The organism is Streptomyces huiliensis, from assembly GCF_020037025.1.
Classification (GTDB): domain Bacteria; phylum Actinomycetota; class Actinomycetes; order Streptomycetales; family Streptomycetaceae; genus Streptomyces; species Streptomyces huiliensis.
The window spans coordinates 1-57671 of record NZ_JAIQLH010000023.1; the positions used below are offsets into that span (position 1 = coordinate 1).

General features: G+C 71.7%; 46 protein-coding genes, 1 tRNA gene and 1 CRISPR repeat array (1 of these 48 running past the window's edge). Of the genes, 21 read left to right on the forward strand and 26 right to left on the reverse strand.

Going from position 1 to position 57671, the window contains the following annotated elements:
• From JNW98_RS05485 to JNW98_RS05515, 7 genes are all read left to right on the forward strand, one after another.
• On the forward strand, positions 1 to 1129 hold a 1129-nt coding region (locus JNW98_RS05485; RefSeq protein WP_308015491.1), incomplete at its 5' end, for a molybdopterin dinucleotide binding domain-containing protein.
• Between the two features lie 112 nt (positions 1130 to 1241).
• The gene (locus tag JNW98_RS05490; protein WP_223766926.1) at positions 1242 to 1709 is read left to right on the forward strand and encodes a PaaI family thioesterase; all 468 of its coding nucleotides are present in this window, start codon (positions 1242 to 1244) and stop codon (positions 1707 to 1709) included.
• Positions 1710 to 2005: 296 nt separating this feature from the next.
• The gene (locus JNW98_RS05495; protein ID WP_223766991.1) at positions 2006 to 3229 is read left to right on the forward strand and encodes a branched-chain amino acid ABC transporter substrate-binding protein; all 1224 of its coding nucleotides are present in this window, start codon (positions 2006 to 2008) and stop codon (positions 3227 to 3229) included.
• Between the two features lie 136 nt (positions 3230 to 3365).
• A complete protein-coding gene (locus JNW98_RS05500) occupies positions 3366 to 4322 on the forward strand; it encodes a branched-chain amino acid ABC transporter permease (protein WP_223766927.1) in 957 nt (318 codons plus the stop codon).
• Positions 4322 to 6514 (forward strand): branched-chain amino acid ABC transporter permease, encoded by a 2193-nt coding sequence (locus JNW98_RS05505; protein WP_223766928.1) that lies wholly within the window; start codon positions 4322 to 4324, stop codon positions 6512 to 6514. Before JNW98_RS05500 ends, JNW98_RS05505 begins: the two co-directional genes overlap by 1 nt.
• A gap of 5 nt (positions 6515 to 6519) precedes the next feature.
• Positions 6520 to 7506 carry an ABC transporter ATP-binding protein gene (locus JNW98_RS05510; RefSeq protein WP_223766992.1) on the forward strand — a complete coding sequence of 329 codons (987 nt, stop codon included), beginning with the start codon at positions 6520 to 6522 and terminating at the stop codon, positions 7504 to 7506.
• A complete protein-coding gene (locus JNW98_RS05515; RefSeq protein WP_223766929.1) occupies positions 7503 to 8219 on the forward strand; it encodes an ABC transporter ATP-binding protein in 717 nt (238 codons plus the stop codon). The genes JNW98_RS05510 and JNW98_RS05515 overlap by 4 nt, the downstream gene beginning before the upstream one ends.
• A 91-nt stretch (positions 8220 to 8310) precedes the next feature.
• On the opposite strand, the gene JNW98_RS05520 is transcribed toward JNW98_RS05515, so the two are convergent.
• Positions 8311 to 8964, reverse strand: coding sequence for an ANTAR domain-containing response regulator (locus JNW98_RS05520; protein ID WP_223766930.1), 654 nt, complete (start codon positions 8962 to 8964; stop codon positions 8311 to 8313).
• Between the two features lie 96 nt (positions 8965 to 9060).
• Between JNW98_RS05520 and JNW98_RS05525 the strand changes: the two genes are divergently transcribed.
• Both JNW98_RS05525 and JNW98_RS05530 read left to right on the forward strand, forming a co-directional pair.
• A tRNA-Leu gene (locus tag JNW98_RS05525) sits at positions 9061 to 9135 on the forward strand.
• A gap of 118 nt (positions 9136 to 9253) precedes the next feature.
• On the forward strand, positions 9254 to 10027 hold the full coding sequence (locus JNW98_RS05530) for a helix-turn-helix domain-containing protein (RefSeq protein WP_223766931.1): 774 nt from the start codon (positions 9254 to 9256) through the stop codon (positions 10025 to 10027).
• Positions 10028 to 10043: 16 nt separating this feature from the next.
• On the opposite strand, the gene pyk is transcribed toward JNW98_RS05530, so the two are convergent.
• Positions 10044 to 11480 (reverse strand): pyruvate kinase, encoded by a 1437-nt coding sequence (pyk, locus tag JNW98_RS05535; RefSeq protein WP_223766932.1) that lies wholly within the window; start codon positions 11478 to 11480, stop codon positions 10044 to 10046.
• A gap of 155 nt (positions 11481 to 11635) precedes the next feature.
• Positions 11636 to 12328, reverse strand: a complete 693-nt coding sequence (locus JNW98_RS05540; RefSeq protein ID WP_223766933.1) for an SIMPL domain-containing protein — start codon at positions 12326 to 12328, stop codon at positions 11636 to 11638.
• A gap of 217 nt (positions 12329 to 12545) precedes the next feature.
• Here JNW98_RS05540 and JNW98_RS05545 point away from each other — a divergent pair, with 217 nt between their 5' ends.
• Positions 12546 to 14372 (forward strand): bifunctional metallophosphatase/5'-nucleotidase, encoded by a 1827-nt coding sequence (locus JNW98_RS05545; protein WP_223766993.1) that lies wholly within the window; start codon positions 12546 to 12548, stop codon positions 14370 to 14372.
• Here the strand turns inward: JNW98_RS05545 and JNW98_RS05550 are convergent.
• A complete protein-coding gene (locus JNW98_RS05550) occupies positions 14328 to 15758 on the reverse strand; it encodes a lysine N(6)-hydroxylase/L-ornithine N(5)-oxygenase family protein (protein WP_223766934.1) in 1431 nt (476 codons plus the stop codon). The two genes, JNW98_RS05545 and JNW98_RS05550, sit on opposite strands and share 45 nt — an antisense overlap.
• A gap of 251 nt (positions 15759 to 16009) precedes the next feature.
• On the opposite strand from JNW98_RS05550, the gene JNW98_RS05555 reads away from it, so the two are divergent.
• Positions 16010 to 16564: a F0F1 ATP synthase subunit B gene (locus JNW98_RS05555; protein WP_223766935.1), complete on the forward strand. Its 555-nt coding sequence runs from the start codon at positions 16010 to 16012 to the stop codon at positions 16562 to 16564.
• Positions 16565 to 16692: 128 nt separating this feature from the next.
• Here JNW98_RS05555 and pepN read toward each other — a convergent pair whose 3' ends face one another.
• From pepN to JNW98_RS05570, 3 genes are all read right to left on the reverse strand, one after another.
• The gene (pepN, locus tag JNW98_RS05560) at positions 16693 to 19218 is read right to left on the reverse strand and encodes an aminopeptidase N (RefSeq protein WP_223766936.1); all 2526 of its coding nucleotides are present in this window, start codon (positions 19216 to 19218) and stop codon (positions 16693 to 16695) included.
• A gap of 317 nt (positions 19219 to 19535) precedes the next feature.
• Positions 19536 to 20465, reverse strand: coding sequence for a fused MFS transporter/spermidine synthase family protein (locus tag JNW98_RS05565; RefSeq protein ID WP_223766937.1), 930 nt, complete (start codon positions 20463 to 20465; stop codon positions 19536 to 19538).
• Positions 20466 to 20548: 83 nt separating this feature from the next.
• Positions 20549 to 20947 carry a chorismate mutase gene (locus JNW98_RS05570; RefSeq protein WP_223766938.1) on the reverse strand — a complete coding sequence of 133 codons (399 nt, stop codon included), beginning with the start codon at positions 20945 to 20947 and terminating at the stop codon, positions 20549 to 20551.
• Between the two features lie 305 nt (positions 20948 to 21252).
• Between JNW98_RS05570 and JNW98_RS05575 the strand changes: the two genes are divergently transcribed.
• Both JNW98_RS05575 and JNW98_RS05580 read left to right on the forward strand, forming a co-directional pair.
• A complete protein-coding gene (locus JNW98_RS05575) occupies positions 21253 to 23007 on the forward strand; it encodes a glycoside hydrolase family 35 protein (protein WP_223766939.1) in 1755 nt (584 codons plus the stop codon).
• Between the two features lie 315 nt (positions 23008 to 23322).
• Positions 23323 to 23697, forward strand: coding sequence for a VOC family protein (locus JNW98_RS05580; protein WP_223766940.1), 375 nt, complete (start codon positions 23323 to 23325; stop codon positions 23695 to 23697).
• Between the two features lie 45 nt (positions 23698 to 23742).
• Here the strand turns inward: JNW98_RS05580 and JNW98_RS05585 are convergent, their stop codons facing one another.
• On the reverse strand, positions 23743 to 24777 hold the full coding sequence (locus JNW98_RS05585) for a LysR family transcriptional regulator (protein WP_223766941.1): 1035 nt from the start codon (positions 24775 to 24777) through the stop codon (positions 23743 to 23745).
• A 90-nt stretch (positions 24778 to 24867) separates the two neighbouring features.
• Between JNW98_RS05585 and JNW98_RS05590 the strand changes: the two genes are divergently transcribed.
• Entirely contained in the window at positions 24868 to 25524 is a 657-nt protein-coding gene (locus tag JNW98_RS05590) for an ATP-dependent Clp protease proteolytic subunit (RefSeq protein WP_308015492.1), read from the forward strand.
• Between the two features lie 126 nt (positions 25525 to 25650).
• Here JNW98_RS05590 and JNW98_RS05595 read toward each other — a convergent pair whose 3' ends face one another.
• From JNW98_RS05595 to JNW98_RS05610, 4 genes are all read right to left on the reverse strand, one after another.
• A complete protein-coding gene (locus JNW98_RS05595) occupies positions 25651 to 26805 on the reverse strand; it encodes a sensor histidine kinase (protein ID WP_223766942.1) in 1155 nt (384 codons plus the stop codon).
• Positions 26802 to 27488 (reverse strand): response regulator, encoded by a 687-nt coding sequence (locus tag JNW98_RS05600; protein ID WP_223766995.1) that lies wholly within the window; start codon positions 27486 to 27488, stop codon positions 26802 to 26804. Before JNW98_RS05600 ends, JNW98_RS05595 begins: the two co-directional genes overlap by 4 nt.
• Before the next feature lie 121 nt (positions 27489 to 27609).
• Positions 27610 to 28269, reverse strand: coding sequence for a hypothetical protein (locus JNW98_RS05605; RefSeq protein ID WP_223766943.1), 660 nt, complete (start codon positions 28267 to 28269; stop codon positions 27610 to 27612).
• Positions 28270 to 28582: 313 nt separating this feature from the next.
• Entirely contained in the window at positions 28583 to 29350 is a 768-nt protein-coding gene (locus JNW98_RS05610) for a S1 family peptidase (RefSeq protein WP_223766996.1), read from the reverse strand.
• Positions 29351 to 29641: 291 nt separating this feature from the next.
• Between JNW98_RS05610 and JNW98_RS05615 the strand changes: the two genes are divergently transcribed.
• Complete coding sequence (locus JNW98_RS05615) at positions 29642 to 30529, forward strand: hypothetical protein (protein WP_223766944.1); 888 nt, start codon at positions 29642 to 29644, stop codon at positions 30527 to 30529.
• An 18-nt stretch (positions 30530 to 30547) separates the two neighbouring features.
• Here JNW98_RS05615 and JNW98_RS05620 read toward each other — a convergent pair whose 3' ends face one another.
• Positions 30548 to 31639: a glycoside hydrolase family 113 gene (locus JNW98_RS05620; RefSeq protein WP_223766945.1), complete on the reverse strand. Its 1092-nt coding sequence runs from the start codon at positions 31637 to 31639 to the stop codon at positions 30548 to 30550.
• Positions 31636 to 33498: a DUF2334 domain-containing protein gene (locus tag JNW98_RS05625; protein WP_223766946.1), complete on the reverse strand. Its 1863-nt coding sequence runs from the start codon at positions 33496 to 33498 to the stop codon at positions 31636 to 31638. The genes JNW98_RS05620 and JNW98_RS05625 overlap by 4 nt, the downstream gene beginning before the upstream one ends.
• A 641-nt stretch (positions 33499 to 34139) precedes the next feature.
• On the opposite strand from JNW98_RS05625, the gene JNW98_RS05630 reads away from it, so the two are divergent.
• The 4 genes from JNW98_RS05630 (at position 34140) to JNW98_RS05645 (ending at position 38382) form a co-directional block, all read left to right on the forward strand.
• The gene (locus tag JNW98_RS05630; protein WP_223766947.1) at positions 34140 to 35432 is read left to right on the forward strand and encodes a glycosyltransferase; all 1293 of its coding nucleotides are present in this window, start codon (positions 34140 to 34142) and stop codon (positions 35430 to 35432) included.
• Between the two features lie 139 nt (positions 35433 to 35571).
• Complete coding sequence (gene wecB, locus JNW98_RS05635) at positions 35572 to 36786, forward strand: non-hydrolyzing UDP-N-acetylglucosamine 2-epimerase (RefSeq protein ID WP_223766948.1); 1215 nt, start codon at positions 35572 to 35574, stop codon at positions 36784 to 36786.
• On the forward strand, positions 36783 to 37451 hold the full coding sequence (locus tag JNW98_RS05640) for a calcium-binding protein (protein ID WP_223766949.1): 669 nt from the start codon (positions 36783 to 36785) through the stop codon (positions 37449 to 37451). Before wecB ends, JNW98_RS05640 begins: the two co-directional genes overlap by 4 nt.
• A 274-nt stretch (positions 37452 to 37725) precedes the next feature.
• Positions 37726 to 38382, forward strand: coding sequence for a DUF7691 family protein (locus tag JNW98_RS05645; protein ID WP_223766950.1), 657 nt, complete (start codon positions 37726 to 37728; stop codon positions 38380 to 38382).
• An 83-nt stretch (positions 38383 to 38465) separates the two neighbouring features.
• On the opposite strand, the gene JNW98_RS05650 is transcribed toward JNW98_RS05645, so the two are convergent.
• Both JNW98_RS05650 and lgoX read right to left on the reverse strand, forming a co-directional pair.
• Positions 38466 to 39341 carry a hypothetical protein gene (locus JNW98_RS05650; protein WP_223766951.1) on the reverse strand — a complete coding sequence of 292 codons (876 nt, stop codon included), beginning with the start codon at positions 39339 to 39341 and terminating at the stop codon, positions 38466 to 38468.
• Between the two features lie 61 nt (positions 39342 to 39402).
• Positions 39403 to 41394, reverse strand: a complete 1992-nt coding sequence (lgoX, locus tag JNW98_RS05655; RefSeq protein ID WP_223766952.1) for an L-glutamate oxidase LgoX — start codon at positions 41392 to 41394, stop codon at positions 39403 to 39405.
• 207 nt (positions 41395 to 41601) lie between these two features.
• On the opposite strand from lgoX, the gene JNW98_RS05660 reads away from it, so the two are divergent.
• Both JNW98_RS05660 and JNW98_RS05665 read left to right on the forward strand, forming a co-directional pair.
• The gene (locus JNW98_RS05660) at positions 41602 to 42843 is read left to right on the forward strand and encodes a helix-turn-helix domain-containing protein (protein ID WP_223766953.1); all 1242 of its coding nucleotides are present in this window, start codon (positions 41602 to 41604) and stop codon (positions 42841 to 42843) included.
• A 125-nt stretch (positions 42844 to 42968) separates the two neighbouring features.
• Positions 42969 to 43346 (forward strand): hypothetical protein, encoded by a 378-nt coding sequence (locus JNW98_RS05665; protein ID WP_223766954.1) that lies wholly within the window; start codon positions 42969 to 42971, stop codon positions 43344 to 43346.
• Positions 43347 to 43685: 339 nt separating this feature from the next.
• Positions 43686 to 44202: a CRISPR direct-repeat array (repeat unit 29 nt; unit sequence GGGACCACCCCCGCACGCGCGGGGATCAC).
• A gap of 100 nt (positions 44203 to 44302) precedes the next feature.
• On the opposite strand, the gene JNW98_RS05670 is transcribed toward JNW98_RS05665, so the two are convergent.
• From JNW98_RS05670 to trpC, 10 genes are all read right to left on the reverse strand, one after another.
• Complete coding sequence (locus JNW98_RS05670; RefSeq protein WP_223766955.1) at positions 44303 to 44875, reverse strand: AMIN-like domain-containing (lipo)protein; 573 nt, start codon at positions 44873 to 44875, stop codon at positions 44303 to 44305.
• Positions 44876 to 45131: 256 nt separating this feature from the next.
• On the reverse strand, positions 45132 to 46592 hold the full coding sequence (locus JNW98_RS05675) for a glutamate synthase subunit beta (RefSeq protein ID WP_223766956.1): 1461 nt from the start codon (positions 46590 to 46592) through the stop codon (positions 45132 to 45134).
• Positions 46585 to 51168, reverse strand: a complete 4584-nt coding sequence (gene gltB, locus JNW98_RS05680) for a glutamate synthase large subunit (RefSeq protein WP_223766957.1) — start codon at positions 51166 to 51168, stop codon at positions 46585 to 46587. The genes JNW98_RS05675 and gltB overlap by 8 nt, the downstream gene beginning before the upstream one ends.
• A 304-nt stretch (positions 51169 to 51472) precedes the next feature.
• Positions 51473 to 52204 carry a VIT1/CCC1 transporter family protein gene (locus JNW98_RS05685; RefSeq protein WP_223766958.1) on the reverse strand — a complete coding sequence of 244 codons (732 nt, stop codon included), beginning with the start codon at positions 52202 to 52204 and terminating at the stop codon, positions 51473 to 51475.
• Between the two features lie 373 nt (positions 52205 to 52577).
• On the reverse strand, positions 52578 to 53528 hold the full coding sequence (gene lgt, locus JNW98_RS05690) for a prolipoprotein diacylglyceryl transferase (RefSeq protein WP_223766959.1): 951 nt from the start codon (positions 53526 to 53528) through the stop codon (positions 52578 to 52580).
• A 135-nt stretch (positions 53529 to 53663) separates the two neighbouring features.
• A complete protein-coding gene (locus tag JNW98_RS05695; RefSeq protein WP_223766960.1) occupies positions 53664 to 54464 on the reverse strand; it encodes a DsbA family protein in 801 nt (266 codons plus the stop codon).
• A 100-nt stretch (positions 54465 to 54564) separates the two neighbouring features.
• Positions 54565 to 55383 (reverse strand): tryptophan synthase subunit alpha, encoded by an 819-nt coding sequence (gene trpA / locus JNW98_RS05700; RefSeq protein WP_223766961.1) that lies wholly within the window; start codon positions 55381 to 55383, stop codon positions 54565 to 54567.
• Positions 55380 to 56663 (reverse strand): tryptophan synthase subunit beta, encoded by a 1284-nt coding sequence (gene trpB, locus JNW98_RS05705; protein WP_223766962.1) that lies wholly within the window; start codon positions 56661 to 56663, stop codon positions 55380 to 55382. The genes trpA and trpB overlap by 4 nt, the downstream gene beginning before the upstream one ends.
• 81 nt (positions 56664 to 56744) lie before the next feature.
• Positions 56745 to 56897, reverse strand: a complete 153-nt coding sequence (gene trpM / locus JNW98_RS36510) for a tryptophan biosynthesis modulator TrpM (protein WP_372459168.1) — start codon at positions 56895 to 56897, stop codon at positions 56745 to 56747.
• Positions 56898 to 56904: 7 nt separating this feature from the next.
• Positions 56905 to 57671, reverse strand: the 3' portion of a protein-coding gene (trpC, locus tag JNW98_RS05710) for an indole-3-glycerol phosphate synthase TrpC (protein WP_223766963.1). 43 nt of this gene lie beyond the right edge of the window; only the last 767 of its 810 coding nucleotides appear in the window; the start codon falls outside the window, past its right edge; the stop codon is at positions 56905 to 56907.

Below are 57671 nucleotides of genomic sequence, written 5' to 3' on the forward strand. Positions count from 1 at the left end.
GCTGCGCGGCGCGATCGGCCGCCCCGGCGCCGGCGTGTGCCCCGTCCGCGGCCACAGCAACGTCCAGGGCGACCGCACCATGGGCATCTTCGAACGCCCCGCCCCCGCCTTCCTGGACGCCCTGGAGAAGGAGTTCGGCTTCGCCCCGCCGCGCGAGCACGGCCTCGACGTGGTCCGCGCGATCCGGGCGCTCCGCGACGGCCAGGCCAAGGTCTTCCTCGCCATGGGCGGCAACTTCGTCTCCGCCACCCCCGACACCGACGTCACGGAAGCGGCCGTCCGCCGCGCCCGCCTCACGGTCCACGTCTCCACCAAGCTCAACCGCTCGCACGTGATCACCGGGGCGCGGGCCCTGATCCTGCCCACCCTCGGCCGCACCGAACGCGACCGGCAGCGCGGCGGCGACCAGTTCGTCACCGTCGAGGACTCCATGGGCATGGTCCACGCCTCCCGCGGCCGCCTCGACCCCGCGAGCCCGCACCTGCTCTCCGAGCCCGCCATCGTCTGCCGCCTGGCCCGCGCCGTCCTCGGCACCGCCTCCGCCACCCCCTGGGAGCGCTTCGAGGAGGACTACGGCGCCATCCGCGACCGCATCGCCCGCGTGATCCCCGGGTTCGAGGACTTCAACGCCCGCGTCGCCCGCCCCGGCGGCTTCACCCTGCCCCACGCGCCCCGCGACTCCCGCACCTTCCCCACCACCACGGGGAAGGCCAACTTCACCGCGGCGCCCGTCGAGTTCCCGCAGGTCCCGGAAGGCCGGCTGCTCCTCCAGACCATCCGCTCCCACGACCAGTACAACACCACCATCTACGGCCTCGACGACCGCTACCGCGGCATCAAGAACGGCCGCCGCGTCGTCCTCCTCCACCCCGACGACGCCCGCGAGCACGGGCTCGCCGACGGCGCGTACACCGACCTCGTCGGCGAGTGGACGGACGGCACCGAACGGCGCGCCCCCGGCTTCCGCGTCGTCCACTACCCGACGGCACGCGGCTGCGCCGCCGCGTACTACCCCGAGACCAACGTCCTGGTCCCGCTCGACCACACGGCGGACCAGAGCAACACCCCCGCCAGCAAGTCCGTCGTCATCCGGCTCGAACCCACCGAGCGCCCCGTGAGCACCACCTGATAACAAACGTCTACACGTCTACTACACGTCTACGCGTCACTTCAGGCACCACGCGCACCTGAAGTCGACGCGCACCTCACGTACGCCACGAGCACCAGGGGAGCCGAGAAGCATGGGCGAACAGAGCCGGACCGTCTTTCCGCAGGAGATCCTCGATGCCTGGGCCGGCACCGGCCTGGACCTGCCCGCCCTCTTCTCGGCGGGACACCTCGGCAACCGCCTGGGCCTCCGCGTCGTCGAGGCGTCCCCCGACCGCGTCGTCGGCACCATGCCGGTCGAGGGCAACACCCAGCCGTACGGGCTGCTGCACGGCGGCGCCTCCGCCGCACTCGCCGAGACGCTCGGCTCCGTCGGCGCCATGCTGCACGGCGGCCCCACGCGCATCGCCGTGGGCGTCGACCTCAACTGCACCCACCACCGCGGCGCCCGCTCCGGCCTCGTCACCGGTATCGCGACCCCCGTGCACCGCGGGCGCACCAGCGCCACATACGAAATCGCCGTCACCGACGAGCAGGGCAAGCGCGTCTGCTCCGCCCGCCTCACCTGCGTGATCCGCGACAATCCGCAGGCATCCGCCTGACAACTCCCGGTCCGCGGCGGACCGTTCCGCCCGCCGCGGCCACCCGGGGCGCCACCGGGCGACCGATCCGGACCCGCCTTTGCGGAATGTGATCGCCGTCATAACAAGAGAGTCACATCCTGGACGGAACCTCTGCCCCGGCCTGCCGCCCAGCCCTTACAGTCACGGCCATCCGCCACCCCGCCGGGCGGTTCGCACCCGTTCCCTCCTCCGTCCTTGCCCGGCGAGCGACACGGCACCCGCACCACAGCGAAGCCGCCGCGCCAGGGAAAGGACCCACCGTGCGACACCGTCCCTTGCTCCTGCTCACCACCGCACTCACCGCCGGGGCCCTCACCCTGAGCGCCTGCGGATCCCGCGACGACGACAAAGGGGGCGACAACGGCGACACGGGAGGCAAGAAGACCACCGTGGTGATCGGCCTCGACGCCCCCCTCACCGGCGACCTCTCCGCCCTGGGCCAGGGCATCAAGAACTCCGCCCACCTCGCCGTCACCAACGCCAACAAGAGCAACGAAGTCCCCGGCGTCACCTTCGAACTGTCCGCGCTGGACGACCAGGCCCAGCCCACCTCAGGGCAGCAGAACGCCACCAAACTCGCCGGCGACAAGAAGGTCGTCGGCATCGTCGGCCCGCTGAACTCCAGCGTCGCCCAGTCCATGCAGCAGGTCGCCCAGTCCAACACCGTGGCCCTCATCTCCCCGGCCAACACCACCCCCGACCTCACCCAGGGCAAGGACTGGAAACAGGACCGGCGCAAACGGCAGTTCAGCACCTACTTCCGCACCGCCACCACCGACGAGGTCCAGGGCGCCTTCGGCGGGAAATACGCCCACGACCAGATCAAGGCCAAGACCGCCTACGTCATCGACGACCAGAAGACCTACGGCGTCGGCCTCGCGGCCGCCTTCTCCACCCAGTTCACCTCACTCGGCGGAAAGATCGCCGGCACCGAGCACGTCAACCCCGAGGACCGCGACTTCAAGGCCATCGTCTCCAAGGCCAAGAGCTCGGGCGCCGACCTCGTCTTCTACGGCGGCGAATACCCGGCCGCCGCACCCCTCAGCCAGCAGCTCAAGGAGAGCGGGGTCAAGGCCCCCCTCATGGGCGGCGACGGCATGTACAGCGCCGACTACATCAAACTCAACAAGAAATCCGCCGGCGACTACGCCACCTCCGTCGGCAAACCCGTCGAACAGCTCGACTCCGCCAAGAAGTTCATCGACGACTACAAAGCCGCGGGCTACAAGGACCGCTACGAGGCGTACGGCGGCTCCACCTACGACGCCACCTGGGCCATCATCCAGGCCGTCAAGGCCATCGTCGCCGACAACGGCGGCAAACTGCCGGACGGCGCCCGCGCCAAGGTCGTCGAGGCCCTCAACAAGGTCAAGTTCGACGGCGTCACCGGAACCGTCTCCTTCGACAAGTACGGCGACACCACCAACACCATGATCACCGCCTACCAGGTCGACGGAAACGTCTGGAAGGCCCGCCACAGCGCCGAGTTCAAGCGCTGACCCACCGGGGGCCCGACCACTCCCGCCGAAACGATTCCCTCGGCGCTCCCCACGCCCCTGCCGTGCGCCCACCCCGCCGGCGCGGACCCACCCGTGCCGGCCGCCCGCACCCTTCCCACCCCACGGAGGCCCGGCGGTGCACGAACTGCCGCAACAGCTGGCCAACGGACTCATCCTCGGCGCGATGTACGGCCTCATCGCGATCGGCTACACGATGGTCTACGGCATCGTCCAGCTCATCAACTTCGCCCACGGCGAGATCTTCATGGTCGGCGGCTTCGGCGCCCTCACCGTCCACCTCGCCCTCCCCGACGGCACCGCGCTGCTCCTGGCCCTCCCCCTCATGATCCTCGGCGGCATCGCCGCCGCCGTCGCCATCGCCGTGGCCGCCGAACGCTTCGCCTACCGGCCGCTGCGCGGCGCCCCGCGCCTCGCCCCGCTCATCACCGCCATCGGCCTCTCCATCGCCCTCCAGCAGGCCGTCTGGAAGTGGTACCCCGACGCCAAGAAGGCCCGGGTGTTCCCCCAGTTCAAGGGCGAGTCCCTCAAGATCCTCGGCGCCACGGTCCAGCGCGGCGAGGTCTTCCTGCTGATCGCCGCCCCGCTGTGCATGCTCGCCCTCGGCCTCTTCGTCGCCAGGACCCGCACCGGCCGCGGCATGCAGGCCACCGCCCAGGACCCCGACACCGCCAAGCTCATGGGCATCAACACCGACCGCATCATCGTCATCGCCTTCGCCATCGGCGCCACCTTCGCCGCCGTCGCCGCCGTCGCCGCCGTCGCCGCCGTCGCCGCCGTCGCCCACGGCCTCAAATACGGACAGGTGGACTTCCGCATGGGCTTCATCACCGGCCTCAAGGCCTTCACCGCGGCCGTCCTCGGCGGCATCGGCAACATCTACGGCGCCATGCTGGGCGGCGTCGTCCTCGGCGTCGCGGAAGCCCTCGCCACCGGCTACATCGAGGAGATCCCCGGCATGTCCCAGTTCGGCGGCGGCAGTTGGAAGGACGTCTGGGCCTTCGTCCTCCTCATCCTCGTCCTGCTGCTCAGGCCCCAGGGCCTGCTCGGCGAACGCGTCGCGGATCGGGCGTGATGACCGTGCGCCTCCCCCGCCGCCACACCGCCGGAGGACGACCGTCCGCCGCGGCCTCCGCGGCCTCCGCCGCGCCCTCGGTGCCCGCCACGATCCCGCTGCCTCCGGCGACCGCCCGCCTGCTGACCGGCGCGGGAGCCCTCCTCGCGATCGTCTCCACCTTCCTCGCCTGGACCTGGACCACCTCATTCCCCGGCAACCTCACCGTCACCGGATATCCCGGCGGGCTCCAGAACATCACCCTCGTGGGTGCCGCGTTGACGCTGCTGCACGTCCTGGCCGGCTACGGCGTCCGCGGACTCCGCTGGCTGGCCCCCTCCGGCACCACGGCTCCCACCGTCCTCCTGGCCCTCGGCACCTTCGCCGCCACCTGGTACACGCTCGGCGCCATCACCACCGACCTCGGCGGCCTCGTCAACCTCGAACCCGGCGGCTTCCTCGCCGGCGGCGCCACGCTCGCCGCCGTCCTCGGCGCGCTCGGCCTGCCCCCGGCGCGGCCGTACCCGGATCGCTCGGATCACTTCGACCACTTCGAACACACGGAGCCCCCGGAACGTCCGGCACGCTCAGACCGTGCTGGGCAGGCCGAGCACGCCGGGCAGGGCGGGCACGCCGAGCACGCTAACGCCTCGGACCACGCGCACGTCTCCAACCACCCGGAAGTTCCGGCCGACCCGCGCCTCTCCCCTGGCCCGATCCCCTCACACGCCCCGACCACCCCGACCGCCCCGACCGCTCCGGGCACTCCGGGCACTCCGGGCACTCCGGGCACTCCGGGCACTCCGGGCACTCCGGGCACTCCGGGCCACCCAAACGCCCTGGGCAACCCAACCATCCCAGGCGCCCCGAAAAACACCGCCCCCGCCAACCCCTGGCACCGCTTCCGCCACAGCCTCACCCCCGGCCGCACCCCCGCCCCCATCCCACTCCCCGCCTGGGCCGACATCCTCCTCATCGCCGCCGCCTTCGCCCTCGGACTCGGCCTCTTCACCTACGGCATAGAAGCCGAGTACGGCGAACTCTTCGTCGGCTACCTCCTGCTCACCTGCACCGGACTCGCCGCCGTCGGCCGCTCCGGCCTCACCGACCGCCTCAGCACCCTCACGGCCCGGCACCACACCATCACCCTCACCGCCGCCTTCATCGCCGCCGCGGCGTTCCCCCTCACCCTCACCAGCGACGCCTACACCAACCTGGCCACCAGCATCCTCATCTTCGCCACCGTCGCCCTGGGCCTCAACGTCGTCGTCGGCCTCGCCGGCCTCCTCGACCTCGGTTACGTCGCCTTCCTCGGCGTCGGTGCCTACACCGCGGCCCTCGTCTCCGGCTCTCCCGAATCCGCCGCCGGCGTCCACTTCCCGTTCTGGGCCGCCATCCTCACCGGCATCGGCACCTCCCTCGTCTTCGGCGTCCTCATCGGCGCCCCCACCCTCCGCCTCCGCGGCGACTACCTCGCCATCGTCACCCTCGGCTTCGGCGAGATCTTCCGCATCACCATGCTCAACCTCAACGGGAAGACCGGGCCCGACATCACCAACGGCGCCATGGGTATCCCCAACGTCCCCGACCTCGCCATCGGCGGCTTCGACTTCGGCGACACCCACGACCTCCTCGGCACCCCCATCGGCCGCTTCGGCAACTACTACCTCCTCATGCTCCTCGCCACCATCGCCGTCGTCCTCGTCTTCCGCCGCGCCGCCGCCTCCCGCATCGGCCGCGCCTGGATCGCCATCCGCGAGGACGAGACCGCCGCCACCGCCATGGGGATCAACGCCTTCCGCCTCAAACTCCTCGCCTTCGCACTCGGCGCCGCGCTCGCCGGCCTCGCCGGCACCGTCCAGGCCCACGTCATCACCACCGCCACCCCCGACCAGTACCAGTTCGCCGGCACCGTCCCACCCAACTCCGCCTTCCTCCTCGCGGCCGTCATCCTCGGCGGCATGGGCACCATCACCGGCCCGATCGTCGGCGCCGCCCTCCTCTACCTCATCCCGAACAAGATGGACTTCATGCAGGACTACCAACTCCTGCTCTTCGGAGTCGCCCTCATCCTCCTGATGCGCTTCCGCCCCGAGGGCCTCGTCGCCGACCGCCGCAAGCGGCTCGAATTCCACGACGACGCCGACACCACCGCGAACGTCTCCGCCACCGATTCCACCGGTGCCACACCCCTCACCCGAGCGGAGGCGTGACCACCATGGCCCCCGACGCCACCACTGCCCCCACCGGCCCCGCCGACCCCGCCGCCGCACCCGTTCTCACCGCCACCGGCGTCACCATGCGCTTCGGCGGCCTCACCGCCGTACGCTCCGTCGACCTCACCGTGCACGACCGACAGATCGTCGGACTCATCGGCCCCAACGGCGCCGGAAAAACCACCTTCTTCAACTGCCTCACGGGCCTCTACGTCCCGACCGAAGGCACCGTCGTCTACCGCGACACCGTCCTCCCCGCCAAACCCCACCTCGTCACCCAGGCGGGCATCGCCCGCACCTTCCAGAACATCCGCCTCTTCCCGAGCATGACCGTCCTGGAGAACGTCCTCGTCGGCCGCCACACCCGCACCCACGAAGGCCTCTTCTCCGCCCTCCTCCGCAGCCCCGGCTTCCACCGCGCCGAACGCGCCTCCCACCAACGCGCCCGCGAACTCCTGGACTTCACCGGCCTCGCCGACAAGGCCGACCACCTCGCCCGCAACCTCCCCTACGGCGAACAACGCAGGCTCGAGATCGCCCGCGCCCTCGCCAGCGACCCCGGCCTGCTCCTCCTCGACGAGCCCACCGCCGGCATGAACCCCCAGGAGACCCGCGCCGCCGAACACCTCGTCCTCGCCATCCGCGACCAGGGCATCGCCGTCCTCGTCATCGAGCACGACATGCGCTTCATCTTCAACCTCTGCGACCACGTCGCCGTCCTCGTCCAGGGCCGGAAACTCGTCGAAGGCACCCCCAGGACCGTCCAGAGCGACGAACGCGTCATCGCCGCCTACCTCGGCACCCCCTTCGAAGGCGAGCCGGGACAGGACGAGGCCGCCGAGGTCGAGGCCGCGGAAGCGGCCCGGGCGGCGGAAACGGCGGCCGCCGCGGCGGCCATGGCGGCCCGGGCACAAGCGGAGGCCAGGGAGCGGGCACCGGGCCCGGACGAACCGACCCGCACTCACCCCGAGGAGAACGACCCCCGATGACGGCCCTCCTCGAAGTCCGCGGCCTCCGCGTCGCCTACGGCAAGATCGAAGCCGTCAAAGGCATCTCCTTCACCGTCAACGCCGGAGAGATCGTCACCCTCATCGGCACCAACGGCGCCGGAAAAACCACCACGCTCCGCACCCTCTCCGGCCTCCTCCACCCCCTGGCGGGCAGCATCCGCTTCGACGGAAAACCCCTCACCCGCGTCCCCGCACACCGCATCGTCGCCCTCGGACTCGCCCACTCCCCCGAAGGCCGCCACATCTTCCCCCGCCTCACCATCGCCGAGAACCTCCAGCTCGGCGCCTTCCTCCGCAAGGACACCACCGCCGTCGCCCAGGACGTCGAACGCGCCTACCAGCTCTTCCCGATCCTCGGCGAACGCGCCCGCCAGCCCGCCGGCACCCTCTCCGGCGGCGAACAGCAGATGCTCGCCATGGCCCGCGCCCTGATGTCCCGCCCCAAACTCCTCATGCTCGACGAACCCTCCATGGGCCTCTCGCCGATCATGATGCAGAAGATCATGACCACCATCGCCGAGCTCAAGGCCGACGGCACCACCATCCTGCTCGTCGAACAGAACGCCCAGGCCGCCCTCACCCTCGCCGACCACGGCCACGTCATGGAAACCGGCCGCATCGTCCTCTCCGGCACCGGCCCCGAACTCCTCGGCGACACGTCCGTACGCAAGGCCTACCTCGGCGAGGACTGACCGCGACCGGAAACCCCCGCACAACACGAAGGGCCCGCGTCCATCCCGGACACGGGCCCCACGCACACGACCGGACGACGACCGGCCTCCCCTACGACTGCTCCTTGGCCGCCTTCTTCTCCCGCGCGTCCTCGATGACCGCCTCCGCCACCTGCTGCATCGACATCCGGCGGTCCATCGACGTCTTCTGGATCCACCGGAACGCCGCCGGCTCCGTCAGCCCGTACTGCGTCTGCAGCACGCTCTTGGCCCGGTCCACCAGCTTGCGCGTCTCCAGCCGCTGCGAGAGGTCCGCGACCTCCTTCTCCAGCGCCTTCAGCTCCGTGAACCGCGACACGGCCATCTCGATCGCCGGCACGACGTCGCTCTTGCTGAACGGCTTCACCAGGTACGCCATGGCCCCGGCGTCCCGCGCCCGCTCCACCAGCTCACGCTGCGAGAACGCGGTGAGCATCAGCACGGGCGCGATCGACTCGGCGGCGATCCGCTCGGCCGCGGAGATCCCGTCGAGCACCGGCATCTTCACGTCCAGGATCACCAGATCCGGCCGGTGCTCCCGCGCCAGCGCGACCGCCGTCTCGCCATCGCCCGCCTCGCCCACGACGGAGTAGCCCTCTTCCTCAAGCATCTCCTTGAGGTCGAGGCGGATCAGCGCCTCGTCCTCGGCGATCACGACGCGCGTGGTGTGCGGAGGGGTGTGCTGCGGCTCGTCGTCGACGGGCGGCTGGGGCTCGGCGGCGCTCACGGGTCTCCTCGGTCCGGTACAGGCGGTGCTCCATGAGGGTACCGAGTGCTGTAGTTTTGAGTACCGGAGGGGTATACACTCTCCTTACATTGCAAGGCCCCGGTAGCCCAATTGGCAGCAGGCAATGGATTCAAAACCCATACAGTGTCGGTTCGAATCCGACCCGGGGCACTTTAGCTTCATTTCGAAGGTCACGCCTTGAGTGCCGACGTTGGAGATCTTCACTCCTCACGGTGAACATCGCCGCGAATTCCGACATAGCGACGCCCTTCGCGTCACGCTCGCTCTCATGTACGACCTCGCCACACGTCGACAGGCCCTCGCCCTCGTCGATCAGGGCTTCAGCCTCAACGCGGTCAGCAAGCAAACCGGGATATCCCGATGCGCGATCCGGCATTGGCTCACTCGACTCGAACCCCGGCGATCCAGCCGCTCCCTGTGCTCACTCTGCCGCGCCGATCCCGAGCCACCCGCCGACACCCGCGCCTACGCCTACCTCTTGGGGCTCTACCTCGGCGACGGGTGCGTCAGCAGGCATCCGAACGGCGGTTACACGCTCCGCATCGCCTGCGCGGACGCGTGGCCCGGCCTCATCGACGCCTGCAGAGCGGCGATGGAACGCGTGCGCCCCGAGAACAAGGTCTGCGTCGTCCAGCGACAGGGCTGCGTCGCGGTCGCCAGTTGCAGCAGGCACTGGCCATGCGTCTTTCCCCAGCACGGCCCCGGCAAGAAGCACGAGCGGACCATTGAGTTGGCGCCATGGCAGCAGCGCATCGTCGACACCCACCCCTGGGACTTCCTGCGCGGTCTCGTCCACTCCGACGGCTGCCGGATGACGAACTGGACCACGCGCATCATCGGAGGCAAAAGCAAGCGCTACGAGTATCCCCGCTACTTCTTCACCAACAAGTCCGACGACATCCGGCGGCTGTACTGCGACACCCTCGGCAAGGTCGGCGTCGAGTGGACGATCACCCGTCGCGACGGCGCTCCGTACAACGTCTCCGTCGCCCGCCGCGCGTCCGTCGCCCTCATGGACGCCCACATCGGCCCGAAGTACTGACCCCCGTGACCGGGGGCTACCCCTTCGGCCCGTCGTCCTCTCCGATGTGGTGCACCCGCACGAGGTTGGTCGTTCCGGGGGTGCCGGGCGGGGAGCCGGCCGTGATGATGACCATGTCGCCCTTGCGGCAGCGGCCGATGCGGAGGAGGTATTCGTCGACCTGGCTGACCATTTCGTCGGTCGTCTGGACCATCGGGCCGAGGAAGGTCTCCACGCCCCAGGTGAGGTTGAGTTGGGAGCGGGTGGCGGGTTCGGGGGTGAAGGCGAGGAGGGGGATGGGTGAGCGGTAGCGGGAGAGGCGGCGGACGGTGTCGCCGGACTGGGTGAAGGCGACGAGGAACTTGGCGCCGAGGAAGTCGCCCATCTCGGCGGCGGCGCGGGCGACGGCACCACCCTGGGTGCGGGGCTTGCTGCGCTCGGTGAGCGGGGGCAGCCCCTGGGCGAGGATGTCCTCTTCGGCCGCCTGAAGGATGCGGCTCATGGTGCGGACGGTTTCGATGGGGTATTTGCCGACGCTGGTCTCGCCGGAGAGCATCACGGCGTCGGTGCCGTCGATGACGGCGTTGGCGACGTCGGAGGCCTCGGCGCGGGTGGGGCGGGAGGCGTCGATCATCGAGTCGAGCATCTGGGTGGCGACGATGACGGGTTTGGCATTGCGCTTGGCCAGTTTGATGGCGCGCTTCTGGACGATCGGGACCGTTTCGAGCGGCATTTCGACGCCGAGGTCGCCGCGCGCGACCATGATGCCGTCGAAGGCGGCGATGATGCCGTCGAGGTTCTCCACCGCCTGCGGCTTCTCGATCTTCGCGAGGACGGGGAGCCGGCGGCCCTCCTCGTCCATGACGCGGTGGACGTCGTCGATGTCCCGCGCGCTGCGGACGAAGGAGAGGGCGACGATGTCGGCGCCGGTCGTGATGGCCCAGCGGAGGTCCTCGACGTCCTTCGCGGAGAGGGCGGGGACGGAGACGGCGACGCCGGGGAGGTTGAGGCCCTTATGGTCGGAGATCATGCCGCCCTCAAGGACGACGGTGCGGACGCGCGGTCCGTTGACTTCGGCGACCTCGAGGGTGACGCGGCCGTCGTCGACGAGGATGCGTTCGCCGCGGGTGACGTCGGCGGCGAGGCCGTCGTAGGTGGTGCCGCACTGGTGGCGGTCGCCCGGGACGTCCTCGACGGTGATCGTGAAGGTGTCGCCGCGTTCAAGGAGTACGGGACCTTCGAGGAAGCGGCCGAGGCGGATCTTCGGGCCTTGAAGGTCGGCGAGGACGCCGACGTTGCGGCCGGTCTCCTCGGCGGCTTTCCGCACCCGTTCGTACCGCGCCTCGTGGTCGGCATGGGTGCCATGGCTCAGGTTGAAGCGGGCGACGTCCATGCCGGCTTCGACGAGGGCCTTGATCTGCTCGTACGAGTCGGTCGCGGGCCCCAGGGTGCAGACGATTTTCGCTCGGCGCATGGCACGACCTTATGACCTACCGGCGGGTAGAGAATCGGCTGGACACGGCCGCCCAACGTCCGTTGGGTAAAGCTCCGTTGACAACTAGTGAAACGTGCGCGGGGGCGCTCCGATGAGCGGTGGAGCGCTTCCCGGGCGCCCCCTCGCGCGCCGGGTCACAGGGTGGGCGGGGTCATGGTCAACCGTGCGTTGACGTGGGCGTAGACGCTCTGGCGCTGGGGTTCGAGGTCGAGGGCGGCGGGGGTGGAGCCGGCGTAGCCGGCGCTGCGGAGTATGGCTGGGCGGGCGGGTGGGGTGGCGGGGGTGGGGTGTTCGGCTCCGGTGTCGGCGAGTTCGACGAGGGCGACGAGGCGGGAGCCGAGTGCTTCGGCGTATTCGCGGGCGCGTTGGACGGCGTCGTGGACGGCTTGGCGGCGGGCTTCGCGGTGGGCGGGTGAGTCGGTGCGGAGGGCCCACCAGGGTCCGTCGATGCGGGTGAGTTCGAGGTCGGAGAGGCGGGTGGTGAGTTCGCCGAGGATGGTGAAGTCGCTGAGGGTGGCGGTGAGATGGACGTGGCCGCGGTAGGCGCGGATGCGTTCGTGGCGGCCTTTGTCGTTGAGTTGGGGGGTGATGGTGATGGCGCCGGTTTCGATTTTCTCGACGGCGTCGCCGTGGGTTTTGAGCAGTTCGATGATGTGGTTGTTGCGGCGGGTGAGGTCGTCCAGGGCTTTGTGGCGGTCGGTGCCGCGGGCGCTGATGGTGATTCCGAGGCGGGCGATTTCGGGGTCGACTTCGAGGTGGGCCTCGCCGCGGACGGCGACGCGTGGGGTGTCGGGGGTTCCGTAGGGCAGCGGCTCGGTTGCGGTCATGGGGCTAGCGTCCCAGTCCGTGTTCGTCGGCGGGACTGTCCGGAGTCATCGGATCGCAACCTTGCAAGGGTGTTGCGGCGGGGCCTGTGGGGGCCAGAATCTACGCGCGTTGTACCGGGGGCTGGTGATGTGTTGCGGCCGTCCGGTGTCGTTGTCGGACGCAGCCGGTTCAGGGCCGGGTGCGGTGAGATCGTCAGGTAAAGGGATGGGGAATTCGATGCCGCTCAACCGTAGGCGTTTTCTGGGGCGTACGGCCGCTACGGGGGCGGGTGTGGCCCTGACCGGCGCGGTGGGCGCCGCGCCGGCGGCGGCCGGTGAGCAGTCGCTCGCGGGGGCGCACGGGGGCCACGGGCACGGCAGGACGAAGCGGTACGCGTTCACCGTCATGGGCACCACGGATCTGCACGGGAACGTCTTCAACTGGGACTACTTCACCGACGCGGAGTTCGACGACAAGGCGCACAACGATGTGGGCCTGGCGAAGATATCGACGCTGGTGAAGCAGGTCCGCAAGGCGAAGGGGCGGCGGAACACGCTGCTCATCGACGCGGGTGACACGATCCAGGGGACGCAGCTGGCGTATTACTACGCGCGGGTGGAGCCGATCACCGGCGCCCGCGGCCCGGTGCATCCGATGGCGCTGGCGATGAACGCCATGGAATACGACGCGGCGGCGCTGGGGAACCACGAGTTCAATTACGGCATTCCGGTGCTGCGGAAGTTCGAGCAGCAGTGCCGTTTCCCGCTGCTGGGGGCGAACGCGCTGGACGCGAAGACGATGCGGCCGGCGTTCCGGCCGTATGTCATCAAGCGGATGCGGACGCCGCACGGGCGGGATGTGCGGGTGGCGATTCTGGGTCTGACGAATCCGGGGATCGCGATCTGGGACAAGGCGAACGTGCAGGGGAAGATGGTTTTCCCCGGCCTGGAGGAGCAGGCGGCGAAGTGGGTGCCGCGGCTGCGGTCGATGGGTGCGGACGTCGTGATCGTGGCGGCGCATTCGGGGACGAGCGGTACGTCGTCCTACGGTGACGCGCTGCCGCATGTGGAGAACGCGGCGGCGTTGGTGGCCGAGCGGGTGCCGGGGATCGACGCGATTCTGGTGGGGCACGCGCATGTGGAGGTGCCGGAGTACCGGGTGGTGAACAAGGAGACGGGCCGGCCGGTGGTGCTGTCGGAGCCGTTGAAGTGGGGGCAGCGGCTGACGCTGTTCGACTTCGAGCTGGTGTGGGGCCGGGGTGGCTGGCAGGTCGAGTCGGTGTCGTCGAAGGTGCTGAACTCGAACACGGCCGCCGAGGACTCCATGGTCACCGGTCTGGTGCGGGGGCAGCACCGGAAGGTGGTGGCGTATGTGAACCAGCGGATCGGGACGTCGACGGCGGCGATGAGCGCGGCGGAGGCTCCGTACCGGGACACGCCGATCATCGATTTCATCAATCACGTGCAGGCGGAGACCGTCCGGGCGGCGTTGCAGGGCACGGCGTACGCGTCGTTGCCGGTGCTGTCGCAGGCGTCGTGTTTCTCGCGGACGGCGGCGGTTCCGGCGGGGCAGGTGTCGGTCCGTGAGGTGGCGGGGCTGTATCCGTTCGAGAACACGCTGGAGGCGCGGGTGTTGACCGGCGCGCAGCTGCGGGAGTACCTGGAGTTCTCGGCGCGGTACTACGTGCGGACGCCGGCGGGTGCTCCGGTGGATCCGGCGAAGCTGACGAACGCGGAGAGCATTCCGGATTACAACTACGACGTGGTGAGCGGCCTCTCCTACGAGATCGACATCGCGAAGGCGCCGGGTGCGCGGATCGGGAAGCTGCTGTTCGACGGGAAGCCGCTGGACGATTCCGCGCAGTTCGTGCTGGCGGTGAACAACTACCGGGCGAGTGGTGGCGGGAATTTCCCGCATGTGGCGCGGGCGAAGCAGGTGTGGGCGAATTCGGAGGAGATCCGTAACACGATCATCGGCTGGGTGAAGGCGCGGCAGGTGATCGACGTGGCGAAGTTCGCGTCAGTGGACTGGAAGCTGACGCGGGATGGTGTGCCGCTTTTCTGAGGGTGGTGCGGTGTGGGGCCGTGGCGTGGGCCGCGGCTCCAGGCCGAAGGTGGTGAAGGCCGTGCGGTGGGGCAGCGGGTAGTGGGTGGTGCCGGTGATGGCGTTGAGGATGGTGGCGCTGCGCCAGGCGGCGAGGCCGAGGTCGGAGCTGCCGATGCCGTGGGTGTGGGTTTCGGCGTTCTGGACGTGGACGGCGCCCTTGACCAGGGGGTCGAGGACGAGGCGGTGCTGGGCGTCGATGCGGGGCCGGCCGCCGGAGTCGCGGCGGATGTAGGGGTCGAGGGCGGCGAGGAGGCGGTCGACGCGGCGTTCGCGGTAGCCGGTGGCGAGGACGACGGCGTCGGTGGTGAGGCGTGAGCGGGTGCCTTGCTGGTGGTGTTCGAGGTGGAGCTCGACGCGGGTGGTGCCGACGCGTCCGGCGGTGCGGACGAAGACTCCCGGGGTGAGGGTGGTGTCGGGCCAGCCGCCGTGGAGGCTGCGGCGGTAGAGCTCGTCGTGGATGGCGGTGATGGTGGCGGGGTCGATGCCCTGCTGGAGCTGCCACTGCTGGGGCAGGGCCTGGTCGCGGACGGGCTCGGGGAGGGCGTGGAAGTACTGGCCGTAGTCGGGGGTGAAGTGTTCGCGGCCGAGGCGGCTGGTCTCGGTGGGGGCGAAGGCGGGGGTGCGGGCGAGCCAGTGGAGCTTCTCGCGGCCGACGGGGCGGTGGCGGAGCAGGTCGAGGAAGATCTCGGCGCCCGACTGCCCGGAGCCGATGACGGTGACGTGCTCGGCGGCGAGGAGGTCGGCGCGGTGGTCGAGGTAGTCGGCGGAGTGGTGGACGGGGACTCCGTGGGCCTCGACGAGGGGGCGGAGGGGTTCGGGAATGTCGGGGGTGGTGCCGATGCCGAGGACGACGTTGCGGGCGTAGGTGCGGCCCAGGGCCTCGGCCTCGCCGTCGCGGTCGAGCTGGGTGTAGTCGATCTCGAAGAGGACGCGTTCGGGGTTCCAGCGGACGGCGTCGATGTGGTGGCCGAAGTGCAGGTTGGTGAGGTTCTCGCTGACCCAGCGGCAGTAGGCGTCGTATTCGGCGCGCTGGATGTGGAAGCGCTCGGCGAAGTAGAAGGGGTAGAGGCGCTCGCGCGTCTTGAGGTAGTTGAGGAAGGTCCAGGGGCTGGTGGGGTCGGCGAGGGTCACGAGGTCGGCGAGGAACGGGACCTGGATGCGGGTGCCGTCGATGAGCAGTCCGGGGTGCCAGCGGAACGTGTGATTCTCGTCATAGAAGGCCGCGTGGAGGTCCGACAGGGGGTGCGCGAGGGCGGCGAGGGAGAGGTTGAAGGGGCCGATGCCGATGCCCGCGAAGTCGAGGGGTGCGTCGGGAGTCTGGTCGGGGGACGGGGGATTGCTCATGCGGGGGTGCGGCCTTCCCGTGGGCGGCGGCGAACTCAGCCGGACAAGTCGTTTATGCCCTGTTTGTTCGATACATCAGGACCGCTTCAAGCTACCGGCTGTACCCGTGGCGTGACGCCTTGTGGGGGATGTTTCCCCCGATGGGGGTACGGGCCCTGCGCATGCGGGGATTGCGGGGTCGCACGGAGTCGGAGGGGGTGCGACGGGGTGCGGGGCGCGCCCCGGGGACGGCTTCGACTACCCTGCACCCCATGGCCATGATGAACCTTGCTCTCGACATCGGACCGCTCAAGCCGGACGTTGCCCCGCTCGTCCTGGGTCTGGTGCTGTTTTTCCTCGTCTTCGCGGTGATCGCGAAGGGGATCCTGCCCCGGATCAACAAGGTCCTCACTGAGCGTGAGAAGGCCACGGAGGGGCGCTTCGGCGAGGCGGAGGAGATCCGCGCCGAGGCGGAGCGCGTCCACGCCGAGTACCAGGAGCTGCTGGCCGGCGCCCGGCACGAGGCCGCGCGGCTGCGCCAGGAGTCGGTGGAGCAGGGCAACGCGATCATCGCCGAGCTGCGCGCCGAGGGCCAGCGCCAGCGCGACGAGATCATCGCCGCCGGTCACACGATGATCGACGCGGAGCGCACGATGGCCGAGGCGCAGCTGCGCGAGCAGGTCGGCGCGCTGGCCACCGAGCTGGCGGGCCGGATCGTCGGCGAGTCGGTCGAGACGTACGCGCGGGAGAGCGGCATCGTGGACCGCTTCCTGGAGGAGCTCCGCACGGTCGAGCCGGCCGACGCGATCGAGGACAAGCGCGGCTGACGAAGGCAGCGTTTTTCGGGCCTGGCGCCCGCACCCCGGACCGGGGTGCGGGCGCCTTTGTCATGCGGTGACGTGCCGCTTTGCCGCGCGGTGACGTGCCACGAGGGTCATTGTCAGTGGGGTGGTGTTCACTGTGTGTAGCGAACGGTGAGGGCTCGGCGGAGGTCGTCGAGCCGGTCGCGGAGCTGCCGCCTGAGCGCGGGGGTCGGTTCCGTGCCGCTCAGGCATTCCTCGCCGAGGCGCAGGGTGTCGGGGTCGATGTGGGGACGGGGGAATCCATGGTTGCCGGCGGCGTTGGCGAGGGCAGTGCCGCGGCGGGCGGCGAGTGCCGTCGCGTCGGAGTGGTAGCGGTCGCGGTACGGGCGGGTGAGGTCGAGCTGTTCGGCCTGCCAGAAGCCCTGGGCGGTGGCGGTCCAGAGGTAGGTGGAGAGGCCGTCGTCCTCGTAGAGGGCGTGCCAGGCCGCTTGTTTGGCGGCGGGGTCGGGGAGGGCGGCGTGGCAGCGGGCGGCGCCTTCCCGGCCGGTGGCGCTGGGGTCGGCGGCGAGTTCGGCGTCGATGGCCTCGGGGGTGACGGCGCCGAGGGCGGCGAGGCGGGTGAGGGCGCGCCAGCGGAGTTCGGGGTCGAGGGCGGGTCCGCCGGGGGCGGTGCCGGCGCGGAGCCAGTCGTGGAGGGTGCCGGGGGTGGCGGTGCTGGCGATGAGGGTGCGGACGGCGGCGAGGCGGGGGCCGGGGGCGGTGCCCTGCTCGGTGCGGCGCAGGAGGTCGTGGCAGGTGTCGCGGAGGAGGCCGAGGGCGTCGTCGCGGTCGCCCGCGGGGAGGTAGAGGTCGGCGATCTGGGTGCGGGCGAAGGTGAGGACGCCTTCGACGACGGCGTTGTCGGTCTCGTGCGGGAGGTGGTCGCGGGTGGCGCGCAGGTAGGCGGCGGGGGTGAGCAGGCCGTCGCGGACCTGGTCGCGGAGGGCGTTCCAGACGACGGCGCGGGTGAGGGGGTCGGGGAGGCCGGAGAGGGCGCGGAGGGCGGTGTCGTGGGAGGCGGGGTCGAGGCGGATCTTGGCGTAGCCGAGGTCGCCGTCGTTGAGGAGGACGAGGGCCGGGCGGGGTCCGGTGCCGGTGAGGGCGGGCGTGGCGGCGGGCGTGCCGGGGAGGTCGATCTCGGTGCGGGGGCGGGCGGTAAGGCGGCAGGGGTCGTCGGGGTCGTGGTCGTAGAGGCCGACGGCGATGCGGTGGGGGCGGGTTCCTGCGTGGTCGACGGTGAGCTGCCAGTGGCCGTCGTCGGTGGTGGTGATTCGGGGGGTGAGGGTGTCGACGCCGGTGGTGCGGAGCCACTGTGCGGCCCAGGCGTGGACGTCGCGTTCGGTGGCGCCGGCGAGGGAGTCGAGGAAGTCGGCGAGGGTGGCGTTGCCGAAGCGGTGTCGGGTGAAGTGGGCGTTGATGCCGGTGAGGAAGTCCTTCTCGCCGAGCCAGGCGACGAGTTGGCGCAGGGCGGAGGCGCCCTTGGCGTAGGAGATGCCGTCGAAGTTGAGGAGGGCGGCGGCGGTGTCGTGGACGGCGCCGGGTTCGGGGGCGACGGGGTGGGTGGTCTCGCGCTGGTCGGCGTCGTAGCCCCAGGCCTTGCGGCTGATGCCGAACTCGGTCCAGGTGCCGGTGAGATGGGTGGCGTCGGTGAGGTCCTGGTAGCCCATGTACTCGGCGAAGGACTCGTTGAGCCAGATGTCGTCCCACCACCGGAGGGTGACGAGGTCGCCGAACCACATGTGGGCCATCTCGTGGGCGATGGTGACGGCGCGGGTCTGCCGCTCGGTGTCGGTGGCGGCGGAGCGGAAGACGTACTCGTCGCGGAGGACGACGAGTCCGGGGTTCTCCATGGCGCCGAAGTTGTATTCGGGGACGAACGCCTGGTCGTAGGAGTCGAAGGGGTAGGGCTCGTCGAAGATCTGGTGGAAGCGGTCGAAGCAGCGGCGGGTGAGGTCGAGGAGTTCGTCGGCGTCGGCGTCGAGGTGCGGGGCGAGGGACTGCCGGCAGTGCAGGGCGAAGGGGAGTCCGGCGTGTTCGGTGCGGACGGTGTGCCAGGGGCCGGCGGCGAAGGCGACGAAGTACGTGCTGAGGGGCTGACTGGCGGGCAGCTTCCAGCGGCCTTCGGCGGGCGGTCCGACGCGGGTGGCGACGGTGTTGCCGAGGACCGTCCAGGCGGGGGGCGCCGTGACGGTGGCGGCGAAGACGGCCTTGAGGTCGGGCTGGTCGAAGGCGGCGAAGACGCGCTGGACGTCGTCGAGGAAGAGCTGGGTGTAGAGGTACGTCTCGCCGTCGGCGGGGTCGGTGAAGCGGTGCATGCCCTCGCCGGTGCGGGAGTAGCGCATGTCCGCCTCGACGCGCAGTTCGTGGTCGCCGGGGGTGAGGGCGGTGAGGGGGAGCCGGTTGTCGTCGAGGGAGGCGGTGTCGAGGGGGCGGCCGTCGAGGGAGGCGCTCAGGAGGGCGGCGGGACGGACTTCGACGAAGGTGTCGCCCGCGGTGCGGGCGTGGAAGCGGATGACCGTGGTGGAGCGGAAGTGCTCCTCGCCGCGGGTGAGGTCGAGGTCGATGTCATAGCGGTGGACGTCCAGGAGCCGGGCCCTGGCCTGTGCTTCGTCGCGCGTCAGTACGGTCATGGGGGCCATGCTGTCGTAGCGCCTCGGCGGCGTGCGAGGTGGTTTGCCCGCGGTCTTCCGCCGCTCGGTGGAGGCGCGGTGGAAGGTGGCGCGCCTGGAACGGTGAAACCCGGTCGCCGGCACGGAAGGCTGGACGCATGGCGGCCGACGAGCTCGGGCGGCGAGCGGCGCGGCCCCCGGAGGGCCGGCCCGTGCCGCACCGGGCGGAGCGCACGGCAGGGCCGCTTCGTTCCGCGGCAGGCACATCCCGCCGGCCTGCCGGCGAGGACGGAAGGCCGCCCCGGCTGGGCGGGAGCCGCGGGAGGGCCGGACGGGCATGGTTCGGCTCAGTTTTGGTGGTCGATCTTCTTCTCCCGCATCAGCTCCGCCAACTCCGTGTCCGACAGGGGGTGCAGCGTGTCCAGGAGACGGCGTAGCCCGGGTTCGTCGAGGGTCTGGCTGGTGACGACGGCCTCCGCGCTCCGGTGGCGGCGGGTCAGGGTGACGGCGTGAGTGCCGCCGGGGAGTTCGCGGACCGTGCGCACCACACCGTGCGTGTCCACGGTGCAGGTCTCGCCCGTCCCCAGGAGCTCGGGGCAGTGGAGCGTCGGGGTGAGCGCCGGGCGCATCGTGAGGGACACGTACCCGGACCAGTCCCGGTCCTGCCGGACGGGGCCGTAGTCCACGCTGAAGTAGGCGGGGCCGACCGCGACGCGGGACACCCGCATGCCCGGCGGCGCGGCGGCCAGGTACTGCAGCTCCGGATGCTCCCGGTACCGCGCGACCTCCGTCTCGTGCTCGCGCTCCCGGGCCTGTGCCGGGCCGACGAAGCCTCCGTAGGCCACCCCGGCCCGCAGGACGGCGAGCGCCCCCAGCCGCACCCACCGGTTCGGCACGAAGAACGCGGCGGCCACGGCGTACGGCACCCCCGTCAGCGCGATCCGGGTGCCGGCGCTCCCCAGGTCGACGTGCCCGCCGTAGGCGGCCAGACCGGCCAGGACGCCGAGCGTACCGAGGACGAAGACCAGTACCGCCCAGCCAAGTCGTCGCGGCACGGAGCCGCACAGCGGCACCACGGTCCGCACCGGTGTGCCCGCCATGGCCAGGAGGCCCACCATGAGCACCGCGCCCAGCGCGAAGACCGGCACCGCCGCACCGACCCCAACACTCCAGGCCGTTGCCACCAGCCCGAAGCCGAGCGTCGGCAGCACGGCCGCCGCCGTCGCCCAGACCAGGAGGAGGTGCAGGGCGGTCAGCGCCCCTCTGTCGCTTCTCATACCGCGGAGCCTGTCAGCCGGCGGCTCCGGCACACATGAGTACGCGTACTCAGCGCGGGGCCCCGGCGCGTCCGCGAGCGCGCCTACGTGCGGGCGATGGTCTCGTGGTGCCGGATGACCTCGGCGATGATGAAGTTGAGGAACTTCTCCGCGAACGCCGGGTCGAGCTTGGCGTTCTCGGCGAGGTCGCGGAGGCGGGCGATCTGCCGCGCCTCGCGGGCCGGGTCGGCGGGCGGCATCTTGTGCGCGGCCTTGAGGTGGCCGACCTGCTGGGTGCACTTGAAGCGCTCGGCGAGCATGTGGATCACCGCGGCGTCGATGTTGTCGATGCTGTCCCGCAGCCGGGAGAGCTCGGCCCGTACGGCGTCGTCGGGCGCGCCCGCTCCGGCCGCGGCGGCGGTGGCGGCCGGGCCCGCATCGCCGGACGGGACGGGGCCGGTGCGGTCGGCGCCGGGGCGGTCGGAATTGGTGCTGTCGTTCATATCGCCCGACCTTATGCGGAACGGGCGGGCCGTGCCGAGTCGATGATCCGACCGGTGCCGGTACCGGGCCCCGGAAAGGCGGGCGGGCGGTGGCCGGATACGGCGGGCGGAAGGGGTGGGGGCAGGTGGAGGGCGGGTGGCGGCCGGTGGACGGCGGAGGGCGGCCGGCGTCGCGGCCCTTGCTCCGGCGGTTCGGCGGTACGCCCCCGGCGCGCCCCTCGCCCCGGTGACGGCGGCCCCCGAGGTGGGTCAGGATGGGCCCGGCTCGGCCCGCTCGGGCGGGCCGACGGGGCTGGGGGGCTGCTGTGCCGGACTTCACCGTGGCGGAGGACGGGTTCCGGATCGACGGGCGCCGGGTGCGGCTGCTGTCGGGGGCCCTGCACTACTTCCGGGTGCACGAGGGGCACTGGCCGCACCGGCTGGCGATGCTGCGGGCGATGGGGCTCAACTGCGTGGAGACGTACGTCCCGTGGAACCGGCACGAGCCCGTCGAGGGCCGGCTCCACGACGTGGGCGAGCTGGGCCGGTTCCTGGACGCGGCCGGCGCGGCAGGCCTGTACGCGATCGTCCGACCGGGGCCGTACATCTGTGCCGAGTGGGAGAACGGGGGGTTGCCGCACTGGCTCACGGGGCGGCTGGGGCGCCGGGTGCGGACGAGCGATCCCGGGTTCCTGCGCGCGGTGGACGGCTGGCTGGCGGCGGTGGGCGCCGAGGTCGCCGGGCGGCAGTTCGGCCGGGGCGGCCCGGTGGTGCTGGTGCAGGTGGAGAACGAGTACGGCTCGTACGGCAGCGACCAGGCCTACCTGGAGCATCTCGTGGGGCGGCTGCGGGCGTCGGGGGTGGTGGTGCCGCTGGTGACGTCGGACGGGCCGGAGGACCACATGCTGACGGGCGGCACGGTGCCCGGCGCCACGGCGACGGTGAACTTCGGTTCCGGGGCGCGGGAGGCGTTCCGGGTGCTGCGCCGACACCGGCCGGCCGGGCCGTTGATGTGCATGGAGTTCTGGTGCGGCTGGTTCGCCCACTGGGGTGGCGCACCGACCGTCCGGGGCGCCGGGGAGGCGGCGGGGGCGCTGCGGGAGGTCCTGGAGTGCGGGGCGTCCGTGAACGTCTACATGGCGCACGGCGGGACGAACTTCGGCGGCTGGGCGGGGGCGAACCGGGCCGGCGACGAGCACCGGGGCGCGCTGCGCCCGACGGTGACGTCCTACGACTACGACGCGCCCGTCGACGAGTACGGCCGGCCGACGGCCAAGTTCCACGCCTTCCGCGAGGTGCTGGCCGCCTACGGGGACGGCCCGCCGCCGGATCCGCCGCCCGCTCCCCCGGCGCTGCGGGAGCCGGTGCGGGCGGAGCTCACGCGGTGGGCGCCGCCCGCCGAGGTGATGGACGCGCTCGGCGGGGCCGCGCGGGAGGCGGCGCTGCCGCCGTCGTTCGAGGAGCTGGGGGTGGACCGGGGCGTCGTCCGCTACCGGTTCACGGTCCCGGGGCCGCGCCGGGCGCTCCCGCTGCGCGTGGCCGGGCTGCGGGACCTGGCCGTCGTGTCGGTGGACGGCGTCCGCGCGACCGTGCTCCGCGACGAGGACGGGCTGGTCGGGGACGTGCCGGGGCCGGCGTCGGTCGAGGTGTGGGTGGAGTCGCTGGGGAGGGTCAACTACGGTCCGCGGCTGGGCGAGCGGAAGGGGCTGACGGGTGGGCTGCTGCACGGGGGGCAGTACGTCCACGGGGTACGGGCGCGGGGGCTCCGGCTCGCGGCGCTGGAGGAGGAGGGCGCGCTCGCGGTGGTGCGGTGGCGGCCGGCCGGCGGGGAGGAGCCGGGGCTCTACCGGGGGGCCTTCCAGTTGCCGGCGGGCGGTGACGCGGTGCTCCGACTGCCGGGATGGGAACGGGGGTTCGTCTGGGTGAACGGTTTCTGCCTGGGCCGCTACTGGTCCGCCGGGCCGCAGCGCACGCTCTACGTACCGGGGCCCGTGCTGCGTGCGGGGCGGAACGAGCTGCTGGTGCTAGAGATGGAGCGGGCGGGGACGATGCGGCCGCGGCTGGAACCGGTTCCGGCGTAGGGGGCGGCCGGAGCGCCGGGCGGGTCGGCCGGACGTTTGGCGGGCACGAGGTGGGGCATCCGATCGGTCCGCCGGCATTTCGGGCCGACGGCCCCCCGTCCCGCTGATCACCGGCCGATGACGGTGACCAGCGGGACAGGCCCTGTGGAGGTGTTGTTCCCAGATCGTGGGACGTGAAGCCGTCCGGACCGGACCAACTGGTCCGGATGTTCGCCTCAGCCTCCCCACCAGATAACAGACGTCATTCGTATCCCTGGGCGCACGGTTTGTTCTCACCTGGTGGACAACGCGCCGCGGGTGAAGGAGCATCGCAACATGATCGCGAAACTGGACTGCACCGTCATCGACTGTCCGGACCCCACGGCCCTCGCGGCCTTCTACGGGGCGATCCTGGACTGGAAGGTCGACGCGAGCGACCCGGCCTGGGTATGGCTGAACGACCCCGAGAGCAGCACCCGGATCGCCTTCCAGAAGGTGGAGGACCACCGTCCGCCGCGCTGGCCCGATCCGGAGCACCCGCAGCAGTTCCACCTCGACTTCTCGGTCGGCGAGCGGGACGACCTGGAGCGCGCGCAGCGGGAGGTGACCGATCTGGGCGCCCGGTTCCTGCACGACAGCGGCGGGACGACGTCCGGGTTCCGGGTCTTCGCGGACCCGGCGGGGCACCCGTTCTGCCTCTGCTACGGGTGATCCGCCTCCGCTACGCCCCCCCCCACGGGCAGCCCCCGCGGCCTCTCACGTCCGGCCTGGTCCATACCCCGGGCCCGAACCCGAACCCGGGCCCGAACCCGCCTCCCGGTCCGCCGCCGGCGCCTCCCGGTCCGCCGCCGGCACCGCCCGATCCGACTCCGCCCGATCCGGCTCCGGCAGCCACCCGGCGGCGGGTTCCGCCGGGCGGGGCAGGGCCCGCAGCAGGGCGCCCAACTGGGGGTCCCGGTTGGAGCGGTGCCAGACCACGGACCACAGGTGCAGGGGCACGGGATCCACGATCGGCAGCCGGCGCAGCCGCCCGTCGTACGGCAGGTCCATCCCCGCCTCCCCCACCGTCACCGCGCGCCCCTCGCGCAGCATGTGCTCGCCGTAGTCCCGGGCACCCACCGCCGGCGCGGTGAAGCGCAGCGGGATGCCGAACTCCGCGCAGAACCGCGTCAGATAGCCCCGCCACTCCTCCGCCCCGCCGGGATCGGGCATGGCGATCCCGCCCTCCCGCAGGTCGGCGGGGCGGACGGCCGTCCGTTCGGCGAGGGGGTGCCCGGCGAACACGTAGGCGTGCAGGGGTTCGAGGTGGACGGGCCGGTGGAGGAGGTCGGCCGGCCAGGGCCGGCCGAGGTCGTGGACGCGGCCCAGCGCGGCGTCGAGCTCCCGGCCCAGCAGGGCCGGGAGGGCGAGCGGCAGCCCCTGCCGCATGCTCGGTTCGACCCGGACCCCGGGCGTCCGGGCGACCGTCTCCCGCACCACCCGTACCGGCGTGAAGCGCTCGGCGAAGACCTCGACGCGCAGCGCCCGTACCGTCCCGCGAACGGCGTGGACGGCCGCGTCGAAGGCGGCGAGGGCGTCCACGGCGAGCGGCAGCAACCGCCGCCCGGCAGCGGTGAGTTCGACGCTGCGGGTGGTGCGTTCGAAGAGCGGCGCGCCGAGGGCGTCCTCCAGTCGGCGCACGCGCTTGGACAGCGCCTGCTGGGTGAGGAAGAGGCGGGCGGCGGCCCGGCCGAAGTGCAGTTCCTCGGCGACGGCGACGAAAGCGCGCATGCCCGGGAGATCGGGTTCCATGAGGCTCAGCCTCAACCGACAACCGGAGGTTGTCAAAGGACCCGCAGAAGTTGTTGGACACCACCCCTGAGCTGCGGTTTTCCTGACGTCATGAGCGCATACCCGCTGTCCGCCGTTCCGGCCACCCTCCTCACCTCGTCCTCCCCCGCCCTGGCCGCCCCGGCCGCCCCTGCCGCCCCCGCCGCCGAGCCCGTCTTCCAGCGGCTGCTGCGCAACCGGATCATCGTGCTCGGGCAGCAGGTCGACGACGAGATCGCGAACCGGATCTGCGCCGAGATGCTGCTCCTGTCCGCCGAGGACCGGCACCGCGACATCCACCTCTACATCAACTCGCCGGGCGGCTCGATCACGGCCGGGCTGGCCATCTACGACGTCATGCAGTTCATCCCGAACGACGTCGCCACCCTGTCCCTGGGCTTCACCGCGTCCATGGGCCAGTTCCTGCTCTGCGCGGGGGCGCCCGGGAAGCGGTACGCGCTGCCGCACGCGAGCATCCTCATGCACCAGCCGTCGGCCGGGCTCGCGGGTTCCGCGTCGGACATCCGGATCCAGATCGAGCAGATGCGGGCGGTCAAGCGGCTGGTGCAGGAACGGATCTCCCACCACACGGGCCGGCCGGTGAGGCAGATCGAGGCGGACTCCGACCGGGACCGCTACTTCACGGCCCAGGAGGCCCTGGAGTACGGCTTCGTCGACCGCGTGATCGCCTCGGCGGACGAGCTCACGGGATTCCGCCACGCGGCGTAGCGGAGTGGCCGGGTGGCCGCGTAGCCGAGTGGCCGGGTGGCCGCGTAGCCGAGTGGCCGGGTGGCCGCGTAGCCGAGTGGCCGCGTGGCCGCGTGGCCCATCACGACGTCCCCGCGAACCGCCCCCTCACCGCCGCCGCTCCACCGGAAACACCGCCGTGATCAGCCACCCGCCCTCCGGCGCCGGCCCGGCGCCGAGCCGCCCGCCCATGGCCTTGGCGCGTTCGGCCAGCCCGACGAGGCCGAAACCGCCGCCGCGGGCGGCGTCCGTGAGCGCGGCGGGCCGCCGGCCGTCGTCGGCGATGCGGAGTTCGACGCCCTCGGGGACGCCGCGGACGCCGATGCGGACGGCCGTGGCGTCGGCGGCGTGCTTGCGGACGTTGGTCAGCGCCTCGCGGACGACGCGGTGGACGGCGGCGGCGACGTCGCCCGGCAGCCAGTTCTCCATGCCCTGCTCGATGTAGAGGGCGACGGGCGGGCCGGTGCGCGTGAACTCCTCGGTGAGCGACCGCACCTCGGGGAGGCCCGCGACGGGCTCGGTCTCCGGTTCGGCGCCCTCGCGCAGGATGCCGACGAGGCGGCGCATCGCGCCCAGTGCCTCCCCGGCCGAGCCCTCGATGCGCTCGAACGCACGGGCGGCGGCGTCCCCCTCCACGGAGGTGAAGCGGGCCGCCTGGGCCTGGACGGCGATGCCGGTGACGTGGTGGGCGACGAGGTCGTGGAGTTCGCGGGCGAGTTCCAGGCGCTCGGCGGTCCGGACCGCCGCCATGTCGCGGACGCGCTGGGCCGACTGGGCGCGCAGCATCAGCGAGTACGCGCCCACGACCACGGTCAGCAGCGTGAACACGGCCGTGAACCGCCCCGGGTCCAGGTCGCGCACCGGCGCGGCGAGCGCGGCCAGGGCGAGCGCCGGGCCGAGCAGCGCCGCGCGCCGGGCCGGGGAACGCTGGACGACGTTGGTGAGCAGCACCAGCAGGGCCACGTCCTCCCCCATGCCCCAGACCGTGCCGGGGTGCGGGCCGGCCATCAGGACGGCGGAGGTCGTCCAGGACACGCAGGCGGCGACGCCCGCGCGCAGGTCGAGCGGGATCCACGTGTACGGCACGGCGCACAGGCAGACGGCGACGCCCGAGGCCAGGACCACGGCGTGCGGCGGGCTGGGCTGCCGGGCGAGGACGACGCCCTCGAAGCCGACCAGCCCGAGCAGGAAGAGGGCGAGCACGGCCTTGGCAACGACGGCCCGGCGCGGGTGCCGGGTGGCGAACCCGGCGCGCCCGGTCACGTACCGCCCGTGGCCAGCCCGCTCTCCCAGGCCCAGGCGGCGATCTCGACGCGGTTCCGGGCGTCGAGCTTCAGCTGCACGTTGGCCAGGTGGGTCTTGACCGTGGACAGGGAGATGAACAGCTCGGTGGCGATCTCGGCGTTGGTGGCACCGCGCGCGAGGCAGCGGACGACGTCCTCCTCGCGCTCGGTCAGCGGCTCGGAGGGAGCCCTCATGGGGCGTTCCGTACCGCCGGTCCCGGCCGGGGCGAGGTCGCGGAGGAGCCGGACGGTGATGGCGGGCGAGATGAGGGAGTCGCCGACGGCGGCGGCGTGCACGGCCTCGACGAGCATGGCCGGACTGGCGTCCTTCAGCAGGAAGCCCGAGGCGCCGTCGCGGAGCGCGGAGTGGACGTACTCGTCGAGGTCGAAGGTGGTGACGATGACGATGCGGGGGCGCCCGCCGCGCTCCGGCTCGGCGGCGGTGAGCGCGGAGAGCCGGCGGGTGACCTCCAGGCCGTCCAGCTTCGGCATGCGGATGTCGAGGAGCAGCACGTCGGGCCGGTGCTCCTCGACGGCGGCCAGCGCGGCCTCGCCGTCCACGACGTCGGCGACGACGTCGATGTCGGGCTGGCTCTCCAGGATCATGCGGAAGCCGGTGCGGACCATCTCCTGGTCGTCCGCGATGACGACGGTGATCGCCATGTCGATGCCGTCCCCTCGGTGCTCGGCCGGTGCTCGGCTGGTGTCGGGCCGCGCGTGCCTCCATGTCACCGGGGGTGGGATGGGGCCGCAACAGCAGGCCGGGCGGGGCGTGCGCCCGGGGCTACGCGCCGGGGCGCGCGGCGGCGCGGCGGCGGCTCGCGAGGCGGAGCCCGTACGCGCCCCCGCCGACGGCCACGAGCGCCGCGCCGCCCACGGCGAGCGGCTTGCCGACGTCGCGCCGGCCGCCGACCGTCTGCCCGGCCTGCACCATGCGGCGGACGGGGTTGCTGGCCGCTTCGTGGCGCTTGACCGGCTTCGCCGGCTTCGTCTGCTTCGCCTGCTTCAGCTGCTTCGTCTGCCGGACCTGCCGTACGGGCTTGGTGCGCTGAACCGGGCGCTCCGGGGCGATCCGCCGGTGGACGAGTCCGTCCTGCCGCAGCCCGTCCTGCGGCAGCCCGTTCTGCGGCAGCCCGTTCTGCGGCAGCCCGTTCTGCGGCAGCCCGTTCTGCGGCAGCCCGTTCTGCCGCACCTCGTGGAGCCGGCCGGCGGGCCGGAGCGGTGCCGTGGGACGCGACACGCCGGAGTGCTCCCGGTGGGTGACGCGGGGGCCGTGCCGGCGGGCGTCCGCCCCCGGACCGTCGGTTCCGGCGGCCGGGCGCCGGGTGGTCTCGTGCCGGCCCGCGGCGGGGGCGTCCGCCGCTGCGGCGCCGGTCACCGGCAGGAGTACCGCGCTCGCGGCGGCGAGGAGGGTGACGACGGCGAGGCGGGTCCTGGCGGGCACGGGGTGGTCTCTCTGTAGGCGGTCGAGGCGGTCGGTTGCGCGTGATCCACGTTACGGGGCTCCGCGGCCCGTACGCCTCGACCAAGGGGCCATTCCGGGGCCGTTCCTCCTCGGCCGAAAGAATGACAGTGCGCCCTCGTGCGTCATACCGGGGTCGTGTGGGGGTGCCCCAGCCCCGCCCTTTCACCGTTTCTTGCAGGGGCAAAGCCCCCACACCCCCGAAGCGCCCTACGGGCTCCCCCCGAGGGGGTACCCCCAGTCCTCAAACGCCGGACGGGCTGAATGGTCAGCCCGTCCGGCGGGGCTCACCCCCCTACAGACTCGCCGCCCCAGCCGCGATGTCCTTCGCGAACGTACTCACCTGCGTATAGACCCCGGGATACCGGGGCCGAGCGCACCCCGTCCCCCAGCTCACGATCCCGACCTGAATCCACGCCCCCGCCTCGTCCTTCCGGAACATGGGCCCACCGGAGTCGCCCTGGCAGGTGTCGACGCCGCCCGTCTCCACGTACCCGGCGCAGATCTCCTCGCCGGGTATGAGGCTGCTGCCGTACGCCTGCCCGCAGGTGGCGTCGTCGACGTACGGGACCTCCGCCTTGCGCAGCTTGGTCTGCTGGCCGCCGCCCTCGCGGGTGGCGCCCCAGCCGGCGACGGTGAAGGTGCCGGAGTCGTACGCGGTGGTGGACGCGGTCTTCAGGGTGGGCAGGTCGAGGGGGCGGGCGAGCTTGATGAGGGCCCAGTCCTTGCCGCTGCCGTCGTAGCCGGGCGCCTGGAGGACCCGGGTGGACTTGACCTTGATGGCCTGCGAGGAGTTGAGGTCGACGGCGCCCGCGGTGACGGTGATGGACGTGTTGGCGCCGCTGCCGTCCACGCAGTGCGCCGCGGTGAGGACGATCTGCCGGGTGTAGAGGGCGCCGCCGCAGCCCATGGAGAGGCGGACCATCCACGGGAACTCGCCCTGCTGGGCGGGGACGCCGCCGACGACGGGCCGGGGGGCGGGGTCCGCCTGCGCTCCGCCGACCTGGAGGCTGAACGCGGCGAGGGCCGTCGCGCCGACGGCGAGGGTTCTCTTGAGGGCCATGAGGTGAGTGCTCAAGGGGGGTCCCTTCATGGAGGGTTGAGGCGCTCAGCCAGGTTCATTAAGTCAGGTTCATGACAAGCTGCCGATGCTCGCGCCGAAGCGGAACCTGGCGAACGCGGTGTGCCGAGTATCGGAGCGGACGCGAGCGGCGGCAAGGACGCTTCAGGCCAGTCGGGCCAAGAGGAGAACGGAGGTGCCCCCGGAACGGCGGCGGCACCCGTACCCCTCCCCGCCACGCCCCCGTAAAGTGGGAGGACAGGGGGCCGGCGGAAGCCACGGGGGTGGTGACGGGTGGGCACGGACGTCGAGATCCTGCACGGCTTCCCGCACCTGGACACGGTGCACTCCGCGATCACCGCCCTCTACCGGCGGCTCTCGTACGACACCCTCCGCACCTTCGCGCCCAGCGTCCCGCCGTCCGACGTCGCGTTCTCCGACGACGAGGACCCCTACCTGGGCGTCCAGCGGATCGCCGGCGTCATGGTGCGCCACCTGCGGCTCCCGGACGCGCGCATGATCGTCTCGTTCCGCGACATGCGGCACGCCGGGAACGTCGAACTCGCGGCCGGCCCCGAGTACTTCATCGAGCTCAACTCCCGCTTCAAGAAGCACCGCAAGGACATCGGCGCCGCCCTCGCCCACGAGGTGACGCACGTCTACCTGCACCGGCTGGGCCTCGCCTTCCCCGGCACCCGGGACAACGAGATCCTCACCGACACCGTCGCCGCCTACCTCGGTGCCGGCTGGCTGCTGCTCGACGCGTACCGCGAGGACGCGGTCAGCACGCAGAAGCTCGGCTACCTCACCCCGGAGGAGTTCGGCTACGTCCTCGCCCAGCGCGCCGAGGTCTTCGCCGAGGATCCCAGGACCTGGTTCACCAGCCCGCGCGCCCACGACGCGTACGTCCAGGGCGCGGCGCGGGCCCGTCAGGAGGCGCGGCGTCCGCCGCTGGCCGCGGCGGGCCGGCTCGGGCGGCACCGCTACGCGCGCGACCGCCGGGCGGCCGAGCGCGGCACGGGCCCGGTACCGGCCGCCGCGGGGTACGCGTTCGAGGGGCGCGACCCGCAGCGTGTCAGCTTCCCCTGCCCCACCTGCCACCAGCGCATCCGCGTCCCGGTCCAGGGGCGGCTGCGGGCCCGGTGCGGCCTGTGCGGGAGCGTGCTGGACTGCGAGACGTGACCGGCGGTCCCGCACCGCTCACCCGTTCCCCCACCACTTCCGCAGCACCTTCTCCGCCGGCTTGCCGTGCGGCGTGTACGCGAGCTTCTTCGGCGTCTCCCCCGTGTCCGGCCAGTCGTCCCACATCCACCAGCACACACCCGCCCACCACTTCTGCCCGTCGAACGCGGCGAGCAACGCCTCGTACCCGGCGGCCTGTTCGGCGTCGCCCGCGGCCTTGCTGACGGTCCAGGAGTACGGGGCGGTGGTGCTGCCCTTCTGGCTGACGTAGCCGGCCTCGGTGAAGAGGATCTTCCGCCCCTGCTCGGCGGAGAACGCGGCCAGCTCCTTCACCACCGGCTGCCACGCCTCGCGCAGCCGCCCCACGTCGGCGGTGGGCTTCTCGCCGAGCGGCCAGTACGCGTCGATGCCGATCAGGTCGAGGCTCTTCCAGAACGCGACCTTGCGGTACTCGTCGTAGTTGGCCGCGTACGTGAGCGGGCCCTTGTAGCGGGCGCGGACGGCGGCGACGGCCTTCTTCCAGTGGGCGCCGTCCTCCGAGGTGCCGGTGAGCTCGGTGCCGACGGAGAACTGCTCCGCGCCGGTCTCGCGGGCGAGGTCCGCGTAGTGGGTGATGAAGCGCTCGTACGCCGCGAACCACGCGTCCGGGTCGGCGGGCCGGATGCCGGAGCGGTCCTCGCCGCTCTTCAGGTCCACATGCGGCTTGATCATGGTCTTGAGGCCCGCGTCGTGGGCGAGGCGGACGATGTGGCGCAGGCTCGCGTCGTCGGCGGTCTCGTCGGTGGGCCGCATGCCGGTGTCGGTGAGCTTGTCCTGGTACCAGGTGGGGGTGAAGGTCACCCACCGGGCGCCGGTGGCGGCGATCTGCCGCAGATACGTTTTGGCCTCGGGGTTCTCGTAGTCCTTACGGTTCCAGGCGGGGAGCGTGATCCCTTTCAGCGCGGCCTCCTTCCGGCCGTCCGGGCGCTTGCTCGCGCCGCCGCTCGCGGTGCCGGCGGGCGGGGTCGCGGGGGACTCGCCGGAGTCGTCGGAGTCGTCGGCGGAGCAGCCCGCGAGGAAGAGGGCGGCCGCGGCCGCCAGCGCGACGACCGCCCTCTTCTTCGCGCTCACTGGTTGAGGTCCGTGGGGCCGACGAAGGTGTAGCCGAGGGCGCGGATGCCGTCGACCGTCTCCTTGAGCGGGGCCGTCCCGTAGTACGGGTGGTAGAAGAAGCTGGCCACGCCGTCCCGGACGGCCAGGTTGGCCTTGGCCGAGGCGACCAGGTCGGCGGGGAGCCGGGCCGGGTGGTTGTTGTACGCCTCGGGCTCGTAGTTGCCGAGGTTCTCCGGCAGGACCGTGGTGCCGTAGACGTCCTTCACGGCGTACGGGAAGAACTGGCCGATGTACCGGCCGGCGTTCGCGGTGGTGCCGGGCAGGGTTCCTGCGAAGTACAAGGATCTCTCCAGACGCGCGGAGAAGTTCTGACCGAGGACACGGTAGTCGGTCCCGGAGGCCGCGTAGTGTGGCGTTGTCCACAGCGTCGGCTTCGGCAGCCCGGCCGCCGTGAAGGCCGCGAGGGCGGACGTAACTCGCGTTTGCGCCCAGAGAGTTGAGTCCTCGGCGGGCGGCCCGTCGTAGATCACGTTGTCGGCCGCGTCGACGTGTGCGCGGAAGAACTCGAAGTCGTCGCCGGTGACTCCGCTGTACGGGTTGTTCACGTTGCTGTACTGGTGGGTGTAGCCGTGGTCCATCAGCACCGCGCCGTGCGCCAGCATGTACTTGAGGGCGGAGACGACCTGGGGGCTCTGGGCGAGCGTGACGGTCTCGGGACGCCCGTTGTTGTAGACGCCCTTGGGGTCCGTGTAGACGGGGATGACGTTGATCCCGTAGGGGATCTTCTCCGCCGAGAGGTAGTCCGCCACTTGGCGCAGCTGGTTGGCGTCGGCCTTCGGGCTGATGTCCTCCAGCCGGACGAACGCGCGGTGCCGCTCGGCGGTGGCGGGCGCGAGCCCGTCGAAGAGCAGGTCCTCGAAGGCGATCACGCGGTCGCTCTCGGAGATGTAGGTGAACGGGATCTCGCCGACGTACGTCAGGTTGCCCGAACGGATCGCCCAGGGGCTGGTGGCACCGGAGTTGGCGTCGGTGGCCTGGGCCAGCTGGGTGACCTGGGGGTAGCCCGGTCCGGTCACCAGGGCGGGGTGCAGCACGCCGCCGTCGAAGCCGGCGGGGATCTTCCGGGTGAGCTGCCGCCCCTTGTAGTCCACCCGGGTGATGTTCCCGACCGTTCCGCCGCTCTCGAAGAACGAGTTGGCGGGGTCCCAGCCGTAGTGCTGCTTGAAGGTCTCCACGCCGACGGCGTTGGCCATGCCCCAGATGTTGTCCCCGACCCAGGTGACCGGGTGGGTGGTGGCCAGCGCGTCCTGGTAGAACGCGGCGGGGACGGCGTCCGGGACGGTTCCGCCGTAGTACGTCGAGCCCATGTACACCGTGGCCGTGTACTGGTTGACCAGGCCCGCGGTGTACGCCGAGACGGGCTTGGCGGTCACGGTGCCGAAGTGGCCGGCGAGGTTGGCGGCGGCCATGGCGTAGAGCTCGCCCAGGTACCCGTAGGGGCCCGCGGTGTCGTACAGGACCAGCGTCGAGGTCCCGGCCGCGACGGCGGCCTGCCGGACGGCGGCGGGGCCCTGGAGCGGGGCGAGGGCGGGGACGGCGGTGGGGGCCGCGGTGACGGGTGCGACGGCCTGCCGTACCCCGGTCGCACCCCCGGTACCGCCGGTACCGCTCGGTGCCGGCGGCCGCAGGACGAGCTTGCCCGACCGGCGCAGCCGGTCGTTGGACAGCCTCGCGGCCTCCCATGCCTTGAGGTCCTTCACCCCGGCGCCGGAGAGCGCGGCCGGCCCGGTGCCCTGCAGCGCGTGCGACGGGCGGAACCGGGAGTCCGCCGGGGCGTCGGCGGCTCCGGCGCCCTCCGATATCGCGAAACCGCCCACGAGAGCGGCGACTATCGAAAGCGTTAGCGAGATTCTGGGCTTTCCCAGCCTTCTCCGGGAAATTCTCATCCTCATTCCCCCCTGGCTGCCGTTGCGGCATGGTCGACATCGAGCCGACAGTTGGCAGATTCTGGTGGGGCCTCCGATGCCTGTCAATGGACTCCCGCATATCCATGACAGTTCCGCGACATACTCGGAATCACGGACCGCCCTCTTCCGATTTCCTCCCCCTCTCTTCCCGCCTCACTCCGCGCCGAGGTTGGTGCAGACCGCAGGTCACACCAGTACCAACCACGGCGCGAACTGCCAGAACTACCGGCCGGTCGGAAGAATTTACGTCCCCGAATTCCACGACTTCCCGGATGTACGACCGGTCCGATCGGACGGTCTGGTACGTTCCCAGCGCACGCCTCGCAGGAGGCGGAAAATGGGGGGGAACCCATGTACGGAAAACCTGCTCTGGGCACCGTCGTGCCCTTGGCCGGGCTGACTGCGGCGGCGCCGGAAGTGCTGCCGGGCCTGCCCTACGCGAGAGGGCTCCAGGAAGCCGCGGGAGCCGGCTTCCTGCTCTACTGTTCGATAGCCGCCGTCCTGCTTTCGCTGAAATTCTGGTACCGGATACGGAACTCCGGTGGCCGCTCATGACCGACGGCATCCGGATCGGCGACGTCCCGCTCGGTGAACTCCTGCTCTGGTCGAGCATCGCCATCATCGTGATGGCCGGCTGCTACAACACGTCCCTCTTCCTCGTCTCCCGGCGCCGCTTCCGCCGCTCCCGCGGCCCCCGCGAACAGCGCTGCTACGTCTTCCTCCTCGCCTGCCTCAACGAGGAGAAGGTGCTCGCGGAGAGCCTGGCGCGCATCACCGCGCTGCCCGCCCGCAACACCCTGGCGCTGGTCATCGACGACGCCTCCGACGACCGCACGGCCGACATCGCCCGCGCCGCCTGCGCCGCCCACCCCGGCAAGGTCCACCTCCTCCAGCGGCACCTGCCGAACGCCCGCAAGGGCAAGGGCGCGGCCCTCAACGCCGGTATCGCGCACCTGCGTTCGTCCGGCCTGCTGGACGGCCGCGATCCCCGCGACGTCATCGTCTGCGTCGTGGACGCCGACGGGCGGCTCGACCAGCACGTGGTCCAGGCGGTCGACCCGTACTTCGACAACCCGCGCACCGGCGGCACCCAGATCGGCGTGCGGATGTACAACCGGAACAAGGGCCTGCTCGCCCGGCTCCAGGACATGGAGTTCGTCATCTACGGCGACATCTTCCAGAGCGCCCGCCGCTACATCGGCAGCGTCGGGATGGGCGGCAACGGGCAGTTCATGCGGCTGGCCGCGCTGGACACCCTGATGGGCCCGGACGGCTCGGGGCCTTGGAGCGACTCCCTCACCGAGGACCTCGACCTCGGCGTCCGGCTGATCGCCGGCGGCTGGACCAACCAGCACTGCACCTCCGCCGCCGTCTCCCAACAGGCCGTCCTCGACGTCCGGCGGCTGGTGCGGCAACGGTCGCGCTGGTTCCAGGGCCACCTCCAGTCGGCCGGGCTCGTCCCGCTGATCGTCAAGGAGGTGCCCACCCGGGCCGCCGTGGACCTGCTGTACCACCTCTCCAGCCCGGTGCTGATCCTGCTCACCTCGCTGCTGCCGGTGTCCTTCCTGGTCGCCGTCGTCGGCACGGTCATCGGCTCCGTCGAGGCCGGCCGGCCGCTGATCTCCCCGATGTGGGTGCTCGGCCCGTACGTCCTCTCCTTCACCGCGGCCTACGCCTACGGCTGGGTCTACTCGCGGCGGGAACAGGGCCTCGGCCTCGTCCGGGCGGTCCTGCTGTCCCACCTCTTCATCTTCTACGGCTACATCTGGTTCGCCGCCGGGTGGTGGGGCCTGTGGCGGATGCTCACGGGCAAGCGCACCTGGCTGAAGACGGCGCGCACCTGACGGCGCCGGGGGCGCACCCGCCCCCGCGGTGCTCCGCGTCCGAACCGCTTCACGCGACCGGCGGACGGCACCGGGCAGCACCTCTCCTCTCCGCTGAAACTCCACTCCGCCCATCGCCACACACCGCTCAGGGAGACCCATGTCCCCGAACATGATCAATGCGCCGGTGCGTGCCATGCTCGTCCTCGGCACCCGCCCCGAAGCCATCAAGCTCGCCCCCGTGGCCCGCGCCATGGCGGCCTCCCCGCTGTTCGAACCGCTCGTGGTGACCACCGGGCAGCACCGCGAGATGCTCCACCAGATGCTGGACCTCCTCCAGGTCCCCGACCGCACCGAACTCGACGTGATGCGCGACCGGCAGGAGCTGTCCACCCTCACCGCCCGCCTCGTGGACGGCCTCGGCGAGGTGGTCCGCGACCTGCGGCCGGACGTCGTCCTCGTCCAGGGCGACACCACCACCGCCCTCACCGGCGCCCTCGCCGCCTTCTACGAGCACGTCCCCGTCGCCCACGTCGAGGCGGGCCTGCGCACCGGCGTCCTCGACAACCCGTTCCCCGAGGAGCTCAACCGGCGGCTCATCGGCCGCGTGGCCCGCTGGCACTTCGCCCCGACGCCGCGCGCCGCCCAGCACCTCGCCGCCGAGGGGGTGCCCGCGTCGGAGGTGCTCACCACCGGCAACACGGTCATCGACAACCTCCTCTGGGTCCTCGAACACGGCACAGGGCAGGACCAGTTCACCACCACCGGCCTGCGCCGCATCCTCCTCACCCTCCACCGCCGCGAGAACCAGGGCGACACCATGCGCGGCATGGGCCGCGCGATACGCCGCCTCGCCGACCGCGGGGACGTCGAGATCCTGCTCCCGCTGCACAAGAGCCCGGCCGTGCGGGACGCGCTGCTGCCCGAGCTGACCGGCCACCCGCGCGTCCGCGTCGTCGAGCCGCTCGGCTACCTCGACTTCTCCGCCACCCTGGCTGCCTGCGACCTCGTCCTCACCGACTCCGGCGGCGTCCAGGAGGAGGCGCCGACCCTCGGCAAGCCGGCCCTCGTCCTGCGCACCACCACCGAACGCCCGGAGGCCGTCGACGCGGGCGCGGCCCGGCTCGTCGGCACCGTGCCCGACGCGATCCTGGCGGCGACCGAACGGCTGCTGGACGACCCCGCCGAGTACGCCCGGATGGCGGAGGCCGGAAATCCGTTCGGCGACGGGCACGCGACCGAACGCATCATCGCCCAGCTCGCGGAGGACTTCGGCGCGGACGCGGACGTTCCGTCCACCGAAGCGGCCGTCCCGTCCACCGATCAGGTGATCGCCCGCCTTCCCGAGGGCCCGGGGTCATACTCGACGGCATGAGCAGAGTTCACCGGCAGCTCGCCCTCGCCGCCCTCGCCGTCGCCGTGCTCGTCGGCCTCGGTTTCGCGGCGGACGCCCTGTGGGGCGGCGGGGGCGCGCCGGAACGGCCGTGGGCCGAGGGCTCGGTCCACGGCCCGTGGCGGTCGGTCTTCGACGGCCACGGCACCAACGTCGGCCGCCACGACGGTCTGGCCCTCTCCCCCAAGCCGGCCCGGCAGGCCGACGAGACCCACGCCGGCCTCGTCGTCTCCACGGCGACGTACGAGAACGTGGACTACGAGGCCCGCATGCGCACCGTCGCCCAGCTGCGCACCCCCAAGCCGAACCCGTGGGAGGTGCCCTGGCTGGTCTGGGCCTACACCGACCCCGAGCACTTCTACTACGTCACCCTCAAGCCCAACGGCTGGGAGCTGGGCAAACGCGACCCCGCCTACCCCGGCGGCCAGCGCTTCCTGGCCACCGGCGGCGACTCCTTCCCCGTCGGCCGCACCTCCGACGTCCGCGTCGCCCAGCGCGGCGCCCGCATGGAGATCAGCGTCAACGGCCGGGGCCTCGTCGCGTACGAGGACCACGAACGCCCTTATCTGAAGGGCAGCGTGGGGGTGTACACGGAGGACGCGCGGGTGGTGTTCAGCGAGGTGGTGGCACGGTCGGCGGGGACGTGAGGCCGTAGCCGCCGGGGAGGCGGCTCACTCCGCGTCTCACACCGCGGCCCCGGACGACCTCCGCCACCGCCGCCCGCACCTCGGGCGGTTTACGCACCCGAAGCGGCGCCGGCCGTCCGACCGCCTCCGCCATCCACCGCGGGTCACCAAGCCGCCGGGCCGGACCCGCCTCGAAGGCCGGCGAGACGAGGAACCGCGCGAGGACGAGTTCACTGGTGCCGACCGCGCCCGCCTGGCGCCCGCGATGTCAGTGGCGGGTGACAGGATGACGACCATGAGCCGGATCATCTCGTACAGCACCGCGGACCAAGCACACGTCGTGGCTTTCCTCGGCGCCGGGGACAGCCTCTCCGCCGACCAGCGCGACCGCCTCGCCGCCATGCGCGAATGCGCGAAGGCCGACCAACTCCGGCTCGAACGCCAGGACATCGACTGGGGCCTGACCATTCCCGAGGCCCTCGACCACCTCATAGCCGGTCACGCCGACTCGACGGCCGAGTACGCGGCCAACGCCTACTACAGCGCGCTCCAGCACATCATCGACGCCAACGCCTCCGATCCCACCGACCTGGGCTCGTACTCCAAGCCCGCCACCTTCTTCGGCCGGTTGGACGACGAGCTCCGCCACCTGGGGGTGGACGCCGACCTGTTGCCCTACGGGTACATCTTCGCCGGACCGCCCGACGGAATCCCCTTCCCCCTCCCCTTCCCCATGGACGGATCCCCGGACTTCGGCCGGCTCCCGCTGGCCAAGGCCAAGCCCGCCGCCGACGCCTACCGCCGGGTCCTGGACCGGATCGACCCCGGTCTCACCCATGACGTCCAGGTTCTGATCGGCATGCTGGACGACGAACACGACAACTGGACATGGGCCCGCGAGCGGCTCGACTGGTACACGCAGGACACTCTTTTCTTCTCCATCAGGGGCTGATCCATCCAGGGGCTATTCCATCCAAGGGCTGATCCATCAGGAGGTGAGGAGCGGGCACGCCGCTCCCCGGCCGGCCCCGGCGCTCAGCCCTCCAGGACGTACCACTGCCGCACGGACTTCCCGCGCACGTAGAGCCGCCGCCCGCGTCCGACGACATCGGTGTAGCGGGTGAGGGGGGTGCCGTCGGGGAGGGTGAGCCGGGTTTCTTGGAACGGGTCGAGGGTGCCGGCGGAGGCCCGGCAGCGGTGCAGCACGTCGTCGGCGAGGAGGGTGACCTCCGTGCCGTGGGCCGCGATGCCCCGGGGGTGGCCGGCCGGTGTCGTCCAGGAGGTGATTCGGCCGTCGGTCCCGACGTGGACGAGGCGGGGCGACGGGTGGTAGGCGAACCATGCGGCTCCGTCGTCGACGTTGAGGGCGTACGCGTCGACCGGGTACGGGAGGCCGTCCGGGGGCGTGAGAGACCACTGCCGATTGCCGTGACCGTCCCAGCGGACGAGGCCGGCGGCGGCGAGTGCGTCGCTGTGAATCCCCTCGTCGGAGTAGGCGCTCCACAGGGCGCCCCGGCGGTCGGACCGTACGAAACGGGCCCCGCGGCCCATGGAGAAGCGGCGCGGAGACCGGCCGTCGCGTCCGAAGAGCCAGGCGTTCGGCTCACCGACGCCGCCCCCGACCAGCAGGACCCGGCCGTCGGGCAGGACATCCAGAGCGGACGGCCGCACGCGCACCCCGGTCAGGGTGCGTTCGACCGGGGGCCTGCCGTCGCTGCTGACGAGCAGGGCGTCGTAGGGGTACCGGCGGGGCTTCGGGTACGACGGCCCGTACGGGTTCCGCACGGTTTCCACGTCCGGGCAGAGCAGCCACACGGCGTTGCCCCGGGCGTCGACGGTGGTCGCCAGGACGGTCCCGGCGTCGTACGGGCCGGGCAGCGTCGCGTGCGGACGGAGGGCGGTGCTCCTCAAGAACTCACCTCGGGGGGCAGGCGGCAAGGGCTGCCATGATCCCAGCCGCCCGCGCCCCCCTTCAGGCGAGGTGCGCCTCCAGCGCCGCCCGCACACCGGATTCGAGCGCCCCCTCGATCCAGGACGGCTTGACGGACGTGTGGTCGCCCGCGAAGTGCAGCGGGCCCTCGGGTTCGCGGATGGCGCCGAGGAGTTCGGTGTGCTGGCCGGGCAGCAGGACGGACGCCTCGCCGTACGCGTAGGGGTCGCGCAACCAGCTCTGGGTCCGGCCGGCGCCGGTGTAGAAGACCTCGACGCGCTGCCCGTACACCTGCTGGAGGCCGCAGAGGGCGTGCGGGTAGCGGGCCTCGTCGTCGAGGGAGTCCCAGCGCGAGGCGTCGTCGGCCCAGCAGTAGACGGCGAGGACGACGCCGCCCTCGCTGCCGGGTACGGGGTGGGAGGGGTTGAACATGAAACGGTTGGGGTTGTCGGACAGCGAGCCGCCGCCGACGATGTGCGCCGCCTCGGGCTGGTCGCGTCCGGCCCAGTAGTTGGCGGCGTAGTGGGCGCGCTGCGCCTGGGTGATGTGCCCGTGCGGGACGGAGGGGTGAACGCCGAGCAGGCTGCCGTCGGCGGGCGCCTTCCCGTCCCGGTACTTGGCGTACAGCCCGGGCCGGACGGCCTCCAGCTCCCGCTTCCAGTCGTCCTCGGTGAACTCCCACCACCGGCGGCTGAATTCGAGCAGCACCTTGGTGGCACTGTCGTAGTGCAGTTCCGTCACCGCGCGCCGCTTGCCGTACGACATCAGCGGGCTGACCTGCACGTGCCGCAGCCCGGTGAACGGCACGGTGACGATCGCGAGGTCGCCGGTGAACTGCTCGCGGACGACCTTGCCGTCCCGCCCCTCGGACACGGTGTCGATCCACACGCGCGGCCCGTCCTTCCGGACGTGGGTCGCCCGGTCGGCTCCCGCCCGGTCCGGCGACCAGTACTCGATCCGCGTCGCCCGCCGGTCGAACCGCAGCACGTCGTCGACCTTCTTGAGCAGCGCGTCGGGCAGCGCCGCGGTCCCGCCGACCAGCTCCCAGAACTCGGTGTCCGGGCTGATCAGCGACTGGCTGATGAAACTGTGCACGAACGACAGCGGCAGCCGGGAGGTCAGGTTCTCCAGCGTCCCGACGAGATCGATCGTGCGCTCGTCGAAACCGGCCTCCTCCGTGAGGAACCGGTACATCGACCAGTCGCCGTACTTCTGGATGACCCGGGCCCACCCCTTCACCCGCTCGGGCATCGGCTTGTCGACCCGCTTGCCGTCCGCACCGGCGGTGCTGAACTCGTCACGGACGGGATCGAGCACGCGCCGCAGGATGGTGGACGACGGCGTGTCCCACAGTTCGCGCGGCACCCCGAACGACCGATTGATCTTCCGAGGATCCTTGGCGTAGTCGGCACGCCGCATCCGCACCCCGTTGACGTGCAACCAGGCGTGATTGACAGGCTTCCCCTCCCCATCCACATCGACGAGGTAAAAACGCCGACGCTTCACCCCAAGCCCGTCGATGAGACTCATCACCAGCGGATGACTGCCGGGAATGCGCATGGCTCCGGCCTCCGCGTACTGCCGGGGGTCGGCGAACGGCTGCGCGGCGTGCTCGTGCCCGCCCTTGCGGAACGTCTTGATCCGACCGCCGACCCGGTTGCCGTTGGCCTCCAGCAGCGTCACGTGGTGCCCGGCCCGCTTCAGCAACCAGGCCGCCACAAGCCCGGCCGGCCCGGCCCCCACCACGAGCACCTTCCTGGCCGCTTTCTTCCCGGTCCGCGGCAGCCCGTCATCAAGAATCTTCTTGTACTCGGGCACCAGCGGCCGGTCGTGATCGTCGACGACCAGCAGGGCCCTGGCCACCTCCATGCAGGTGTCCCAGTCGGCGGTGGGCTTGGGGGCAGGTGCCGCTTCCGCCGGAGTGACGGCGGGCGCCCCGACCGCAGCGACGGCGGCGGTGACCGCACCGGCGGCGACGGCGAACTGACGACGGGAAACGGCTGATCCGCCTTCGGGGGCGGGGAGTTCATCCATGCGTCCTGAATAGGCCGCGATGCAAGGGATATGACCGTCTGATCAACGACGCTCACCCGAACGTGCGAGCGCACGGGCGCTCGGCGCCCTTCCACACGCCCACCGAATACAACTGGCCTTTCGAGTACGAGGGTTTACCCGCCGCGTTCGTGTCCTTGTACGGCAAACGGCGGGCCCTACGCTGGCGTTGGGAAGGATGGTGACCCCATGTCCACTGGGTTGGCCGACAACGTGAGGAAGTACCGCCGGACAGCCGGTCTGAGCCAGGAAGGGCTGGCGGAGGCAGCCGAGTTGTCGCTGAGCACGGTCCGCAAGGTGGAACAGGGCGGGGACGTCCGCATCGAGACACTGCACTCGCTGGCCCGCGCGCTGGGGGTGACCACGTCCGCCCTCTTCGCGACGGAGGCACCGAAGCCCGTGCTCGGCTTGCTGGACGAGACGAACCGGCGCTCGCTGGTCGAGCTGCGCAAGGCGCTGATGCCCGCCGTCGGCCTGGCCGGCCGCGTGCCGGATCCGGCGGAGGCGGCGGAGGTGTCGGTCCTCCACCAGGGAGTCCGGGAAGGGCACACCCTCTACTGGGCCGACCAGTACGACGCGGTGGCCAAGCGTCTCCCGAGGCTGCTGCGAAGCTCCGAGGCGGCGGTCGCCGCCCTGGAGGACGAGGAGCGGCGGAAGGCGGTGGTCGCGCGCTGCCACATCCTGCTGCTCACGGGTAAGTACCTGACCCAAGTCCGGCAGTACGACATGGCGTACCACGCCCTGGTGGAAGCGATCCGCGTGGCCCGCGAGGCGGACAGGATCCAGCTCGCCGCGACAGGCGTCGTCGGCCTCTGCTGGCTGCTGCTGCGCCAGGACCGCTTCGAGGAGAGCGAGGAACTGGCCGCCGCCACGGCACAGGAGGTCGAGCCGCGCATGTCCGACGCGACCCCGGCGAAGCTGGCGGTCTGGGGCGAGCTCTGGCTGCGGGTCGCGTCGGCGTCCATCCGCAACAACCGTCCTGACGTGGCCCGGGAGGCGCGCCGGATGGCGGGGACGGCGGCGAGCGCGCTGAGCGTCGAGTTCACCGGCTTCCCCGAGCACTGGGGTGGGTTCGGCCCGGTGACAGCGGAGATGAAGGCGGTCGAGGATCTGGCCTTGGTGGGTGACTCCCGAGGCGTCCTCCGCCGGGCCGACGACGGCCTGCTCGGCTCGCGCGCGGTCCACACCCTCGGCCGCCCGACCCCGCCGAACTGGGGCCGCCACCGCCTGGACATCGCCCAGGCCCACATCCGCCTCGGCTCCCATCAGGAGGCCATGGACGAATTGACCGGCCTCCGCCGCACGTCGGGCGCCTGGCTGACCCACCAGCCCATGGCCCGCTACGTCATGACGGACATCCTCAAGACCCGTAAGCGCACCCTCACGGCGGACATGCGCGACATGGCCGCCCACCTGGGGGTCGCCGGCTAACCACCACGGAACGGAATACATCCCACGGCCCTTGCCGTGAAGTGCCCCGCCAGGCCCGTGGTCCGGGACGCGCCCCACCCATACGGTCCCCTCGTCGAACCAGACGCGACGAGAAGGAACCGCAGTTGACACACAGGACCGACGAGGCAGCTGAGCGCACCCCACGACAAACAGCTGTCCGGATCCTCCCCTGGACGACGGAGGACGCGAAGCCGTGCCTCCTGCTCACGGACGCCGGGTCGGGACGCCTGTCCCGCCTGGCGGACGACGTGGAGTCCCTCCACCTCGCTGTGGCCGCAGACCTCCTGTCCCACGCCCAGGAGCTACTGGACGACCCCTCGACCCCGGAGGCCGAACTCCGCTGCGCGACGGCCCTCCTGTGCGAGTCCCTACGGGACGCCCTGAAGGTAGCGGCGACCCGGACCTCCCACTCCCCACCCCCACCCACCAACGCACAGCTCCGCGCCTGCGCCCACGCCGAACCACGGGACACCCCATGCTGATGCCCCGCCCCCACGCGCCCCTCCGCCCCTTGCCGCGCCTCCCCCACCCCGCCGGCCCACGAGCCATGCCCGCCCCAATCGCGGGCTGCCCGGCATGTGCCGACCTGGACACCAAACGCCGCCCAGAAGCGAACCCAGACAACCCGGACCGAACCCTGCGCCTGTCGGGTGCGTACGTAGCCCACCACCAACGGCGGCATCCGTAAGATTTCACCGTTAGAGCGAGGGCCCCGGGACCACGCCCGCAAACGCGGGGACTACTGGAGCCAGGTGGCGCGCCGGTCCACCCCGCGAGCGCGGGGACCTCAGCTTGTCGCGGTCGCCGATGGCGTAGTCGCCGGGACCACCCCCGCACGCGCGGGGTCCACTCCAGCGTCGGGATCCCGTCTTCATCGACGGCGGGACCACCTCCGCACGCGCGGGGACCACTCCAGCGTCGGGATCCCGTCTTCATCGACGGCGGGACCACCTCCGCACGCGCGGGGACCACTCGAACCCGATCATGCCGCCCAAGCCCTGCCGGGGACCACCCCCGCACGCGCGGGGATCACCGGTCCGCCTTCGCGGGTCAGCACCTTCTGCCGGGACCACCCCCGCACGCGCGGGGATCACAGTTGATCCGCTTCGGGCATGCCGCGGAATCGGGGACCACCCCCGCACGCGCGGGGATCACCCCTTTGGCGTGGCCAGGCTGTCACCCAGCGCGGGACCACCCCCGCACGCGCGGGGATCACAGATCACCGAGGCGCTCGACCTGACCGAGGACGGGACCACCCCCGCACGCGCGGGGATCACCTCAGGTCGCGTTCCGCCCCGGCCGCCGGCCTGGGACCACCCCCGCACGCGCGGGGATCACAGGCCGCCACCTGCGGCTTTAGCCGCGCCGACCTCGGTTTTTACTCACTTCCCGAAATTCCGGCGAACCCGCCATACCGCGCATTCCGCCCCAGCGGCCCTCACCAGCTATGCGCCACATCCACAATCAGCTTGTCCCCCGACTGCTCGACCCGGAACGGCAGTCGAGCCCGGACGCCCACGGCCACCTGGGTCTGGCCCTCGAAGCTCGCGCCGAACTTCGTGTCTTGGAAGGTGCGGTAGCCGGTGAGGTCGACGCCCGGGAGGGGCTGGCGGCCGTGGCCCGGGTAGGTGGGGGTGCCGGTGTTGGGGTCGTAGCTCGGGGCGTTCAAGTAGACCTGGAGTATGGCGCCGCCCTTGACGGGTATCAGGTCGCCGGAGCCGTCCTGGTGGAAGGCGTCGACGTAGCCCACGCGGAAGCCGGTCTTGGACGAACCGCCGAGGTCGAAGACCAGGCGGTCGTAGCACTCGTTGCTGCCGGTCCTGATGTTCTTCAGCGGCTTGTATCCCGAGCCGGTGGCGGACTTGTCGCCGCTGCCCCAGGCCGTCGAGCAGGCCGCGGTGGTCCCGGGCGCCGCCGGGGCGGTGGTCGCGGCGTCGGCGGTGCCGATCGTGCCCATGAGCCCCGCGCCGGCCAGTACGAGTACGGCGGCCGCTGTCGTCAAACGTCGCATGGTGTGTCTCCTGGAAGATCTGGATACAGGTACATGCGATAGGACCATCGTAACGAGCGCAGGTCACGCCGGGTGCAGGTTTCAGCCAAAGATCACGCTACGTTGACGCAAAACAGATTCTTGTTAGCCGTTGTTCAAGCGGCGCCCAAATCAACTCCTTTTCGTAATAAGCCAGTTGACCTCAGCAAATGGCCAACACCGCCCGCCGGACGGGCCGATGTCCGTCCGGCGGGCGGGGCGACAAGGGGTGCCGACCTCAGACCGCCAGCGCCCGGTCCGTCGGGCGGATCGGGGCCGGGAGCGTGCTCGTGCCCGTCAGGTAGCGGTCGACGGCACGCGCCGCCGAGCGGCCCTCCGCGATCGCCCAGACGATCAGCGACTGGCCACGACCCGCGTCACCGGCCACGAACACGCCCGGCACGTTCGTCGCGTAGGAGCCGTCACGGGCGATGTTCCCGCGAGCGTCCAGCTCCAGGCCCAGCTGCTCCACCAAGCCGTTCGCGCGGTCCGTTCCCGTGAAGCCCATCGCCAGCGTCACCAGCTGCGCCGGGATGCGGCGCTCAGTACCCGGCTTCTGCTCAAGCTTGCCGCCCTTGAACTCCACCTCCACCAGGTGCAGCCACTGCACACGCCCCTCCTCGTCGCCCTCGAAGTGGGTCGTGGACACCGAGTAGACGCGCTCCCCGCCCTCCTCATGGGCCGAGGTGACCTTGTACAGCATCGGGAACGTCGGCCACGGCTGACCAGCCGCCCGCTCCTCCCCCGGCCGCGGCATGATCTCCAGCTGCGTCACCGACAACGCGCCCTGCCGGTGCGCCGTGCCCACGCAGTCCGCGCCCGTGTCACCGCCACCAATCACCACCACGTGCTTGCCCTCGGCCGTGATGGTGGGGGCGACGTAGTCACCCTCCTGCACCTTGTTGGCGACCGGCAGGTACTCCATCGCGAAGTGGATGCCGCGCAGCTCCCGCCCGGGAACCGGCAGGTCACGGGATGTCGTCGCACCCGCCGCCACGACCACCGCGTCGTACCGCCCGCGCAGCTTCGCGCCGTCGATGTCGCGGCCGATCTCGACCTCCGTGCGGAACTTGGTCCCCTCCGCCCGCATCTGCTCGATGCGCCGGTTGATGTGCCGCTTCTCCATCTTGAACTCGGGGATGCCGTACCGCAGCAGCCCGCCGATCCGGTCGGCACGCTCGTACACCGCCACCGTGTGACCCGCCCGCGTCAGCTGCTGGGCGGCGGCGAGGCCGGCGGGACCCGAGCCGATGACGGCGACGGTCTTGCCGGAGAGCCGCTCGGGCGGCTGCGGCGTGACGTCACCCGCCTCCCACGCCTTGTCGACGATCGTCACCTCGACGTTCTTGATGGTGACGGGGTCCTGGTTGATGCCCAGGACGCACGCGGACTCGCACGGCGCCGGGCACAACCGGCCCGTGAACTCGGGGAAGTTGTTCGTCGCGTGCAGGCGCTCGCTCGCCGCCTGCCAGTCGCCCCGCCACGCGTAGTCGTTCCACTCGGGGATGAGGTTCCCCAGCGGACAGCCGTTGTGGCAGAACGGAATGCCGCAGTCCATGCACCGGCCGGCCTGCTTCGAGATGACCGGCAGCAGCGAGCCCGGAACGTACACCTCGTTCCAGTCGCGGACGCGCTCCTCGACGGGACGGGTGCGGGCGACCTCGCGCCCGGTGGTCAGGAAGCCCTTCGGATCAGCCATGGGTCGCCGCCTCCATCATCTTCTCGTGGGTCTCGGTCTCGGAGAGACCCGCTCGCTCGGCGGCGTCCTTGGCGGCGAGCACTGCCTGGTACGTGGGCGGGACGACCTTGCGGAAGCGCGCCACCGCCGCGTCCCAGTCGGCGAGGAGGCCGGCCGCCACGGTGGACCCCGTCTCCTCCTGGTGGCGGCGCACGACACCGTGCAGCCACCGCGCGTCGGCGTCGTCCAGCGACCCGACAGCCCCCGCCAGCTCCTTGTTGACGTTGCGCGGGTCCAAATCCACGACGTAGGCGACACCGCCCGACATGCCGGCCGCGAAGTTCCGTCCCGTCGGACCGAGCACGACGGCCCGGCCACCCGTCATGTACTCGCAGCCGTGGTCGCCGACGCCCTCCGACACGACCACCGCGCCCGAGTTGCGGACGCAGAACCGCTCCCCGACCGCGCCCCGCAGGAACATCTCCCCGCCCGTGGCGCCGTAACCAATCGTGTTGCCGGCGATGGTGGAGTACTCGGCGAGGTGGTCGGCGGCCCGGTCCGGCCGGACGACGAGCCGGCCGCCCGACAGGCCCTTGCCGACGTAGTCGTTGGCGTCGCCCTCCAGCCGCAGGGTGACACCGCGCGGCAGGAAGGCGCCGAACGACTGGCCGGCCGAGCCGGTGAACGTGATGTCGATGGTGTCGTCGGGCAGCCCGGCGCCGCCGTACCGCTTGGTGACCTCGTGGCCGAGCATGGTGCCGACGGTCCGGTTGATGTTCCGGACCGGCACCTGCGCCCGCACGGGCTGCGCCTCCTCGACCCCCACTGTGTCGAGCGCGTCGGCGGCCAGCTTGATCAGCTGGTTGTCGAGTGCCTTGGCCAGGCCGTGGTCCTGGGGGACGGTCCGGTGCCGTACGGCGCCCGCGGGCAGCTCGGGGACGTGGAACAGCGGTGCGAGGTCGAGCCCCTGCGCCTTCCAGTGGTCCACGGCCCGCCCGGTGTCGAGGAGTTCGGCGTGCCCGACGGCCTCCTCCAGCGTCCGGAAGCCCAGCTCGGCGAGCAGCTCCCGCACCTCCTCCGCGATGAACTCGAAGAAGTTGACGACGAACTCGGCCTTGCCCGCGAACCGTTCCCGCAGCACCGGGTTCTGCGTGGCGATGCCGACCGGGCAGGTGTCCAGGTGGCAGACGCGCATCATGACGCACCCGGAGACGACGAGCGGCGCGGTCGCGAACCCGAACTCCTCCGCCCCGAGCAGCGCCGCGATCACGACATCGCGCCCGGTCTTGAGCTGCCCGTCGGCCTGGACGACGATCCGGTCGCGCAACCCGTTGAGCAGCAGCGTCTGCTGGGCTTCGGCCAACCCCAGCTCCCACGGCCCGCCCGCATGCTTCAGCGACGTCAGCGGCGACGCGCCCGTACCCCCGTCGTGCCCGGAGATCAGCACCACATCCGCGTGCGCCTTCGACACACCCGCCGCGACCGTCCCGACGCCCACCTCGGACACCAGCTTCACATGGATGCGGGCGGCCGGGTTGGCGTTCTTCAGGTCGTGGATGAGCTGGGCGAGGTCCTCGATGGAGTAGATGTCGTGGTGCGGCGGCGGGGAGATGAGCCCGACGCCCGGCGTCGAGTGCCGCGTCTTGGCGACCCACGGGTAGACCTTGTGGCCGGGCAGCTGGCCGCCCTCGCCGGGCTTGGCGCCCTGGGCCATCTTGATCTGGATGTCGTCGGCGTTGACCAGGTATTCGCTGGTCACCCCGAAGCGCCCGGACGCGACCTGCTTGATGGCGCTGCGCCGCGCCGGGTCGTACAGCCGCTCCGGGTCCTCGCCGCCTTCACCCGTGTTGGACTTGCCGCCCAGCCGGTTCATGGCGATGGCCAGCGTCTCGTGGGCCTCCTGCGAGATGGACCCGTACGACATCGCGCCCGTCGAGAACCGCTTGACGATCTCGCTCACCGGCTCGACCTCGTCCAGCGGCACCGGCTTCCGGTCGCTGGCGAACGCGAACAGCCCGCGGAGCGTCATCAGCCGCTCCGACTGCTCGTTCACGCGCACGGTGTACTGCTTGAAGATGTCGTAGCGCCGGGAGCGGGTGGCGTGCTGGAGCCGGAAGACGGTGTCGGGGTCGAACAGGTGCGGCTCGCCCTCCCGCCGCCACTGGTACTCGCCGCCGATCTCCAGCCGCCGGTGGGTGGCGGGGATGCCGGTGGCGGGGTACGCCTTGGCGTGCCGGGCGGCGACCTCGCGGGCGACGATGTCCAGGCCCACGCCGCCGATCTTGGTGGGCGTGCCGTGGAAGTACGTGTCGACGAACGACGCGTCGAGCCCGACGGCCTCGAAGACCTGGGCGCCGCGGTAGGAGGCGACGGTGGAGATGCCCATCTTGGACATCACCTTCAGCACGCCCTTGCCCAGCGCCTTGATGAGGTTGCGGATGGCGTCCTCGGGCGCGATGCCGCTGAGGAACGTCCCGGCCCTGACCAGGTCCTCGACGGACTCCATGGCGAGGTACGGGTTGACGGCCGCCGCGCCGTAACCGATGAGCAGCGCGACGTGGTGCACCTCGCGGACGTCCCCCGCCTCGACCAGCAGGCCCACGTGCGTGCGCTGCTTGGTGCGGATGAGGTGGTGGTGGACGGCCGAGGTGAGCAGCAGGGACGGGATGGGGGCGTGCTCGGCGTCGGAGTGCCGGTCGGAGAGGACGATCAGCCGGGCGCCGCCGGCGATGGCCGCGTCGACCTCGGCGCACATCGCGTCCAGCCGCGCGGCCAGCGCCTCGCCGCCGCCGGAGACCCGGTAGAGGCCGGAGAGGGTGGCGGCCTTGAGGCCGGGGAGGTCGCCGTCGGCGTTGATGTGGATGAGCTTGGCGAGCTCGTCGTTGTCGATGACCGGGAACGGCAGGGTGACGCTGCGGCAGGACGCGGCCGTCGGCTCCAGCAGGTTGCCCTGCGGGCCGAGGGACGAGACGAGCGAGGTGACCAGCTCTTCCCGGATGGCGTCCAGCGGGGGGTTGGTGACCTGCGCGAACAGCTGGGTGAAGTAGTCGAAGAGCAGCCGCGGGCGCGCGGAGAGCGCGGCGATCGGCGAGTCGGTGCCCATCGAACCGATCGGCTCGGCGCCCGAGTTCGCCATCGGCGCGAGGATGACGCGCAGCTCCTCCTCGGTGTAGCCGAAGGTCTGCTGGCGGCGGGTGACGGACGCGTGGGTGTGCACGATGTGCTCGCGCTCGGGGAGGTCCTTGAGCTCGATGAGCCCGGCCTCCAGCCACTCCTTGTACGGCTGCTCGGCGGCGAGGCCGGCCTTGATCTCGTCGTCCTCGATGATGCGGTGCCCGGCCGTGTCGACCAGGAACATCTTCCCCGGCTGGAGCCGGCCCTTGCGGACGACCCGGGCGGGGTCGATGTCGAGGACGCCGACCTCGGAGGAGAGGACGACCAGCCCGTCGTCGGTGACCCAGTACCGGCCGGGACGCAGCCCGTTGCGGTCGAGAACGGCGCCGACGAGGGTGCCGTCGGTGAAGGTGACGCAGGCCGGGCCGTCCCAGGGCTCCATCAGGGTGGAGTGGTACTGGTAGAAGGCGCGACGGGCGGGGTCCATGGAGGCGTGGTGCTCCCATGCCTCGGGGATCATCATCAGCACGCTGTGCGGCAGCGAACGCCCGCCCAGGTGCAGCAGCTCCAGCACCTCGTCGAAGGAGGCGGAGTCGGACGCGTCCGGGGTGCAGACGGGGAACGTCCGCTCCAGGCTCTTGCCCGTCCCGAACAGCTCCGACGCGAGCTGCGACTCGCGGGCGCGCATCCAGTTGCGGTTGCCGTTGACGGTGTTGATCTCACCGTTGTGGGCGACGAACCGGTACGGGTGGGCGAGCGGCCAGCTGGGGAACGTGTTGGTGGAGAAGCGGGAGTGGACCAGCGCGATGGCGGTGGCGAACCGGCGGTCGGACAGGTCCGGGAAGAAGGGCTCCAGCTGGCCGGTGGTCAGCATGCCCTTGTAGACGATGGTGCGGGCGGAGAGCGACGGGAAGTAGACGCCGGCCTCGCGCTCGGCGCGCTTGCGCAGCACGAACGCCTTGCGGTCCAGGGCGATCCCGCGGCTCTCGCCGTCCGCGTCCGCCACGAACAGCTGCCGGAACTCCGGCATGGTGGCGCGGGCGGTGCTGCCCAGCAGCTCGGGGGCGACGGGGACGGTACGCCAGCCGAGGACGGTCAGCCCTTCCTCGGCGGCGATGGCGGCGATCGTCTCGATGCGTGAGACACCCTCGGCGTCACCGTCGGCATCACCGTCGACGTCACCCTCGGCGGGCAGGAACGCGATGCCGACCGCGTACGCCCCCTGCTCCGGGAGGGCGAAGTCCACGGCCTCGCGGAGGAAGGCGTCCGGGATCTGGACGAGGATGCCGGCGCCGTCACCGGAGTCCGGCTCGGAGCCGGTGGCGCCGCGGTGCTCCAGGTTGCGCAGGACGGTGAGCGCCTGTTCCACCAGGGCGTGGCTCGCCTCGCCGGTCAGAGTCGCGACAAAGCCGACGCCGCAGGCGTCGTGCTCATGGCGGGGGTCGTACATCCCCTGCTGAGCGGGGTGGGATGCAGAACGCATCGGCGCTCCCGTCGTCTTGGCATTCATGGCGGTGCATGTGCCGAGGGACGACGCTGGCCCTCCGCGAAATTTGGTGCAGGCTACATGATGACCCGCTTCTCGCACAGTGGAAGATGTATTCCACTATGTGGACAACAGCGGCCGGATCCACGAGATCCGTGAGATCCATGAGGGTGGAGCGCAACCGGCGCGGGCCGCACTGCCCACGGGCGCTTGTGAAGATGTGCCCTGTTGTCGAAGGGTTGAAACCGCATGGAAACCAGCTCGTGACGCACGTTCGTTATGCGGTGACCCGCATAAAGCATCACCCGACGGCGGTCCCGAAGGCAATACCCAGGAGATACGTCACACCGGCCGCCGCACCGCCCAGCAGCAGCTGCCGCAGCCCGCTGAACCACCAGCTGCGCGCGGTGACCCGGGCGACGACCGCGCCGCACGCGAACAGCCCCAGCAGCGCCAGCAGCACCGCGGGCCACAGCTGCGTGGCGCCCAGCAGGTACGGGAGGACGGGCAGCAGCGCGCCCAGCGCGAACGAGCCGAACGAGGCGAGGGCCGCCGTCATCGGCGAGGGCAGGTCGGAGGGGTCGATGCCCAGCTCCTCGCGGGCGTGGATCTCCAGCGCCTGCTCCGGGTCCTTCGACAGCTGCCGCGCCACCTCCCGCGCGAGCGCCGGCTCCACCCCGCGCGACTCGTAGAGCGCGGCCAGCTCCTCCAGCTCGTCCGTCGGGTGTTTCCGCAGCTCACGCCGCTCGATGTCGAGCTCGGCGAGGACCAGCTCGCGCTGCGACGCGACGGACGTGTACTCCCCCACCGCCATCGAGAACGCACCCGCGGCGAGCCCCGCCAGCCCCGTGATCACCAACGTCTGCGACGTGGCGTCCCCGCCCGCGACGCCGGTCAGCAGCGCGAGGTTCGACACCAGACCGTCCATCGCCCCGAACACGGCGGGACGCAGCCAGCCGCCGTTCACGTCGCGGTGCGTGTGGTTGTCGCGGTGGGCTATGTGCGTGGCGGCGGCGGTGTCGAGGACGGCCATGGTGGTTCGGTGCTCCTTCGCCCGGAGGGCGGGCCTTGTGCTCTGCCCCCTACGGTCCGACGGTACGCACGAATGGCATGTCCGCGCTAGCAAGGAAGGCCGAACTTACCTCGCTGACCTGCGGTTTTGCCGCGCCCCGGTCCCACCCCTTCGCCGATTCCCGGGGGCAAGCCCCTCGGACCCCCGAAACCGCGCTCCGCGGGTTGTCCTCAATCGCCGGACGGGCTGGAAGTGCCACCTCAGGCACGATCCAGCCCGTCCGGCGTTTGAGGACGAGCGGCGAAGCCGCGACAAGCGGGGTCTGGGGCGCAGCCCCAGGAAACGGCGAAGGGGCGGGACAGGGGCAAACCCCCATCCCGCCCCAGCGCAAAGCTCAGAGCTTCTTGGCCGGCTTCGCCCCGTCCGCCGGCTTCGGCCCATCCACCGGCTTCGCCCCACCCGCCGGCTTCGACAGATCCACCGGCTCCCCCGGAGCACCGTCCTCCGCCTCCCGAGCGGAGCCGGAAGCACCCGGCTCGACCACAGCCTCCCGCCCAGGAACCCTCCTCGACGACACCACCATGTAAGCCACCGCCGCCAGGAACACCAGAATCGACGTCCACCCGTTGAGCCGCAGCCCCAGCACATGATGGGCGTCGTCCACCCGCAGGTACTCCGTCCAGAAGCGCCCCACCGTGTACGCCGCCACATACAGCGCGAACGCCCGGCCATGACCGAGCTTGAAGCGCCGATCGGCCCAGATCACCAGAGCGGCGACCCCGAGGCACCACAGCGACTCGTACAGGAACGTCGGATGGTACGTACCGGCGACCCGCCCGATCCCCGGATCGGCGTCGATCTTCAGCGCCCACGGCAGGTCCGTCGCCTTGCCGTAGAGCTCCTGGTTGAACCAGTTGCCCCACCGGCCGATCGCCTGCGCCACGGCGATACCGGGGGCGACGGCGTCCGCCCAGGCCGGCAGCGGGATGCCGCGCGTCCGGCAGCCGATCCAGGCGCCGACCGCGCCGAGCGCGACCGCGCCCCAGATGCCGAGGCCGCCCTCCCAGATCTTGAAGGCGTCGACCCAGTTCCGCCCCTCACCGAAGTACAGCTCGTAGTCGGTGATGACGTGGTAGAGCCGGCCGCCGACGAGGCCGAAGGGCACGGCCCAGACGGCGATGTCGGCGACGGTCCCGGCCCGGCCGCCGCGCGCCATCCAGCGGCGGTTGCCGAGCCAGACGGCGGCGAAGACGCCGATGATGATGCAGAAGGCGTAGCCGCGCAGCGGGACCGGCCCCAGGTGGAGCACGCCGGTCGACGGGCTGGGAATGTATGCGAGATTCATGGCACCACCGACGCTACCCTGCCGGGGCGCGCGACCGGCAACCCACCCGGGACAACAGCTGCGTAACGGGCCCCGTGCCCCGCACGCGAAACGCCCCGGACTCGCACGCCCCGCGGGAAGCGCGCCCCGCCCGCCTCAGTGCTTCTTCTTGGACGACGAAGAGGACGTCGCCACGACCATCTCCCGCAGCTTCGCCGGCGTCAGCGGATGCGCCGGGTCGCCGTACACGCTCTTCCCGTTGAGCAGCACGGTCGGGGTGGCCTTGTAGGCGCCCTTGCGGAACGTCTCGTACGTCTGCTTCACCCAGCTGTCGTGCATGCCGTCGTCGACGCACTTCTGGAAGCCGGGGGTGTTCAGCCCCGGGACCTGCTCGGCCAGCTCGTACAGCCGGGAGGTGTCGCCGAAGGCGTCCTTCGTCTCGGGCGGCTGGTTCTTGTAGAGGACGTCGTGGTACGCGGCGAACTTCCCGACGTCCTGCGCACACGCCGCCGCGTTCGCGGCCCGGAGCGAGCCCGCACCGCCCAGGTTCCGGTCGATGAGGGTGACGATGTGGTACTCGGTCTTGAGCTTCCCCTCCTGCTCCAGGTCGCGCACGGTGTCGCGGTACGCGTTCTCGAACAGGGCGCAGGCCGGGCAGCGGAAGTCCTCGTAGACGGTCAGCGTGGCCTTGGCGGCCTTCTTGCCGACCGGGATGGTGGAGCCGTCCTTGCCGAGCGCCCCCTGCGGCGGCAGCGGCGGACCGGCCGCCTCGTCCTCCTTCTCCCCGCCCGTGCTCGCGATCACCGCCGCGACCCCGGCGCCGGTCCCCAGCACCCCCACCACCGCCAGCCCCGCGATCATCGCCCGTCTGCGTTTGGCGCGGGCGGCGTCCTTCAGGCGCTGTTCCTGCAGCCGCTCGCGGGCGCTGCGCTTTGCGTCGCTGTTCTTCTCGTTCACGTCCCCGTACAACGAAGTACGACGAACCGGGGGTGCGCCTCGGCGCACCCCCGGTCCCAGGTTCCTTCGAACGGGTTACCCCGGCTCGCTCACGACGGGATCAGCCCCGCTTGCGGACGCCCTCCGCCAGTTCCCCGGCGAGCTCCCGCACCGCCGCGAGCCCGGCCGCCTCGTCCGGAGCGTCGAGCATCCGCTTGACGAAGGCCGAGCCGACGATGACGCCGTCGGCGAACCCGGCGACCTCCGCGGCCTGCGCCGCGTCGGAGACGCCGAGGCCGACGCAGACGGGCAGCGCGGTGCCGGTGGCGCGGGTGCGCTCGACCAGCTCCTTCGCCTGGGCGCCGACGGACGCTCGGGTGCCGGTGACGCCCATCAGGGAGGCCGCGTAGACGAAGCCGCTGCCCGCCGCGGTGATCGTGGCGAGCCGCTCGTCCTTGCTGCTGGGCGCGACGACGAAGACCGTCGCCAGCCCGTGCCGGCCGGCGTGCTCCCGCCACAGGTCCGACTCCTGCACCGGCAGGTCGGGCAGGATGCAGCCGGCGCCGCCCGCCGCGGCCAGCTCGGCGGTGAACCGCTCGACGCCGTAGCGGTCGATGGGGTTCCAGTACGTCATGACGAGCACGGGCTTCCCGGTGGCCTCGTGGGCCTCCCGGACCGTCCGCATGACGTCCGCGATCCGGACGCCGCCCTTCAGGGCGATGTCGTCGGCGGTCTGGATGACGGGACCGTCGAGGACGGGGTCGCTGTGCGGCAGCCCCACCTCGACCACGTCCGCGCCGCCGTCGAAGACGGCCTTGATCGCCGCGATGCCGCCGTCCACGGTGGGGAAGCCGGCCGGGAGGTAGGCGATGAGCGCGGCCCGGTCCTCGGCCTTGGCGGCGGCGAGGGTGTCCGTCAACAGCTTTACGTTCCCGCTCACTTGGCGTCCCCCTCGATCTCCGCGGTGGCGGTACGGTCGGCGGCCACTTCGGCGTCGGTGTCGTAGAGGCCGAAGTAGCGGGCGGCGGTGTCCATGTCCTTGTCGCCGCGGCCGGACAGGTTGACGACGATCAGGCCGTCCTCACCCAGCTCCCGGCCGACCTCCAGGGCCCCGGCGAGCGCGTGGGCGCTCTCGATGGCCGGGATGATGCCCTCGGTGCGGGACAGCAGGCGCAGCGCCCGCATCGCGGCGTCGTCGGTGACCGCGCGGTACTCGCCGCGGCCGGAGTCCTTGAGGTAGGCGTGCTCGGGTCCGACGCCGGGGTAGTCCAGGCCGGCCGAGATGGAGTACGGCTCGGTGATCTGGCCCTCGTCGTCCTGGAGGACGTAGGAGCGGGAGCCGTGCAGGATGCCCGGCTCGCCCGCGGTGAGGGTGGCCGCGTGCTCGCCGGTCTCGACGCCGTGCCCGGCGGGCTCGCAGCCGATGAGCCGGACGTCCGCGTCGGGGATGAAGGCGTGGAACAGGCCGATGGCGTTGGAGCCGCCGCCGACGCAGGCGACGGCCGCGTCGGGCAGCCGTCCGGCGCGCTCCAGGATCTGCCGGCGGGCCTCGACGCCGATGACCCGGTGGAAGTCGCGGACCATGGCCGGGAAGGGGTGCGGTCCGGCGACCGTGCCGAAGAGGTAGTGGGTGCGGTCGACGTTGGCGACCCAGTCGCGGAACGCCTCGTTGATGGCGTCCTTCAGGGTGCGGCTGCCGGACTTCACGGCGATGACCTCGGCGCCGAGCATCCGCATCCGGGCGACGTTGAGGGCCTGCCGCTCGGTGTCGACCTCGCCCATGTAGATGGTGCAGTCGAGGCCGAAGAGGGCGCAGGCGGTGGCGGTGGCGACGCCGTGCTGGCCGGCGCCGGTCTCCGCGATGACGCGCGTCTTGCCCATGCGCTTGGTGAGCAGGGCCTGACCCAGCACGTTGTTGATCTTGTGGGAACCGGTGTGGTTCAGGTCCTCGCGTTTGAGGAACACCCGGGCGCCGCCCGCGTGTTCGGCGAACCGCGGCACCTCGGTGAGGGAGCTGGGACGCCCGGTGTAGTTGACCATCAGGTCGTCGAGCTCGGCGGCGAACGACGGGTCGGACTTGGCCTTCTCGTAGGCGACGGCGACCTCGTCCACGGCGGCGACCAGCGCCTCGGGGATGAAGGTGCCGCCGAAGGCGCCGAAGTAGCCCGCCGCGCTGGGCACCTGGCCCGCGGGGTCGGGAACGAAGAACTCAGAGGACACGGAGGTACTCCTGTGACAGAAAAGGGCGACGGGCACGGCGGGACGGGAGTACACCCCGCGCACGCTCGCCGAAGGGACCGGCTACTGCTGAGCGGTCCCGCGCCATCGGCGCCCGTTGATCTGTCCGGGCTCGCACCCGATGTGGTAGCGCACCCTGCGGCCACGCGCCCGCCGCGCCGGCGCGCGGCAGCCCCGGGGGCGGCACCCCCGGGCCAGACGCGCGTACGCGGTCATGCCGTCCTCAGCTCCTGCCGTGCCGCAGGGCCGGGTGGGCGCCGGCGGCGACCAGGTCGGCGACGGCCGCCTTGGGATCACGGCCGGTCACCAGGGACTCACCGACGAGCACCGCGTCGGCGCCGTCGTTGGCGTAGGCGATGAGGTCGTGCGGGCCGCGCACCCCGGACTCGGCGATCTTGACGATGCCGTCCGGGATCTCGGGGGCGACGCGGGCGAAGGTGCCACGGTCGACCTCCAGCGTCTTCAGGTCACGGGCGTTGACGCCGATGACGCGGGCGCCGGCGGCCACCGCCCGCTCGACCTCGTCCTCGTCGTGCACCTCGACCAGCGGGGTGAGCCCGATGGACTCGGCCCGCTCGATCAGGGAGACCAGGGCCTCCTGCTCCAGGGCGGCGACGATCAGCAGCGCGAGGTCGGCGCCGTAGGCGCGGGCCTCCCACAGCTGGTAGGCGGTGACGATGAAGTCCTTGCGCAGGACCGGGATGTCGACCTTGGCGCGGACGGCCTCCAGGTCGGCGAGCGAGCCGCCGAAGCGGCGCTGCTCGGTCAGCACGCTGATGACGGAGGCGCCACCGGCCTCGTAGTCGGCGGCCAGTCCCGCCGGGTCGGCGATGGCGGCCAGCGCGCCCTTGGACGGGCTGGAGCGCTTGACCTCGCAGATGACGGAGACGTTCTCGCCGCGGAGGGCGGCGGCCCCGTCCCTGGCCTGCGGGGCCTTCGCGGCCCGCTCCTTGAGCTCGTCGAGGCTGACGCGCGCCTGCCGCTCCGCGA

What these genes read in the sequence shown, in the direction of transcription:
- wecB (WP_223766948.1), top strand. Translation starts at nt 35,572, where the DNA reads ATGTCCCCGAACATGATCAATGCGCCGGTGCGTGCCATGCTCGTCCTC.
- JNW98_RS05580 (WP_223766940.1), top strand. Translation starts at nt 23,323, where the DNA reads ATGATCGCGAAACTGGACTGCACCGTCATCGACTGTCCGGACCCCACG.
- JNW98_RS05540 (WP_223766933.1), bottom strand. Translation starts at nt 12,328, where the DNA reads ATGACCGCAACCGAGCCGCTGCCCTACGGAACCCCCGACACCCCACGC.
- JNW98_RS05570 (WP_223766938.1), bottom strand. Translation starts at nt 20,947, where the DNA reads ATGAACGACAGCACCAATTCCGACCGCCCCGGCGCCGACCGCACCGGC.
- JNW98_RS05645 (WP_223766950.1), top strand. Translation starts at nt 37,726, where the DNA reads ATGAGCCGGATCATCTCGTACAGCACCGCGGACCAAGCACACGTCGTG.
- JNW98_RS05515 (WP_223766929.1), top strand. Translation starts at nt 7,503, where the DNA reads ATGACGGCCCTCCTCGAAGTCCGCGGCCTCCGCGTCGCCTACGGCAAG.
- JNW98_RS05545 (WP_223766993.1), top strand. Translation starts at nt 12,546, where the DNA reads ATGCCGCTCAACCGTAGGCGTTTTCTGGGGCGTACGGCCGCTACGGGG.
- JNW98_RS05510 (WP_223766992.1), top strand. Translation starts at nt 6,520, where the DNA reads ATGGCCCCCGACGCCACCACTGCCCCCACCGGCCCCGCCGACCCCGCC.
- trpM (WP_372459168.1), bottom strand. Translation starts at nt 56,897, where the DNA reads ATGACCGCGTACGCGCGTCTGGCCCGGGGGTGCCGCCCCCGGGGCTGC.
- JNW98_RS05585 (WP_223766941.1), bottom strand. Translation starts at nt 24,777, where the DNA reads ATGGAACCCGATCTCCCGGGCATGCGCGCTTTCGTCGCCGTCGCCGAG.
- JNW98_RS05505 (WP_223766928.1), top strand. Translation starts at nt 4,322, where the DNA reads ATGACCGTGCGCCTCCCCCGCCGCCACACCGCCGGAGGACGACCGTCC.
- JNW98_RS05610 (WP_223766996.1), bottom strand. Translation starts at nt 29,350, where the DNA reads ATGGCCCTCAAGAGAACCCTCGCCGTCGGCGCGACGGCCCTCGCCGCG.
- JNW98_RS05640 (WP_223766949.1), top strand. Translation starts at nt 36,783, where the DNA reads ATGAGCAGAGTTCACCGGCAGCTCGCCCTCGCCGCCCTCGCCGTCGCC.
- JNW98_RS05670 (WP_223766955.1), bottom strand. Translation starts at nt 44,875, where the DNA reads ATGCGACGTTTGACGACAGCGGCCGCCGTACTCGTACTGGCCGGCGCG.
- gltB (WP_223766957.1), bottom strand. Translation starts at nt 51,168, where the DNA reads ATGCGTTCTGCATCCCACCCCGCTCAGCAGGGGATGTACGACCCCCGC.
- JNW98_RS05600 (WP_223766995.1), bottom strand. Translation starts at nt 27,488, where the DNA reads ATGGCGATCACCGTCGTCATCGCGGACGACCAGGAGATGGTCCGCACC.
- JNW98_RS05630 (WP_223766947.1), top strand. Translation starts at nt 34,140, where the DNA reads ATGACCGACGGCATCCGGATCGGCGACGTCCCGCTCGGTGAACTCCTG.
- lgt (WP_223766959.1), bottom strand. Translation starts at nt 53,528, where the DNA reads ATGAATCTCGCATACATTCCCAGCCCGTCGACCGGCGTGCTCCACCTG.
- pepN (WP_223766936.1), bottom strand. Translation starts at nt 19,218, where the DNA reads ATGGCCCCCATGACCGTACTGACGCGCGACGAAGCACAGGCCAGGGCC.
- JNW98_RS05590 (WP_308015492.1), top strand. Translation starts at nt 24,868, where the DNA reads ATGAGCGCATACCCGCTGTCCGCCGTTCCGGCCACCCTCCTCACCTCG.
- pyk (WP_223766932.1), bottom strand. Translation starts at nt 11,480, where the DNA reads ATGCGCCGAGCGAAAATCGTCTGCACCCTGGGGCCCGCGACCGACTCG.
- JNW98_RS05555 (WP_223766935.1), top strand. Translation starts at nt 16,010, where the DNA reads ATGGCCATGATGAACCTTGCTCTCGACATCGGACCGCTCAAGCCGGAC.
- JNW98_RS05685 (WP_223766958.1), bottom strand. Translation starts at nt 52,204, where the DNA reads ATGGCCGTCCTCGACACCGCCGCCGCCACGCACATAGCCCACCGCGAC.
- JNW98_RS05565 (WP_223766937.1), bottom strand. Translation starts at nt 20,465, where the DNA reads ATGAGAAGCGACAGAGGGGCGCTGACCGCCCTGCACCTCCTCCTGGTC.
- JNW98_RS05530 (WP_223766931.1), top strand. Translation starts at nt 9,254, where the DNA reads ATGTACGACCTCGCCACACGTCGACAGGCCCTCGCCCTCGTCGATCAG.
- JNW98_RS05490 (WP_223766926.1), top strand. Translation starts at nt 1,242, where the DNA reads ATGGGCGAACAGAGCCGGACCGTCTTTCCGCAGGAGATCCTCGATGCC.
- JNW98_RS05660 (WP_223766953.1), top strand. Translation starts at nt 41,602, where the DNA reads ATGTCCACTGGGTTGGCCGACAACGTGAGGAAGTACCGCCGGACAGCC.
- lgoX (WP_223766952.1), bottom strand. Translation starts at nt 41,394, where the DNA reads ATGGATGAACTCCCCGCCCCCGAAGGCGGATCAGCCGTTTCCCGTCGT.
- JNW98_RS05675 (WP_223766956.1), bottom strand. Translation starts at nt 46,592, where the DNA reads ATGGCTGATCCGAAGGGCTTCCTGACCACCGGGCGCGAGGTCGCCCGC.
- JNW98_RS05550 (WP_223766934.1), bottom strand. Translation starts at nt 15,758, where the DNA reads ATGAGCAATCCCCCGTCCCCCGACCAGACTCCCGACGCACCCCTCGAC.